A 57671-nucleotide genomic window follows, 5' to 3' on the forward strand; every position below is an offset into this window, starting at 1 on the left:
GAAACCCTGGCTGAATTATCCCAAGATCCTAAATTTCTTGGTGCTCAGATCGGCTTTTTCTCAGTTTTGCATACGTGGGGCCAAGACTTACATTTTCACCCACACATTCATACCGTTGTATTAGCTGGAGGTCTTAATAAACAGAACCTTTGGAGAAGCACGAGTCAAAAGTTCTTTATACCTGTAAAAATACTGTCTAAGAAATTCCGTGGTAAATTCTTATATTATCTAAAGCAGTATTATCAGAAAAAACAACTAACGTTTTATAACGAAACTAGATATTATGATAATCCGAAACATTTTCAAAAATTACTAGACGAGTGTTACTCAATTGATTGGTATAGCTACACGAAAAGAACGTTTTCAGGTCCTTTAGCTGTCGTAAAATATCTTGGTCGTTACACTCATCGAATCGCAATATCGAATAACCGAATTGTATCTGTTAATCAGAATACCGTAACCATTGGGGTAAAAGATTATCGTGATCATAATAAACAAAAGCTTATTACGATGAAGGGTATTGAATTTATTCGAAGGTTTCTCATGCATATCCTTCCGAAGGGATTTGTCAAAATCAGGCACTACGGTTTATTGGCGAATCGCAATAAAAAAACAAAACTTACTTTATGCAGAAGATTGACAAATAGTTCTACGTATAAACCGATTTATAAAGGATTAAGCACGACTGAAATAGTATCGCTTTTAGTAGGACGAGATATTACACTTTGTCCAGAATGTAATAAATCTCATCTGAAAGAAACACCTGATTCAATACCTTAAGGGATATGAACTGAAGACTTATTTGAAAATGCCTCTTTATTGGGGAGGGGGAACTTGCATCTAAAACAGTGTTTATTTTGTGTTTATACAGTCACAACCCCTTATAAAAGACCCTATAGTCCAAAAAATGTGGAGAAATCAAAGATTGAAACCCCACAGGCCATGACGCGACTTCATTCTTCTCTGGCAATCAAAAATTTTGCAGATAGTCCATGACATAAATACAGAAAAAACCCAACTAGCTAAAATCTGCTAGTTGGGTTTTTTGAACGCAAAACTTCCGATTGTCCGCTATAAGAACCGTCCCCCTGCTTCCTGTGGTAGAATTTAGGGTAGGGAGTGGGTTAGACTGGATTGTGATAGTTACAGGTGTTTCCCTAATCAATTTGAAATGAAAGGAAGACTGTTATGTCAGTTTCTCGAATTATGAAATGGGTTACTGGTGCCTTTGAAGCTGTTTTAGGCATTCCGTTAATAGGGGCTGGGATTATTATCGGGTTTCTATGGGCGCCACTTGGCATTATGCTAGTGCTACATATCGTCACACTTGTCCTTACGAAAAAAGACGGGGGAGCAACAACTGGAAGTATACTTGGAATTGTCACATCATGTATCGGATGGATTCCATTCGTCGGCATGATTTTACATATACTTTCAGCCGTCTTCCTCATGATTGATGCTTCAAAACCAGACCGACTCGAAGAATCAGCATAGGAAGCGGAGGGACGGTTCTCCTGCTTCCTTTTTTTTATCAACTTACTATAGAGTTTTACCAGTCTTAGAAACTAGCGCTGGACTAAACGCGTTTGGAGATTATTAGAGTAATATCTACAGGCTGTCAAAGATGTCGTGACGGTCATTTTTCTTAAAGCTAGTAGTGAACCTATCCTTAACCAGAAAGCGAAACAACCATAACAAAGAGGCAACCACTAGAGTTGCCTCTTCGTATTCAATATGATTCTCTACTTACCTTAAGCTGTGTTGGCAGCATCTGAATCGAATGGTTTAGGGCATCAAGCTTACTTTCAATCCGATTAAGCAAATATAACGTAACAACAATCGGAAATCCTACCTCGCTTATCACAGCTAACCATTGTTCCATGTTTTCACCTCTTTTTTTAGGTGGGGACAGTCCCCATACAAAGTCCTATGCATATTGATGGGGACTGTCCCCCATTATTACAATTCAATCTCAGTGACAGTGCGGTCGATTATTCTTGCGCCTTTTTTGCTTACAAGGTCGCCATCGTTTGTGATGAAGATGTTTGACGTGAGAATTTCGTCCATTGCATTGTTTAAGGCTGCTTGGTCAACAGGTTCAATCGGTGATTCAATGTTGACCTTTGCTGTTTTTCCAGCAGCGTTCATAAAATGAAGCTCTAATGTTTTTGCCATGTGTATCCCTCCTTTCCTAGTCCTCTAGCGTTTTTTACTCTGAAATTTGATTTTTGTCATTTCGCTCCACATAAAGTAATGTCTCTGTTTGTAAGCTTGTAATTGCTTGTGCAGCTTGCAGCATTTGGTCAGCTGTTGCTGAAGTCTTCACATTGTTGTAGTTTTTACGCTTTGTTTTCATCTTGCCGTTTTCATCAACTCCATTTTCAAAGACGAGGCTCAATTGACTTTCTACTAATGTTTCAACTGCCATGTCTCTCACCTCCTTTCACCCTTTATATACAATTAAGCACGGTTAAGAGTAGCGTTGTTTTTAAACTTTTTTATAAAAAATAAATAGATTGTGTGTAAAAAAGGTTCATAGAAAAATTTTTAATATTTTTTTAAAATCGCCGCTACTCTAGTGCCCAAAACTCCCTATATATCAAGTGACAACATATTTTTGAAAGGGAGTAATGAGATGATGGAAAAGTTAAACTTTGAAACAATTAAAAAATATCAATCATTTGCAACTATTGAGGAAATGGACAAGGCAGTTCGTGGTTTTTTATATGAACATAAAAGTGCATTGTCTGAAGGGACTATCGCAGTTTTAAAAGTGATCTGGAGACATTCTGCAAAAGTTATTGGGGTGTCTTTTGCAAGCAATGATTATCTAGCGGATGAAGCAAATGTCAGCCGCAGAACTGTTATCCGGGCTGTAAATACTTTAGTTGAAAAAGGACTGATAAAACGGATTTCAACTGCTAGAATGAATGGCAAGCAAGGGGCTAACATCCTAGTGATTCAACCATATACAGAAATTGATACGTTAAAAAATAAGATGTCACCCCATGATGACACACCATCTGTCACAGCTAATAAAACAGAGAATAAGCAAAGCTCACTCTGTGAGAATAAAATAAATACTAAACGAATTAACGATGAACCAACACTCGAACAATTAGATACTAGTTTTCTACCGGAGTCTGTTTCAAAAGAATTTGTTGAGGCTGCACGACCATTTTTTAATGTTCAAGACATTTATGAGTTATGGAGACGAGTCGAAATCGTTTATGAAAAAATGCAGTTGAAAAAAGATTTAGATGACGTGATGGATACTGTTGTGCAAGCGTTTAAGGAAACTGTGTTTGCGAAAAAACTTGGTAGAATTAAATCTACGTTTAGAGGGTACTTTTATCGGATTTTGTATGCAAAACTCATTGTTGAAAAGCGTCGTGAGATCAAGCCGTTACTCTTTGATTTTTTAAATAATTGATTGTTAAACAGACTTAAAAGCCTGCGTGGATTCAAGTAAATGGAAAATCCGTTTCGATTCGAGTATACTTATCACTGTTGTAGGTAAAAGAATAGAAACGGAGCATGACAGATGACGTATAAAATAGATTCACTAGATGACCTCATACGGGTTATTCCTATTATAAAAGAGGCAATACCAGCAGATTTATCAATTGCTATTTGCGATGTGGAACAGTTTATTGCTTACTTTCCAGGGAAGGATATAAATCTTGGGATTAAAAAGGGACAAAAAATAGATCCGAAAGAACCTTTGTATACATCGATTCATCAAAAGAAACGACTGCAAGCAAATGTACCTGCAGATTTTTACGGCTTTGAATTCACTGGCACAGCACAGCCTATCTATGATAACCGAAACAAGGTGATCGGTGGAATTGCGATTCAACTGCGCAGGCAAACTGAGCTAAGGGCAATTGCTGAACAGCTCTCACATTCGTTAACACAGGCGAATGAAAAAATTAGCTCGGTCGCAAACGGTTCAACAGCACTTGCAGAGTTATCACAAAACTTACTCGTGCAATCAGGTGATGCGGAGAAAAATGTAAAGCAGACCGATACCGTGTTATCAATGATAAAAGGGGTAGCCGACCAAACAAACTTACTTGGGCTAAACGCAGCAATTGAAGCAGCCCGTGCAGGTGATAAAGGAAAAGGCTTTGGCATTGTAGCCAATGAAATTAGAAGACTGTCAAAAGAAACTGTCACATCGACAGAAAAAGTATCTGACATTACCGGCCAAATAAAAAAGGCAACCGCACAAATGGGTGACGCAATCAACAAAATCGCCTCCGTCGGCAACGAACAAGCCAACTCAATGAAAGAAATGGCAAACCTAATAGACGAACTAGACAACCTCTCAAAAAAACTAGAACAATTCGCAGAACAACTTTAGGAAGCAGGGGGACGGTTCTAATATAGGCAATCGGAAGTTTTGCTAAGCGAGTAGAGAATAAATTTTAATATTAACTGAAAATAAGATAAGTAGAAACTATTTATATAACTAATCGCAAAATTTTTGATTGCCTGAGTAAGCAGGAAGTTTTTTTAATCAAGATATTCGACATCCTCAATCAAATTTCCTGCTTCTTTTGCTTCCTATGAAGATGTTTAGAGGAAGCAGAGGGAAGTTCTTCTGCCATTCTATCTCCTCCTGAATAGTAAATTTAAGTACTAGAAAAGATCTAAATTCAGGAGGAGCACGAATCGAATTATTAATATGTATGTGTCTTTGAAAAGCACTTTGTGATATAATGTTCATACGAAAAAGTATCTCTTTCTATTGTTTTCTTTGGCGATTAAACAATATCACGAAAAAGATACTTTTTCATTTTTTTATGCCTTTTTTTGATAGAAAGATGTTTTTAAAGCTATCGCTAGCGATTTCGTTCTTCTTCCGCTTCCTTTAATGATAATTGGAGGAGAAATGTCCTACAATTTCTGTTTAGTTAGCAAACACATTGATTAGGCATTAGGTTTTCCAAAAATTTCAGTTTCAGCCTAACCTCTAAGTTTCTTCCCGCATAAAAAACCAAGAATAAACACTTCAAGCAACAAATTGTGGTATGAACTTCCCCAATTTAGTAAAAATAATAGAATATAGTATGGATCCCGAGTAAGTAGAGGTGGCCAAAATGCTTGGAGAACAGCAAAGTCATAATACCAAAAATGAGCTTATTGAAATATACATGTTGCGAAATCGTTTAGAAGAGCTATATAAACAGTCTGGGCCAACTAGCTCGACGTACATTGATTTATCAATTCAGCTAAAAGTAATCGAAAACAATTTTATCGAAGATCAAATTAACCGTATGTTTAAGTGAACGAAGGAAGCAGGGGACGGTTCTTTTGCTTCATTTTGGAAGCAGAAGAACCGTCCCCCCGCTTCCGAGAGGAGTAGAGATGGGAATTTATTGGACGATACAGTCAGTTGGGAAATGGCAGAAGGTAAATAAAACAGGTTTTCTCGTTGGTGCTCGCGAGTACATTTGGCCTGAGTTTCTTGATTCTTATCATTGGATGATGGAGCAAATGAAAGTGAAACTACCGAACTATCACGGAGAATATCCGGTATGGGTATGGGAACAAAGACCAGACTTACGAAAAAGTGGGCATTTAGAAAAAGGTGAACGTGGAGTTTTATTAAAACTTGAGCTGGATGATGCAAATGTACTTCTCTCAGATTTCCAAGCATGGCATTTCGTCATAGATAATGCCTATTGTAACATTGAGGGAATGGAGGACGTCGAGGGGATCTCTACAGAAGAGATTCAAGCTAGCTGGCAGAAAATATTTGACTTAACGTATGTGTCTCAACATCCTGAATGGGGTGAAGTCACGGTACAAGGTGTTACTGGAAAGGTCTCAATAGATAAAATCACACTCGAAAAGGAATTTATCTCACGTTAATTAAAGGTAAAAACACTAGACTTCTAGATTCTAGCGTTTTTACAATATTATCCAAACAACACACTATCTGTTAAATTATACCAGATAATTTCGATTAACATTAATAAACAAACTGCTAAAAGGAAAGCAGTAATAGAGAGAATAATTTTTGTACTAATTTTCGCTTGTAATACCCTATATAACCTACCTATGAAACTCCCTACTAGTATAAAAATTGCGAAAACAATACATATAGCAACTAAATCCACAAAGGAAAAAGGATGACCGATATACGGATCAGCCAAGACATTTACGAGCAATAGTACAAAAAATAAACCAATTTGATAGAGGATGAATGTTTTTTTATTCATTAGAGAGGCTCCGTTCTTTTTATAATTAGGCTTTTAACTGTAGAGCCTGTAGCCTAATAATTTTTCACAATTATTTCACCTGTATGTGCATCAATATAAGCACCTTCTCCAAGTTCTGTTATGAATTTAGTCTTATAGTTTAATTGATAGAAGGCTGGGTGATTATCTTCATACTCCTGTGTCCATTCTAGATTTAGTGTAAGATGTTTTTTATATATATTAATGGCATCAGCTTTTGTAATCGTCGGCTTTGTCTTGATGTCCTTAATGTCACACAAGTCGATGTCAGGTGCCATAAAGTGGTCAATTGTGCCTGTTGTCCGATTGACGCTTATTCTAGCTGTACCAAAGGTTACTGGGAAATCATCTATATATAGCCGATATTCATAATGGTAATGAGTTTGACTATCCTCGTATTCTACCTCTTGAACGACAAAGCGGAAAAACTTATTAGCATCAGGGTTTAGATGAAAAAGAAGTTGGTCAGCACGAATTCGACCTTCGTCATAACTAAGTTGATGTGGACCACTTCTTTCTAAAAAGGAGTAGACACCAGTAAGTAAACCAGTTTTACGATGATGTTTCATTTTAATCGTTCCATCGTTCCTCCGTGAGAAAAAAGCCTCCATTGAGAAATTGTTAAGATTAGCTTCTATGTTCACATTATTTTCTCTCCATACAGTAGCGATTTCATCCCCAAGATCTTGCTCTCTAATTTTTGTAAACTTAGTCTTATCAAAGCCTATTAATGTGTATATATCGCTTGAACGCTTAGGCTGAAGAAGATTTTCGGTTTTTTCTGTCTCTGCCAGATTTTCTTCTTCCGGGTCGTAATCATTATGTATCGGATAGCCTTCTGCTGTGTATTCATTGTGTTTGATTTCAAGGTTATATACAAGCCTATAGCAGTCATCTCCGTTTATATATAAATCTTTACTATTCTTAATAATTTGGAGGTCAGCTTTTACGTCATGGTTGAGTTTTTCGTTTAGGGTCGTTGCAGGGATGATGGATTCCGGCATTTTGACTTTCACTGCTTCACCATCATAACGAAAATCTGTAATCATTCCACTAGGTGAAATGGTCAAGTGGAAGCCAGTAAATGGAAGGGTTATACCGAGTTCCTGCTGTGAATATGTAAGCCGATAGGAACCGCTTTTTAATGATTCCCACTTCTCAAATTGAAACAGAGTAGTAGCTTCAGGGTAATGTTTATTTACAAACGAAAGGGCTAAATCTTTTAGCTTGTCCTCAGAAAGATGAGCATGAGCGGTTTGCTCCTCCTGTTTGCTATCATATAGGTGCAATAAATTTCCGTCTAGGTCAACCTCAACAATAATCGTTAAATCCTCATCCTTCTTATGACGCCAACAAAAGAAAGCAACACCTGACTCCTCACGGAAATCCTCAATCTCAATCAGATACTCCTCAGTCACACTACCAATATTAACAGCCAAACCTCGCAAATGAACAAGTTGCATCAAATTCCTCCTCACAATAAGTATCTGTAATAATAACGAATCAAGCTGGAAAAAGTTTCAGGAAGCGGAGGGAAGCAGGGGACGGTTCCTCCGCTTCCTGAAGAGCATCACCCAAAAAGGAAGCAGGGGGACGGTTCCTCCGCTTCCTGAAGAGCTTCACCCAAAAAGGAAGCAGAGGGACGGTTCCCCCGCTTCCTTACACAATCCACAAAAAAACAAAGCAGATTCAACCGCCCCGCACTCCCCCACAAAAAGAAGCAGCAGAACCGTCCCCGTGCTTTTCCCCGCAAAAAGAAGCAAAAGAACCGTCCCCCTGCTTCCCGCTTTCACCCGCGTTTCCATTCTTTCGGGGTGCAGCCTTTTTGTTTTTTGAAGAGGCGGATGAAGTAGCTTTGGTTTTGGAAGCCGACGTCCATGACGATGTCGAGGAGTTTGCGGTCGGTTGTTTTGAGGAGGGCACAGGCTTTGTTAATTCGGATTGTGTTGATGTATTCCATCGGGGTCATCCGCATGTACGATTTGAAAAAACGGCTGAAGTGGCCTTCACTCATTTGCACCACAGATGCAAGGTCCAGTACTGTTAGCTTATGTTTATAATTTTCATCGATATAGTAGAGGACCTGCTTTAATAACTCAGTTTTTGTCATATCCTTTTCCGTAATCGTATCATGTACATTCACTTCCTGCTTATTCAAAAGCTCCGCAAATAATAGAAATAAATACCCTTTTATTTTTAACTCAAACCCAGCATCCTTCCCTTCATATGTACGAATAACGTTCCGAAGAATCTCTAGCATCTCAACATCCTCATGACGAGATATATAGATTGGCTGATAAATTCGATTAAGCAATTTTACGTAATTGTTTTCAATTAAGTCATAACCAAAGCTACGCAACAAATCAATTCGAAAAACGACAGCATGAAGCTTAAACGGTACATCGCCAACAGGGGATGCCCCATGTAAATGTTCACTAGGTAAAAAACAGCCATCTCCTTCATCTAAGCGAATCTCATTCGTACCAATTTGGAGATTAATAGAGCCTTCCTCAATATAAATAAACTCTAGCTCAGGGTGTAGGTGCATATTGAAAATCACCTGACCATCTAAATAATCGACCATATACGATATGAATGGAAACATCGAATCTCCATGAATTCGGTCCTCAAGCAGTAAATATTTATTCACCAAACCGACCTCCTTGATATATCAGAATTGTACAATTTTATGTTGAGATTGTGCAAGAATTGATTTGTTTTTATCAATATAATATTAAACAAAGGAATTGAAAGCGAATACAAAAAGGGAGTGTTTTACATGAAATTTACCGATGGATTTTGGCTAACGAAAGAGGGCTTTGATATCCAGCATCCACGCATCGTTCGGGATGTAGCCGTTATTGATGAAAAAGTAACATTATATGCACCATGTAAAGATATTCAACATCGTGGTGACACATTAAATTTACCATCATTGACACTTGAATTATCATCACCAATGGAAAATGTGATTAAAGTGAAGGCTTGGCACCATAAAGGCGGTAGAAAGAAAACACCTGATTTTGATGTGAAAACAGGCGCAGTGTCGTTGCAAGCAGAACGAAAAGAAGAGAGCACAAGCTTCCAAAGCGGTGATATCAAGGTCGTTATCGAACATAAACCATTTAACATCACATTTTACCAAGCAGGAAAAAAGATAACGAATATCGATCAAAAGGGTGTTGCCTGGATTAAAGGACCACAAAAAGAAAGCTATATGCGTGGCCAACTAAATCTCGGTGTTGGCGAAAACATCTATGGTCTTGGTGAGCGCTTTACACCATTCGTGAAAAATGGCCAAATTGTTGACGTCTGGAATGAGGACGGGGGTACGAGTTCAGAGCAATCGTATAAAAATATTCCATTTTATATGAGCAATCTTGGCTACGGCGTGTTAGTAAATCATCCAGAAAACGTAAGCTTTGAAGTCGGCTCAGAAGCGGTATCGAAAACGCAATTCAGTGTTGAAGGAGAACAATTAGAGTATTACATCGTCGGTGGCTCAAATCTAAAAGATGTATTAACAAATTACACAGAGTTAACAGGCAAACCAGCATTGCCACCAGCATGGTCGTACGGCTTATGGCTCACAACGTCATTCACAACAGATTACAACGAAGAAACAGTCAACCATTTCGTCGACGGCATGGCAGAGCGTGATATTCCGTTAAGTGTTTTCCACTTCGATTGCTTTTGGATGAAGGAGTTTGAATGGTGTAATTTTGAGTGGGATAAAGATGCATTCCCAGAACCAGAAGCGATGTTAAAGCGTCTAAAAGAAAAAGGTCTAAAAATTTGCGTATGGATTAATCCATACATAGCCGAAAAATCAAAACTATTTGATGAAGCAGCAGAGCAAGGCTTTTTATTGAAAAAAGCAAACGGAGACGTATGGCAGTGGGATTTATGGCAGGCAGGTATGGGCATCGTTGATTTCACAAATCCAGGTGCTTGTGATTGGTACCGTTCAAAATTAAAGGCATTACTAGATATGGGTGTTGATAGTTTTAAAACGGACTTCGGTGAAAGAATCCCAACAGATGTTGTCTATTTTGACGGGTCTGACCCAAATCGTATGCATAACTATTATGCTTATCAATATAATAAAGTAGTTTTCGAATTATTAGAGGAAGAACGAGGAAAGCAGGAAGCAGTTGTGTTTGCCCGCTCTGCAGCCGTTGGTGGCCAGCAATTCCCTGTTCATTGGGGCGGAGATTGTAATGCAACCTACGAATCAATGGCAGAAAGCTTACGTGGGGGACTGTCCCTCTCATTATCAGGCTTTGGATATTGGAGTCATGATATCGGTGGCTTCGAAAATACAGCGAGTCCAGATGTATTCAAACGTTGGTTAGCATTCGGACTGTTATCAAGTCATAGTCGTCTCCACGGTAGCTCATCTTATCGTGTGCCATGGTTATTTGACGAAGAAGCAGTTGAAGTGACGAAGCATTTTTCAAAGCTGAAAAATCGTTTAATGCCTTACCTTTACAGTGTGTCTGTTGAAAATAACCGTACCGGTGTCCCAGTGATGCGTCCAATGGTGTTGGAATTTGCTCAAGATCCGAATTCACACGTACTTGATCGCCAATACATGTTAGGCGGAAACCTGCTTGTGGCACCAATTATGAATGAAGATGGGATTGGTTCCTGCTACTTACCGCACGGAAAATGGACACATTACCTCACGAAAGAGGTTGTTGAAGGTGGTACGTGGATGAAGGAAAACTATGACTATATGAGCCTACCTTTATTCGTAAGGGAAAATTCAATTTTGGCAATCGGTCAGGATGAGACACGACCTGATTATGACTTTGCTGAGAACGTAACATTTGAAATCTATCAGCTTGTTGATGGAAAAGAAGCAACTGCTTTCGTGACAGATATTAATGGAACGGTCAAAGGGGAAATAAAAGCAGTTAAAAATGGCAGCACTATTTCAATGGAGGTAAACATGGAAGATGCTGACTACACAGTACTTTTAAGTGGGGTTGAAAACATTTCCGCAACAACAGCTGGTGTGGTTGAACAAAGTGAAAAGGGTGTGAAAATTAAGCTTTCTGGAACGCAAAAACTTGAACTAACTTTGTAGCTTGTCGTTAACGTAGATGGTGATGAAGGTAAGGTGTGCGACACGTCTTTATCACCATCTATATAAAATAACAGGGGGTATGGAGCTATGAAAGTACATTCTTTAAAGGGGTTAGTAGCTGTTCTATTCGTCATTGGCTTACTAGTCGGTTGTTCTTCTAACGGTAGTGGTGGTAAAAGTGATGGCAAGCTTGTCATCGATGTATTTAACATTAAAGTCGAAACAAAGGATCAACTGCAGGCAATGATCGATGAATATGAAAATAATAATGAAAACGTTTCCATAAACTTAACAACTGTTGGCGGCGGCCAAGATGCAGCATCTGCATTACAGGCGAAGTTTTCATCAAATGAAGAGCCGGCCATCTTTTTACTAGGCGGCTTATCTGATGTTGAAAAATATCAAAAATACTTATTAGATGTTTCCGATATGGAATCTGCAAAAACAGCGATTGAAGGCACTCTACAAGGGGCAACAGTCGATAACAAACCATACGGGATTCCGTTAAATATCGAAGGCTTCGGCTGGATGATTAATAAAGAAATCTTTAACTCAGCGGGTATCGATCCAAGCACAATTGAAAGCTATGATGATTTTGTAAAAGCAGTAGAAACAATTGATAGTAAGAAAGATGAATTAGGGCTAGAAGCTGTATTTGGATTTAGTGGCAAAGAGGATTGGGTCGTGAGTCAGTTTTCAAATCACTTTTCGGCACCAGAGTTTGATAATGACTTGAACAAAGCATACGAGTCTACAGAACTAACCTTTAAATACGGTGATCGCTTTAAGGAATATACGGATTTAATCAATCAATACAATGTGCAGCCAATTTTATCTCTAGATTACAGTACATCTGTTGAAGAGCTGTTTACGAATAATAAAGTCGCCATCATTCATCAAGGAAACTGGATTGTCCCAACACTTGATAGCTTGGATCCAGAGTTTACAAAAAATAAGCTCGGAATCCTGCCGCTATTTGTTGATAGTGATGACCAAGGCTATATTAGTGCAGGCCCTTCATGGTTCTGGGGCATTAATAAAGAAAAGGATGAGAAGGTCGTCGAAGCTTCAAAGGATTTCATCGATTGGATGTACACATCTGATTACGGGAAAGAACAAATCGTTGGCGATTTTAAATATATACCTGCACACGAAGGCTATGAGGCAGACAGTATTCAAGACCCTGTTTCGAAGGAAGTATATCAAATGCTCGTAGATGGAAAGTCAAGAGTCTGGGCACATAATCAATATCCGAATGGATTTTCTCAAACAGCGATGTTCCCTGAGTACCAAAAATATTTAAATGGAGACATTGACTGGGAAGCGTTTTTAGAAACGAGCAGTTCGAAGTTCACGGAAATGCGTTAGGTAAAAATTGACCTCGTGTACTAGTTTAGAAGAATGATAGATTTCTAAAATGGGCAGTTCACTGTTAAAAGTACTGCCCTTCCTTTCGAAGGGTGTGAATGAAATGAAAATGAGAAATGTTACATACTGGATTTTCTTAGCACCATGCCTGCTCGCATTATTCGTCGTATTAGTTCTCCCATTCATCCAAGGTGTGTACTACTCGTTAACTGAATATAACGGGTTTCAAGTGAATGAATTTGTTGGGTTTGAAAATTATCTCAACATATTTAAAGATGAACAGTTTTTATACAGCCTTATGTTTACGGGTGGGTTTTCAATTGCGTCTGTGATAGGAATTAATGTGATTGGACTTTTGCTTGCTCTATTTGTCACGCAAAAAATGGGAAGAGTGAATACGATTTTTCGGACGGTATTTTTCATGCCAAACCTAATCGGAGGCATCATTCTTGGGTTCATCTGGCAATTTATATTTCTAAAGGCGTTTGAGGGGGTTGCGGCAGTAACCGGGTTGGACTTTTTTAAAGGCTGGCTATCCAACACGGAAACTGGCTTTTGGGGCTTAGTCATTTTGTTTATTTGGCAAATGAGTGGTTACATTATGATTATTTATATTTCATTTTTAAATAATATCCCTGATGAGCTTGTGGAAGCAGCTACGATAGATGGCGCGAGTACGTGGCAGCGTTTTTGGCGAATTAAGTTTCCGTTGCTCGCTCCAGCGTTTACAGTTAGTTTATTTTTATCACTATCAAATGCCTTTAAAGTGTACGACCAAAACATGGCGTTAACTGCCGGTGGTCCGTTTAACTCAACACAAATGGCGACGATGAATATTTATGATACTGCCTTTAAAATTCAGGACATGGGCTATGCACAGGCGAAGGCGATAATCTTTTTGCTTATCATTACAATCATTTCAGTCATTCAGCTCTATTTGACTCGGAAAAGGGAGATTGATTTATGATGAAAAAGACGAAGCATAGCAGAGCTATAGGTCTTATCGTGCTAGGGTTTTTACTTTCGGCGTTCTGGTTTTATCCGTTCTACTTAGTCGTCGTCAATTCGTTTAAAACGAAAGCAGAAATTTTCGTGAACACCCTCGGTCTTCCGTCAGAACCGACGTTGGCGAATTATTCAGAGGCTTTTATCGCATTAGATTTTGTTAGAAGCTTTTTTAACTCATTGTTTATCACGGTTTGTAGCATTATCCTTATTTGTCTGTTTACATCCATGGCGGCATACGCGTTATCGAGAAAAAGCGGGAAAACGAGTTCAATCATATACTTTATTTTTGCGATTTGCATGCTGATTCCATTCCAATCGATTATGATTCCACTAGTATCGATATTTGGGTCTGTTGACATGTTGAACCGCGGTGGGCTGATGACGATGTATTTAGGATTAGGCTTAAGTCTTGCGGTATTTCTCTACTTCGGTGCATTACGGGGGATTCCAATCGCGTTGGATGAAGCAGCAATAATTGATGGTTGTAATCGATTCCAAGTCTATTGGCATATTATCATGCCGATGCTGAAATCGACAACTGTGACAGTTATCGTCCTAAACGCAATCTGGTTCTGGAACGACTACTTGCTTCCTTCGCTTGTTATTAACAAAGAAGGGATGTACACAATCCCATTGAAAATGTTCTACTTCTTTGGCGAATATTCAAAACAATGGCACCTGGCCCTAGCAGCCCTTGTCATTGCAATCATCCCGATTATTGTCGTCTACATGTTCCTGCAGAAATACATTATTAAAGGAATATCAGAAGGTGCTGTGAAATAACGAAACTGGGGACAGTCCCCCGCCGCTTTAAAGCGCTGGGGGACTGTCCCCATCTTTTGTCTCATTTTAAGCCAAAGGTAACAAAAGAGAAACATGCAATATTTGTGCACAAAGTACCATGAAATAAATGGAAAATCACCTATATAATAGTATTCGGACGTGTGTATCCTGATAACGGTAGTATAGATGGCGAGTCCTATGACCATATCTATCATCGCTAGTATGCGCTCCTAAAAACAAGTCAGGAGACTGCTGCTAGACTTGCAATATCAGAATCATAGAATCGGAGGCTATCAACTATGAAGAAGTGGTTTTCTATTTTCATTATCCTTGTATGTATCGGCTCCATCGTAGCTGGGAATTTCCATTGGAAGCAAAAGCTAGCTGCAAAAGCTGAAGCAGCCAAAGAGCATAAGGAAGCGGTAATGGCAAAGGAGCAGGTGGAAGAGAAACCGGAAGAAACAGCTCAAACTGAACAGAACGATGCAAAAGATACGAAAACAGGAGAAACGGATATAACGAACTATACAAAAAATCTCCCTAAAGAAATTCAAGACATGTTCATCGAAGCTCAATCAGCAGAAAAGCCGCTCCAACTTGTCATTTTCGGCTCAGACAGTACATCACAAGAAAAGGGGGCGTGGCCAGACCTATTGACTCAACAGCTGACAGCAGCATATGGAGAAAATATCATTAACACAACTACAATTTCTTTAAGCGATAAAACGTCATTAGATGTCATCCGTTCAAAAGAATATGAAAAAGTATCAGAACTGAAACCTGATATTGTCCTTTTTGAACCGTTCACACTAAAAGATAATACAGGTAAAATTGCCATGAAAAATCGCTTTGATAGTATCAGCAAGATGGTGGATGCATGGAAGGCAAGCAATGAAGGTGTCTCGGTTCTATTACAACCGGCAAATCCAGTACATAAAGGAATTAATTATCCTAATCAAGTTGAAGAAATAAAAGAATTTGCTGAGGAAGAAAACATCACCTACTTGAATCACTGGGAAGCATGGCCTGAAACAGAGGATAGCAAAATGCTAGAGTACATTACTGAGGATAGCCTTCCAAATGACAAGGGCCACCAATTATGGGCTCAGTATTTGGTAGATTATTTCATTTCAAATTAGACAGTACCATTTCTTGTCATATAGTGAACAGGAAAAAAGGCCTAAAACAGACTGGTGTACAATAATGTGTGCACCAGTCATCTTGATTATTTCTTACTTTCTTTCAAAAACTCATCCTGACTTAAATCTTCAACATAGATAACTTGATAATACCTATCACCTTTAACTAAAATCCAGCACAAAAATTCATCTTGATTAATGTCCTGAACGACAAAGTGCCAATTGTTCTGAAACTCTTCGGAAAAGCTCTTTACCATTTCTTCGTTTAACTTATCCTTACTAATCTCCAACACTTTCAACTCAGCCAATCCACCTGCTTCATTGATTGTCTCACGTAAGTCTTCCATCGAATCCTCAGGATTGTAATAATCCATAACATCATCAGAAACCATTCGCGTGAATGTTTCGACATCATGATTGAGAGCGGCTTTGTACATTGTTTTAATAGCACCCGCAGCATTGCTGCTATCGGATGATGAACAAGCAGTTAAAAGAAAAATAATAGCAAGAAAAGTTAATAGATTCATTTTCTTCATAATCGTCACCTCTTTAATAAATTTTGTATGAAAATAAGTGAAATGAACTATTAAAATATTACTATAACTTCATGTCAAAAGTCATCCAACAAATAAATAAGGGTTAGAACTTAAGAGTAAATAGGAAATTAATACTTGTGCAAAAATTTTCTAATGAAATTTTTGTCGACTTTTGTTGGAAATGGTGCTAAAATTTAGGGGAGTTATAGGTTAAAAGTACTAGACGATCGTATATGGTTATGCTTGATGTTGAGTTTGTTTAGTGGTTAAACTAACGGTGGTTAATAAAACAAATTATAAGTGTGATATTTTTTCTCCTTTGTATGTACATAACATAGCAGAAAGAGTATGACTAGCCACATTTTTAAACACCTTTGTAGCTTATTCAAATCAACATTGCAGAGGACAACCTTTACTTTTGAAGAAACATAGAGATACAAAAAAATATAGAGGAGATATTAGCATGAAGAAAAGGACTAGAAAAAAAGCATCAAAATTCAAGTTTCAATTTAATAAAGCGATTTTCCACTCTTTGAAAGCTAAGCTGATGTTACTTGGTGCAGTCTGTCTCGCCATTGTATTGCTTATCGGCGGTATGTCACTCATTATGATGGATGGTAACAATGAAAAGTATGAGATGACTAATCATATGAATCAAGTGAACCGCTTGGCAGAACAAAATGAAACGTTGAATGTTTTATATGTTTCGTCGAAGGATAGTAAGTATTTAGAAGAGTTGTCTTCTAATACAGAGGAAGCTTTTTCCATTATTGAAAAGAATAATCCTACATTAAAATATACAAAAAAATGGAATGAATTAGAGAAACTGCTGGAACAAAATAAAGTAAATATGGCAGATATCCTTAAACTTACAAATGAACGTGGTTTTGACCCGTCAACAGGTATTAACCAAAAATTGCTAGATAACGGTAACAAAATTCAAGAACAATTGGCATTACTAAATGAAATTTCCGTCTGGGTTGATATCCCGATGCTTAATACAAATTCTTTAATACAAGGTACTGAAAATGTAGATGGAAAGACCTATAACAAATATACGTACACAAATACGATCCCAGATAAAGGGGATCGGGATAACATGCAAGTGCGTATTGGCGGAGATTCAGTTGAATATAAAGGAACTGCTTATGTAACGAATGTTCAATTAACCAATGATTCAACGAATACAGTCATAGATTTTGAGAAGGTTTCTGAACAAGCTGTTAACAATAGCTACGGTTCGGCATTGAATGGTGTAGAATTTACGAACTTTAAAGGCAAGCCGGCTTTTAAAATTGGTACCAATTTCACGGCAGCTAATGCTTCTTGGGAAGAGATTGCTCTATCAATAACTACAGCAGACATTGATTTAACCGAATATAATAAGGTCTCGTTTGACATATTCTTTGATACGGATATTCATACTAGGCAAATGTCTTTAGGGGTTGCTTTAGATAGCCGCTATGACTTTGGAGGAGCAACAAGCGGGTTAGATCAATTGTTTAATGAATATAACCGAGCTGTCGTTGAAGGTAAGGAAGAAGAGGTTTCTAGCTTTTACGATGAAATTAGTGCAAAAATGAACGAAATGAAAACTAATTTTGGAACTGCATTTGGTAGTGAAGAAACACCGACGACGGCCATTAATTTAATGGATGAAAAAATGAAAATTGTCGAAGAGATGAAACCAATTGATACATCTCTCGTCCAATTGGTCAATGAAAATACAAATCTAGTTAATGATATGCGCAAAGTCATTAGCGATATCCACGCTGGCATTAATGATGATATGGGATCTGCTGCAACTAGCTTACGACTAACAATTATCATCTTAAGTATTGTTGCCATTGCGATTGTGGCAGCTATTGTCCTATTGATTTCAAGAAGTGTACAGAAAAATTTAGACCAATTTAAAGATATTTTAGTAGATATGGGGAAAGGCGACTTAACGAAGCGTGCAAAAATTACGTCAAAAGATGAGTTTTCACTTTTCTCAACATATCTAAATCAATTTATCGACCAAATTAGTGGTATTTTACAAAAAATTCAAGGTTTAACTCTTGAAGTGAATGAGAAGAATCAGGCGGTTTATCGTGTGATTCAAGGTGTTGTTAACGGTGATAATAATAAAGATGGTATCCTGCAGTTACAAGAGCATTTTCGTTTAATCGAAAATAGTGTAACGAATCAAAGTGCAAATACAGAGGAATCATTAGCTAGTCTACATGAAATTCTTGAAACGAATAGAGAATCTGTCAATGGGATTAATGAGTCGAAGAAAACGTCTGAACAATCATTAGCAAGTGTTCAAGAGGGCGTTAAATTTATTGACACATTAAATGGCAATATCGAGGGGATTTCAAAAAGTGTTGACCGTTCAAGTGTTGAAATTAGTGAACTCATTGAGTTTTCTAAATCTATCGAGGAAGTACTCGTTTCTATCCAAAACTTTGCAAGTCAAACGAATTTACTTTCTTTAAATGCAGCAATTGAAGCTGCTAGAGCTGGTGAAGAAGGTAAGGGCTTTGCGGTTGTAGCAGATGAAGTGAAGAAGCTTTCGACGGCAACAAGCCTTGAAACACAGAAAATTAGTGAAATCATTAACAACATTAATGGAAAAATTAATCAAGTACAGGATGCGAACAAAGAGGTTACATCACATGTTCATGATACTGAACAAATCGCAGGTCAATTTACTGACATTATTAACAGAATGAAAGAGTCGACTGAGCATAGTTCAGCGTATATTTCGAACTTAATGTCGCAAATTACCGACCAAATGTTAAGCACCGAAGAGATTGTTAAAGCTGTCGATTTAATTAGTACAGACTCACAAGAAATTCAAGATAAAACAATCATTACAACTGAAGTAACAGACGAATTAGCCAATAATTTAGTTGAAAACTTAAAAGTTGTTGAAGAGTTAATGGAAAGCATGACAAGAATTAAGGAAGATATTAGTACGTTTAAATTGAAGTGATTTTTTATATAATGCTGTGTAAGAGCTGATTTAGGCTTTTGCACAGCTTTTTTCTATAGCAGAGGATGTGGATCCTATCTGAAAATTGACTGAATCACGAAAGTAGTAAAATCTCTACCATATGTCAAATTCAACCCGAAGACCTATCAATGCTATAGTTAGTGAGTTGGATAAATGTTTAAATATTAATTAATTGTTACTATTTCGAAAATATCCCTATAAATGTAAATTTTCTCTATCAAGAATGATAAGGTTTTGTAAAGTACCACAAATTACCTAGTTAACCCTGTATAATAAGCATTATGTTACCCTACTTCGATTCGACAACTTACATGCAATTATCCTCTAATTCCCTACCACATCTTAGTTTTCGACAGAAATGTGAAAATGGAGGTGAAGAAACAATTTTAATCCAAAAAATTCCAAATAATAATTAAAGCAAACATTATAAAAAAGGAGTGGTCCGGATTTTTATTTATCTTAAAAACGAGCAAGAATATCCAATTAACGAGATTAATATAATCATTGAAGTCTCTCCTGAAATAAACATTGTCGTAAAGGAAGTTGATCCATCTGAGGAGGAATCTCGTAAACTTTACCATTAAAGGAATTAGAGATGTCAAAAAAATGGGTAACGATGGTTAAGTGTATTTTACTATGTTGAGTATGATTGCAACTCTATTTAAAATCAATTAAAGGAGCTATTTCATAATGAGACATTATTATATGCTGCCAGTCAATGAAGAATCTCCATACATTATCCATGAAAATACAATGTGCGTTATGCCTTTCTATAATGATACCGGAGTGTTATGCAGCCAAATCCTAGAAGTATATAAGGAAATTGAAGTGAAGGAAAGCCCATCAACAATTGTTGCGAGAAGTATCGATTACTTTGGAGGAGCTCTTCAAGGGAGACTGCAATCAGCAGGTGGTATTTTAATAGGACAAAAACTCTTACCAGTTATGATTAGTGAAAAGTACAAGACGTGCATGGTGCCAACATGTTCACCAGCCAAACCAGAAAATAGTTGGATTTCGTATAAGCATGTGCGCAGTATTGTACCTAAAGGTAATCAATCGATTATTACTTTAACAAATTATAGTCAGATTGTTGTGGATGTGACACGTGATACGATGGAAAGACGTCTGGATAAAGCAGCACGCTTATTAACGACATATGAAATACGTGAGGAAAAAATACTAGATGAAGTAAAAACATCGTACATAGCTGAACCGCAATTTGCTTACAATCTAGAGAATGAGCACTTTGACCAGATGACTTAAATTTTTTAAAAACTTGATAAGAAAGAAGAAGGAATGAGGTGCTCGTTCCTTCTTCCGGTAAGATTATGACTCATTAACAATTTTAGAAGATATCCAGCCCTTTTTCCCATTCTCTGTTTCAACTTTTAACCATGTAATGCCTTTGTTATCTGTTTCTTCCTCTTCTAGAAAGGTAATCGTCTCACCAATTTTTAAACTATCAACAATTTTCCCATTAAGAGAAGGGGTTTCACGAATGTTCCCGCCCTCATCATATTGTTCTTTTAACGTTAACTTTGGACGCTCGTCTTGTTTTAAAGATGTTTGAACTTTGCCTTGAAGCTGCTTTACATCAAAGCCTAATTCTTTTTTCAGCTTATCAACTGTTACCCACTGTTCGAATTGATGCCACGTTTTAGAATAAGATGTCGTCGGGTTATTGATAATTGCTAATGGTAAAATAATCGCTAAAATAAGAGCAGTAAGCCTAAATGTCTTTCGAAATGAGTATTTATTTCGTTTCCGCTTTTTTGTAAGTTGTGCTAGTTTTTCGAAAGATAGTAAGAGAAATGCAACACTATCCTCTAGCATATCGATCCATCTCGGAATCGCATAATTACCGCCATGTCGCTGCTTCATTAGCTGGCGATGAGCTAGTCTCATCATTGGATAAGAAAGGAGCTCGACTACCTTTTGTAATAATAGGCTTCCCCATTCGATAATCCGTGGGAGCAGTCTGATGACGACTGGTCTTAGAATGATGACGATAATAAACGTGATGAATCCAATTCTGAGCCATATCGGCAGGAATGATAGTGGGACCCAAAGCCAAAATAACTGATTGATAATGGTTTCCACAGTTCACCTACTCTCCTTTTGTCATTTGATAGATGCTCCGTACGTCATCATCTTCTATTCTAGCTGTTGAAGGTCGATGTTCTGGTACCGGGTCATGTGGAAAATATGCTCGTATTTTTGAGATTTGTTCTCTTGCAACGTCCTCATTTACATTAGGGTCGAGTAATAACCTACGAATTTGGTCTTGGACTTCAAAACGGAAGCTTTCTTCATGCTGTAATTGTCTTTTCACAATATCACGGGCATCCTCGTTATTTTCTGCAATTAGCAAGGCAGTTAGTAAATCTCCTTTTTGTATCGACTCTTGAATTTCTTTTGCAAGAGAGCGAGCTTTCATGAGTTGTTTCTCACGACGATGCTGTTCAAGCTCATGTTCCTGGTCAATTTTCACAAATTCTAAATCATGTAGCTGATCATGTGAGCTTTGTTTTACAAGAACATTAATATCTGTCACAGCAACACCAACCTGCTTTAACCCGGCTACCATTGATGAGTGCTCATGTAAATCTTCAATGTGACGCTTGACCCGTTTTGCCTCAGAAACTGGATAATCACTCGTAATTTCTTCTAACCAATACGGCAGCTTTTTCTGAATGTATGTGACAATTTCACCGGCGTTTTGCTGTATCAATGAAATAGGATCGACGACTTTGTAATCAATTGATAAGTCGACGAAAAATTTACGACCACGGTCTTGTGATGGAACTTCATTTTCGTATTGAAAATTTAAGGTCGACATGTTGACGATATACATTTTGTTATATTTCCCTGCACGTAAATCACTCCGTGTAATCCGATCACCATTTTTGACGACGAGAAAATGATTATCCTCATTCGTATAGACGAAGGCTTGAGACATTGATGAAGCAGGTTGCTTTTCAAAAAAACTAAACTTGACCGGTTTCACTTCAATTAAATTCATATCTAAAATCCTCCTTAGTAGCTTCAAATCTATATGCAATGTTGATTAGAGATTAGTTGATTTGTCCATTAAAATAGTACCAATGATTGCGCAAATGTTCCATATAGTTTTATTACACGAGCCGGATTTGCGATTTTCAAAGGCTATTTTCGTAAACATTGTTCCTTTTAACTGAGTTGTCGTTTAGGGTTTGTCTCCGCTACAGTACTCGCTTTCCGCGGGGTGGGTGGTGAGCCTCCTCAGCGTAAACGCCTGCGGGGTCTCACCCCTCCCACGCATCCCGCAGGAGTCTCGCACTTCCGCTCCAACAAACCCTTAATAAGATTAGTGCAAAAAGCCACAATCCTTTAGAAAAGGGCCTTTTCAAAAAAATCTCCGACATGAAGTAGAGTCCCTCTACGAAAATATTATACAAGCATTTTTAATGATATAACTAATTTTTCATTTTTATGAGGATTTTTCGGCTTTTAATCTATTGTATTCATTTGAATGGACTGGTAGAAGTATACTGTGGGAATTGGGAGAGGGAAGGGGGATAAGTCCCCCTAATTAATAACTTCTCCACGCTTTTTCGTATTTTTCAATGATTGTTGGGCGTGTCAATGTATTGACTTCAATCGGAATTTTATTACCTTTTTCATCGGTTATGTCTTTGTCGATGTCTTTCCCAAATGTTCTCAAGCCTGCTAAGACATCGTCAGTTAAATAGCGTGTTTCAACATCTAATGTAGCCGTATCGAGTTGTACCGGCTCCCGTTTTGCCAACACAAAGCCCCAGTCTCCAAAGCTTGGGACATCGACATGAAGATTAGCTGTGTTTAGGTCTGCAGCTTGTACGGTTTTGTCGATTGACCAATATACCTCTGTTGCAAAGGTTGGGCTTGTTGCTTGAATCATTAATGACCCGCCAGGTATTAAATGATTGCGGAGCAGCTGATAAAATTCGAGTGTATAAAGCTTACTTAAGGATTCATTATTCGGGTCAGGCAAGTCAACAAGAATTACATCATAAAACTGTTTAGAATGCTTAACAAATTGAAACGCATCATCATTGACAACCTTGACACGTTCATCCTCATAGGCGCCCTCGTTCAATTTGACTAAATCACGATGTGTTTTTCCGAGCTCAACAACTTCAGGATCAAGGTCAACTAATGTCATTGACTTCACTTCATCATATTTTTGAAGCTCACGTAATGCAAGACCGTCACCACCGCCTAGGATCAGAATATTCTCCTTTTTCTGAGCGGTTGCCATTGCTGGATGTACGAGTGTTTCATGGTAACGATATTCATCAGATGAACTAAACTGCAGCTGCCCATCAAGAAATAAGCGCACGTCACCTTGTTCCTTCGTTAAAATAATTTGCTGATATTCGGTTTGCTCTGTATAAATAATCGGGTCGCGATAAAGCTTTTGCTCAAAAGTAAACGCCGTTTCTTCTCCGATGAAAATACCGACAACCAGTAACAGAAAGATGACAATTCCCGCTGAGAAATGGCGCTTGAAAGTAAGGATTTCCTTTTTAAAATAGATAAGAATCCAAAGGGCAATCGTCACATTTATTAACGCAACGATAAACGCTGTTTTTACGAGGCCAAATTCAGGGCGCAGTAAGTAGACGAATAAAATACCTCCGATTAGACCGCCTGCATAATCTGAAAATAGCACTCTCGCTGTACTTTTTTGGACGGTAACACCAATCTCGTTCGCTTTTCGAATTAAGATTGGCAATTCAACACCTGTCAAAGCACCGACAACTAATGTAACGGTGTAGAGGAAGAGAGAGTTCATTCCATCTCCTAAAAAGGCAGAAACACCAAAGAGAAGGAAAGTAGAGAAACCCGCGATAATACCGATTAAATATTCAATCCAAACAAACGATAAAATTAAATGCTTTGTAACCCGTTCACTTATCGATGCACCAATCCCCATTCCTGTTAGAAAAAGAGAAATGGTGAGGGTGTATTGTTTCACACCATCACCAAGTAAATAAGAACCAGCTGCACCGAAGAGAACTTCGAAAATAATTCCGCACACCGAAACGATTCCCGAAGCCCAATAGATGGCTTTGCTTTGATTGATTTTATTACTCACGTAGACGTCGTCTCCTTGCATTACGTAATGGATGCACCAATGACAAAGGCAAGGCCAATGGATACACACATACTAATAATTCCGACTGAGATATTTCCTTTTTTCAATTGCTCTTCAACTGAGAACTTTCGTGTAAATAGTTCGAAAAGAAGATAGGCAATCATTTGCAGGAAGATACCGAATAATCCCCAAATCAATGTATCTAGCACACTTGCACTATGGTAAATTGAGAATGCGAGAATAATACAAATCGCAACGATTTTTCCTCCAATTGATAGAGAAACAGCATGATTCCCGTTTAGAACCTCATCCCAGTCTTTGTATTTCCTTGTCATAAATTCAAAAATAATGAGTCCAACTAAAACGATTGCAATTGCGATTACAAAATAAAGAGCGGTTAAAACGAATGGCTCCATCTTTTTCATCCTTTCTTTATTGAATTTTTATAGTACTTACTTACCGGTTCCAGGGCCACCACCACGGACAGTTGAGGTGCTTCCTCTTACTGATGACGAAGATCCAGTTGATTTTTTGTAATATCCACCAGATGAACTGTAGCCACCATAACAATCCTCATTGTTGTATCCGCACTTACTTTGGCGTTTTTTGCCCCAATCATCCACATCAAGGACTTCATCTAAAATCCAAAGTGCGAACAAGCCGTTAAAAAAGTTTGGCTGATAGTTATCACGAACAAATCCATATGTTGCAATTTCAACAAGTGTGTCTGAAGAATTGTTTTCATCAGGTGTAATTGTGATAAATGAGTCGTTATAAATTAGGACTTGTTTATTATCCTTTTTTTCACTGACTTCTTTCGGAGTTTCGTGGCTTTGTAATTCACTGACAACTTCATCCACTGATTTGTTTTCAGCTAAGTAAATCTCAGCAATGTCAGTTGAGCTTTGTTGGCTCGTAACAATATCTTGCAAAATATAGTTCGATTCAATAAATTCAATAATGCCATCTTTGAAAAATGACCCGCCTGTTGAACCTTGAGCATTACTTCCACATGCAGCTAATAGGAGTAGAACTGACAGCATGACAAAAAGAAGTGGCTTTCTCATTGACTCACCCTCTTTCATTTTGGACATATGTAATTAGGATTCTTATTTAATGAATGCGAGGGGGGTACTATTTATTCCCCCTGATTCAATAACGAGCTTAGGAATTTGATAGTTTTCAAAAAGTGGGCAGTAACGATTGAGTCGTGTTACTGCCCGTTCTTTTTATAGTGCTTACTCTTTACCTAATTTACGTTTTAATGCAGCTAGTTCATCATCTACAGCACTTGTTTTATCTAAAGTTTCGAATTCATCATCAAGGCTTCGGTTTGAAGAGCGTATATCTTCACTTGTTTCTGCTTCCGCTTCAAATTGAAGGACTTTTTCTTCCATGCGCTCAAAGCCGCGTTTTGAATCATCTGTACCGATACCAGAAAGAGTACGGTTCATTTTTGTACGAGCTTTTGCAGACTCAGCACGAGCTTTTAATGAATCTTTTTTCAGCTTCATTTGGTAGTATTCAGCTTTCATTTCATCAAGTTTTTTACGAACAGCTGCAGAATCTAGTTTCGCACGCTCGTAAGACTCTTTTAATGTTTCAGCAGTTTGACTGTGTAGCTTTTTATCTTCTAGTGCACGACGAGCTAGGTCATCGTTACCAGCTTCAACGGCTTTAAGTGCTTGCTCATCACGCTTATCAACCATTTTTTGTGCATCTTCATATTTCTTTTGCAGCATTTTTTCATTGGCAATTTGTTTTGCGACTGCACTTTCTGCATCACGAATATCTGATTCCATATCGCGCATGAATTGCTCTAGCATTTTTACTGGATCTTCTGCTTTGTCTAAAAGGGCATTTAACTCAGAATCGACAACAGTTTTTACTCGTTTGAAAAATTTAAACATTAAAAATTCCTCCTATTTACTTGCAATTATTTTTAATTCATATTGTTCAATATCATAGCCAGTGCTTACTTCAATTTCGCTTCCCCATTTTTCAACAGAGAGATATTTTTCTTCTTCTTCATCACAATAGTCATAATACTCACAAATCATCCCGTTAATGTTTTGATTACGCCCAATTCCATTCACTCTAGCTTGACCTGATTCATCAAGATAATACGTAATCCCTTCATGACGAATCTTCTTCGGAATTGGCTCATCAAGCTTCAGCTTTGCTTTTTCATAGATGCCAAGATAGAGCTCATCATCCATTTCAACGCTTAACCAAATCGTTTTTGATACCCCTTCAAGCTGATAGGCGTACCATTTAAAGCCATGGTCATTATAGCTGATTTTCCCAACAACTTTATAATCCTCTAAATCATACGTGACAATGTCATCAAGTTGAAGGTTAAACACATTCCGCTCCTCAACGGGCTTCGAAGCAGACTCCTTCTTCCCAAACAATCGACTAAAAAAACTCATGTACCCACCTCAACTTTATTCCTTTACACTATCATCTCACAACAACTAATACGAGTTAAATAGGAGAAAGTTTCGCATTTTTTTATTTTTTTTGATATGGATAGAATTTATGTGGGATAAAGGTCACATAAAAATGGCAGGAGTAGGTAAATGTGTGTGGGCAACAAGTGCGGGGACAGTCCCCCAGCGCTTTAACGCAGTGGGGGACAGTCCCTCAACGCTTTAAAGTAACGGGGGACTGTCCCCGCTACGTCTCCCACTAAACGGCTTTTTTATTGATGTAAACGAGTCCGCTTGCGAAGAAGAGGATGAAGCCGCCGATGATGGCGTAGGCGATTGATTCAAAGGAGAGGAAGAATCCGCCCCAAGGCCCAGTTCCGTCTCTTGGGATCATTGTTAAAAATGGTTGAACCCATGGGTAGTAGGGAGCAAACGTTTCTGAATTTGCAACGAGAATGTTCGGGACTGTGAAAATAACATTAAATGCTAATGGTGCAGCAAAGCTTGACCAAGCCATGGAAATAAACAGCATGATAGCTGCTAGGGGTAATGTTGAAATCCAGCCTCCAACAAAGCTTCGAAGCATGATATCATACGGAATCGGATCCTCAAAGCCTTTCAAAAACCCGACTGCCAACCACGCTACTAATACTAGACCTTGGTTTACAGCAATTAGCATCATCGTCAAAATGAATTTTGATAAGTACACATTTGTTCTTTTCACGGGCAGACTTAATAATTGCTTCCAACCGCCATTTTTATGTTCAAAGCGGCAGAGGAAGCTTGTAAACACCCCGATGATGAGAGGCAGAAATAGTATCGTATGAATAGGTGTCATCATGACTAAAGGGACAATCCATTCATTTGGTACACCTTCAACTTGTTCTGTCAAATATCCGCCAGCAAACGCAAGGACAGGGCTGACAAATAGTAAAAGCCATATATACGTTTTACGCATTTTTAAAAAGTCAGATTGTATTAAACGCCACAGCATTATTATTTCACATCCCTTTTTTCAAAATCTATCACTCCGATAAGAAGGATAACAGCACCTAGCATAAGTCCGGCAATGACATACCACATCGGCTCGTTATCCCCAGTTAATGTGGGCCATTTCCAAATGAACCACTCAGGGATGTTCCGTGCAAAATTAGGTGCAATTGTTCCGAATATCCCTATCGTTAACGGAATCGCCTGGTTGTCAATTGTAATCGATAGCCATGTTTGCAAAGCTAAAATAGGTAAACCAGCTAATAATGGATAGAAACTATTTTTAAAAATATCGAAAAGTGGCATTGAGGACGGACTGAACCCAAGCCCAATGCCGAGTAAAATCGTTCCGATAAATAAGAGAATACAAGAAAGAAATAGCATGAATAATAGGATAAAAAATTTTGATGAAAACACGACGCGACGCTTAATTGGCAAGCTTAACAGGTGCTTCCACGAATTTTGCTGGTGTTCAATTGAAGCGATTTGCGATGCTAAAATTGAAATCCCGAGTAAAAGGGCAAGTGTAACGAACCCATTTACATTCATAAGCAGGTCTTGCCAAACATCAGTACTGCCTTGCACTAAATAGTCATAACGTACTCCGTAATTGACCATTTGCAAGGCGATTACGCCAAACGGACCTAAGAAGACAAGGAGCCAGAACCATTTGCGCTTAATTTTTAAAAAATCAGCATGCAGTGCTGCCAACATTGTTCATTCCTCCTTCATTTGTCAGGTCAAGGAAGATGCTTTCCAATGATTTTCGTTTTTCTTCTACACGATAAATGGCATGACCTTGATGTACTAAGTGGGAAATGATTGTTGCAACTTGCTCTTCTGATACGTTTTCTCCTATTAAATACCCGTCTACATGTTCCACAACATATCCAAGTGTGCGTAGCAAAGTTTTGGCTTTTATGGAATCCTTCACTTTTATCGAAATTTTTGCTCGAGCTTTATTACGTAGCTCCTCAATAGAGTTTTGGAAAATCAGTTCACCTTTTGAAATAATTCCGACCTTCGTAGCCATTTGATCGATTTCACTGAGTAAATGGCTTGAGATGAGGATTGTAATTCCATAATCTTTAGGCATTCTTTTAATTAAATCACGGATTTCATGGATGCCAGAAGGATCGAGTCCGTTTGTTGGTTCATCTAAGATGAGGAGTTCAGGGTTTCCTAAAATAGCAGACGCGATACCAAGACGTTGCTTCATCCCGAGTGAGTAGCCTTTGACAGCTCGATCTGCATCTTTAGTTAAACGGACAATTTCCAGTACTTCGTCAATTCTAGATTTAGGCACTTGGAGAATTTTACGGATTGCCTCTAAGTTCTCCCGTGCAGTTAAGTGACCGTAATAGGATGGGGATTCGACCAGCGAACCGATTTTCTTGAGAGCTTGTAAATGGTTGCCTTTGACGTCCTCACCGAAAAGTTCAATTGAGCCACTACATGGTTTTGCCAGCCCGAGCAACATCCGGATTGTCGTAGTTTTCCCAGCACCATTTGGCCCAAGAAAACCGTAAATTTCACCCTTGTTAATCGAAAGGTTCACCTTATTAACAACAGGAATACCTTTAAACGTCTTCGTTAAATCTGTAGTTTTAATTAATATTTCATTCATGTTCATCACCTCAACTCTATGATAGGCGAGAGAGGTTAAAAGGGAGGTGGGGTTTAGTTTAAATTTTGTTTAAAAGAAGAGTGGGGGACAGTCCCGCAGTGCTTTAACGTTGTAGAAGAGTGGGGGACAGTCCCGCAGTGCTTTAATGTGGTAATAGAGCGAGGGACAGTCCCGCAGTGCTTTAATGTGGTAATAGAGCGAGGGACAGTCCCTCAATGCTTTAATGTGGTAACAGAATGAGGGACAGTCCCCAACTAAATGTCCCCACTAAAGTGGTATTTCTAGCTCATTTATTGTGACTGTTTTTATCTCTGATATGTCTAGTGGATAGGCTGGTAATAGCTTTATAATTACTTCCTCTTTGTCTGCGCTGTTCATAATTGAGTTAAAGTGAATGACAGTGCCGTCAGTCATTATAGCTTTTACAGTTAGTGAAGTGTCATCTTCATATTGGCCTGTGCCGTTTATCGTGATTCCTAGTGGTGAGATGGCAAGATTCGTTGCGGTCCAATCGCCAAAGTCTTCTTGTAGAGCCACAGTTTTTTCTTCAAGATTTGATTCAAGCCTAAAGGTTGTTTCCCAATTCCCTTCCATGTAGAGCCCGTTTGATACAAAATCACCCTTTAACTGGAAGTCACCCAAATCAATTCGCTGTAGGTCAAATATATATTCTATATAATTACTACCGTAAGTTAGATCGCCCTTATTATCTACCCCGAACGATACAGTGGATGCATATTGTATTTTTCCATTATCATTTGTTAAATACAGGCGACCATGGTCATCAACATTGTTTTCCCGCCATTTCACTTGAACATGTAGCTTATCGTCAATAATACCGATGTTGGTGATTGTTAGAAAATCAATTTTTGGTAGTTTAATTGCCAGCTCACCAGGATATAGGATTTCCGCTTGTTCCTCTGAAAACAGTGAATCACGTTGCCCTCCACCGCCACCTGAGGAATGCATTCTGTCTAGTAAAATTGTATTCGGTTGCTTGTTCATTTGGTCCAACAAGTCAATTTCGACTTGTTCAAATGTATGTTTATGACTAAGCATAGAGGTAACACTTAGATGAATCTTTTTGTCATGTAGCTGTTTGTTCCCATTTGCTTGAAGCCTGAAAAATGCCTTTTTTTGCTGCTTATCAAACGAAATAAGCTGACAATTAAACATTCTTCCTATAGATAAAAAGTAATCATATATATCTATCGTCTCATCAATACGGTTTTCATCAAGGTCTTCCATAGATAGATATATAACTGACATCTCATCATCACTCATTGCAGCGATAACTTCCATTTTTATGCCGTTGTCGATACTTGTCTTCTGAATCGGCTGAAGCAAATCTGCTAGCTCAGGACTAATCGTTGCGATCAAGTTATTAAAACTAGGAGAAATTGCTCCAGTAACTGTTGCAGAAAAAACGAATAGAACCGAGGCGATAAGTGAAATAATAGCCCGTTTTTGAACTCGTTTTGGGCGCTCGGAACTTGCTTGTTTTGCCCCTTGAGCTGCACGAAAGTGGAGTTCAGGAGGAATATCAATTTTTTTGAGCTCATGCTTTATATCTTCATTCATACATATCAACCTCCTTGGCGTGCTTGCGAAGCTTTTGTAAGGCTCGATATAAAATTGACTTTGCCGTTCCTAAAGGTATGTGTAATATTTCTGCAATCTCTGAAAAAGTATAGTCCTCGTAATATTTTAAGAGAACGATGCTTTTTTCGTCAGGGCTAAGCTTTTCTATAAGTTCTTGAAGTGACAATGAGAGAGGTATGTGCTGATCGTCACTTAGAAAAATTGGTTCATTTTCAGGTTTTAAAGGTACGATTTTATTTGTTTTGTTTAAACAATCAATCGCACAACGAATCGTAATTTTGAGAAGCCATGTTTTTAAGTATTCAGTTTTTTGCAGCGAACCGATGCTTTTAAACGAACGATAGGCAACCTCTTGAACGACATCTAATGCATCGTCTTTGTTTTTGACATATACAAAGGCCATTCGGTATATATCTTGTTCGTATTGTTGATATAGCTTTAAAAAGGCTTTACTATCACCCTTTTTTGCCTTTTTAACGAGCTTATTGATGTTCTCCACCTCTTTCAAAATATGACATTCATTCTATTAGACAATGAAACAAGGTTTTTGGCTCAAATTTTTCAAAAAAAATAACTCCTGCACTGTTCATGAGGAGTTTATTGATAAATAGTAATCGATGTACCAGTCTCACCTGTGTCAATTGACCATTTTAGGCTCATTTCGTTAATCATCACTTCAACAATTGTCAAACCGATTCGAGCACCTTGCTGCTCGCTTGTTTCTTTAAATCCAGTTCCTTTATCTTGAATGGTCAGACGATTATCTGTTAAAAAAAGTCCAATATATTTCCCATCTGATGCATGACGTAGTACATTTTGGAGCAGGTTTTCAATGATTCGTTCCATCCATTGTTGGTCAATTTCCCAAAGTACTGGTTCGGATTGTATGGAAATATCGATTTCAAAACCTTTTTCTTCAAAAACAGGATACCAGTTAGCTGCTAGCGTACGGAAGAAGCGGTTCATTTCTGTCTTCTCTGGATTGTAGGGATATTTTTTCGCTGATAGCAACGTATATGAAAAAAGGTTATCAATGAGTTTGCTTATAAAGTCTATTTTCTGGTCAATCGCTTCTAAAGCATCGGTGCCTTTTGCAGTTGTCACTTCTGCTTTAACAAGTGATAATTGGGCACGAATTGTTGTTAATGGTGTTCGTAAGTCATGCGAAAGGTTTGCGATTAAATCCTTCCTTAATGTTTCTTCGTTTTGCTCGCGGAGGCGGCTTTGTTCTAATTCAGTAATCATTTGGTTAAAGCTATTCTCAAGCTGACCGATTTCATCCATTTTTGAGATAGCGACAGTTTCTGGTATACCGAGTTCACTTTTGTTTTCCATTGCATTTGAGAGACGTAACAGTCGTTTATGGATGTTTCGAAAAAAGAGCCATGAAAAGATAATAAATAGGATAAGCGTAATTAATATCACGTAAAAATAAAGAAAGCCGAATTTTTCTGTCAGTTTGGAGACTGTTGATTGGACTAATGAACGGTCAACCTCAATGACCATAAATCCATTTGCTATATCGTTGCCTAGGAATGCGACAACAGTAAAGGGGTTAGCATCGTGATGTTCCTTCATATATTTCACCGTGTAGGATGGTGTCCATTTGTCTGGGAGGTTTTCTGTGTAGGAAAAGCGGTCTTTCGTATTTCCTTCTTTGTCTACCCAGAAGATTTGTGAGCCAGGGTATTTCTTTTTATGTAACTCATCTAACGTTTCGCGGATTTCAGCTTCTGTTGCCGTTCCTAGTTTTTCTGCCTCGCGATGCCAGCTAGTCGTGAGTTGCTCAAACCCTTGATAGGAAGCAGAGCGATTGTCGTTTTCAAGAGCCAGAAAAGGAAGTGATACTAAACCAGATACGATTGGAATCGAGAGTGGGAGAAATAGCAAGGCAGCAAAAATAATTAGTAAATATTTAAATTGTAGCGATTTAACTAATCTCATGCTTTCACCCGATAACCGATACCTCGGATTGTCTCAATGATTTCTGGTTTTGAAGGGTTTAGTTCAAGCTTTTCACGAAGAAAGCGAATATGAACCATTAATGTTTTGTCACCCTCGATATAAGGTTCCTCCCAAACACCTTCATAAAGTTGTTCCTTCGTGAGGATTTGGTTGAGATGACGCAGGAAATAATGAAAAATCTGGTATTGCTTCCCGGTTAAAATAATTTCTTCACCTGTTGTCGTATTGATGATTGTGTGGCTTTTAAAATCAACTTCTAAGTGTTTAAGTTGTTTTTTGTCTGTTGATGTTTGATTGGTTCTTCTTAATAAAATTTCAATACGCTTTGCAAGCTCCTCTGGATGGAACGGTTTTGTCATATAATCATCTGCAAACTCTAAGCCTTCAAGCTTATCCTCAAGGGATGAACGTGCTGATAGCATTATAATCGGAGCGTTAGGCTGTGATTTTTTCAAGCGTCTCCCTAAGGAAAAGCCGTCTAATCCGGGGAGCATGACGTCTAATATCGCGATGTCAAAGTTGTTAAGCGGGTTAGGCAGCTCTAGTCCTGATGTGAACCAATCGACTTCGTATCCTTTTGCCTCTAACTCTCCCTTGACCCACTTACCAATTTCAATATCATCCTCTATGTACAAGATACTCCTCATTTGAACGCCTCCTTTATTTTTGGGGACAGTCCCCCGGCACATTAACGCGGTGATAAGGTGAGGGACAGTCCCGCAATGCTTTAATGTGGTAACTGAGTGGGGGACAGTCCCCAACTAGAGTCGCCAACTAGAAGTCCCTAATTAAAAAAACGCAAACCCATCATTTACTGTAGAATGAGAGTTTGCGTTGATGATGGGAAGGGGTGATGAGTACTTTTGGGGACAGTCCCCCATTACTTTAATACGTTAACACAGCGCGGGACAGTCCCCTATCAAACCTTTAATGCGTTAACACAGCGCGGGACAGTCCCCTATCAAAGTCCTCCATCAAAAGTCCCGTCTATCAAACCATTTCCACAAGTTTCCCTTGTTTCTCGAGCCATTTTACAAATGCTTTGACAGTACTTGTAAAGTCTTTTATAGCTGTTTTCGTTAGCTGCTCGTGTAGGGTTGGGAAGTCTTTGTCGATGACTTCTGTCCAAAATGCGTCGTTGCATTCGTCCCAGCTCACAATTCTCCGTTGTTCGAGTATTGCTCTTAAGTCAGCTAAGCTGCTGCGATATTTGCGAACGGTTCCTTCTGATTTTCCGTCGGTTTTTTCTTTGTAGAAGCTCAAGACATCATCCGTGTAAAAGGCGCTTGCCGTTTCTGGTGTGAATCCTAATTGCTCTAATGTTTCGATGTCTCCAGTAGCGACTGCTGCCGTTGGGTTCTTCGTAATAACCGCTAACGAAGATGTTCTTTCCACACCACCTGTTACAAACGGTGATAGCGGTAACCCAAGCTCAGTACGGATTGAATTATAATCTGCCGTGATGTCCACGGTGCCATATTGTCTTTGTACTTGAATATACATATTGTATTCAAGCTGCTTTAGTTGATTATCGGCATCTGCCATACGTCCTGACTCAATCAACTCTTTAATCGAGAGCCCATCAAATTGACGTAACGGACGGTCGAATTCAAAGCGTTGGTCATTTTGCGCATATAATGAGAAATATTTCGGTGTATCTTTATCAAGAGTTACCATGACATCGCGAATCTCTGCTTGGAATGGCACTTTGAACGTATGTGTCGTTTCATCATCCAGAGTGATTGGAAGTTGCTTCATCATTTCTTTAAACTCTGCCACACGTTCCTCAGATAAGCTATTAAATTTCAAGCGGTTATTCTCAATGAAAATTTTCCCGTACACTTCTGCTAAAAAGATCGGCTCTGTCAATTGATTATCTGAATATTGGTACCACGTATCAGCCCAACTAATTTGTTTATTCTTTTCTTCCCACACATCAATTTCAAAAGGTTGCTGCTTAAGAAATTCAAACACAGGCTCCTGGTCATCGAGATTAAACTGAAGTATGTATTCAGAAATCTCTCTTTCCTTATTGCGCTCAACATTGTCATCATGTACAAGTGCCACTAAAACCTCAGGATAGTAATCTATCAGAATATCTTCTACAGGTTTTTTCGTTTCTTCAGCCAATTGTTGAACCTTTTTCACAGCACGATCGAAGCTAAGTGGATCCTCGAAGCTTCTTACTCCATTAAAATAGTATAAATCTTGGAAAGGCTCTAACAACGTTATCGTGCCATACCACGGTGCAAAATAAGGAACATTGTCTTTTATATTCGCAACATCATAAGTTTCATTAGAAAATACATTCTTAAATGTAATGATGTTCTCATTTTTGTTAACCGCCTGGACCATTTGTGGTGCCAATGATTTCCATGTCTCTGCCAGCTGTCTTTCATCTTCTGAAAGCTTTGCATCTGTATCGTTCACAAACCACTCTATACCACGCAGTCCGTTTTCAAAGCGATGGAAGAAATAAAGCCAATATTGAAATAGACCTCTTGCAAGTGTTTCCTCAATGCGATAATTAGTCCGTTTTTTAAACTCTGATTGTAATTGATAATACTCTGTTGGAGATAATTGTTTATTGAAGAAGTCCTTTAACGTTAAAACAAGCGTTTGTTTCGTTTGAAAAAATCGTTCTTCCTTAATTTCTTGAATTTGTACAATTGCTTCTTTTTTCATACAACATTTCTTATATTTTTTTCCACTCCCACATGGACATGGATCATTCCGTTTTACTGACAAAATCATCACCTATCAATCTTTTCTAGTATAAATAAGAACGTATAAAGTTTTCTACAGCGTCGTTAGTATGTAACACCAGCACTTTTTTGCAGATATATGTGATTTTAGATGATAGGACAAAACTATTCAAGTTTTCTTACTGATTTGAAACTTTCTACCTTCATAATTCGTACTAATAGATGTAAGATGAAAGTATGCAATTAGATAAAAAAGATGCGGAACGTACGCGGGATCACGCCGCTTACCGTATCGTGTTTGATAAAAAATAGGCTGTTTTCGTAAACATTGTTGCTTTTAACCGATTTGTCGTTTAGGGTTTGTCTCCGCTACAGTACTCGCTTTCCGCGGGGTGGGTGGTGAGCCTCATAGCTCCTTGCGGCACGAACAAGCAAACTTCAGGTCACCTCCCTACGATAAGTCATCATCGATTCGCCATTCGGCTCATCGTGATTCCTTTATCTTAGTCGATGTCCCTCCAGTTTGTACGTCGATGGGCAAGCCGCCTACGCTTTTCGTATTCCTCAGCGTAAACGACTGCTCACGTCTCACCTCTCCCACGCATCCCGCAGGAGTCTCGCACTTACGCTCCGACAAACCCTTAAAAAAGATTAGTGCAAAAAGCCACAATCTTTTAGAAAAGTGCCAAAAAATGAAAAGCTTTCATGATAAATAGGAGTCGATTCCAATGAAACAATTTGTTCAGTTTTTTACCAGGTCGTCAATTGCCACGGTTTCAACGGTGACAATTTGGATTGTGAGTTATTTTCCATTAAGCCTGCCTTATGTCGTCTCTAGTGCCTATGCAGTCGGTGGGGGAGCACTGACTTACTTCACTGTGAAGGGGATTACAACACAACGATTTTTAAAACAAAATCAGCTTTCGCGTAAAGAATATAAATATATTAAGAAAAATTTAAACGAAGCAAGTAAAAAAATCGCCCGTCTTCGTAAATCATTAGTCAATGTGCGTTCACTCACGTCAATCAAACAAAATATTGATATTTTACGTGTTGTTAATAAAATTTATACAATTGTCAAGAATGAACCAAAGCGCTTTTATCTTGTTGAACCGTTTTTTTACTCACATTTAGAATCACTTGTTGAAATTAGTGAGAAATATTACTTTCTTACATCACAACCGAAGAAAAATGCCGAATTAAGCATTTCTTTAAGTGAAACACGCAGGACAATTGACAATTTAGCCGAAACAGTTGAAAAGGACTTATATGATGTACTTGCGAAGGATATTGACAATTTGCATTTCGAAGTTGATGTCGCAAAGCTTAGAATTGATAAAACAAAGAATCGAAAGTAAGGAGCAATGACGATGAACAACAATAATAATCTTGATGATTTATTAGCAAATCCATTTGGTGATAATGAACTAGTAGTCGACGAAAAAAACGCAGATGTGCCATCCGATAAGCCGAAACGACTCATCGACGTGTTACCTGAAGAAAACCGTCAAAAGGCGATTGAACTGGCAAAGCAAATTGACCCGAAAAACCAGCAGGCAATTTCTTTATACGGCAGCCAAGCACAATCAAAGCTGCTGAATTTTTCACACTCGATGCTTGACCATGTTCAAAAGAAAGATACAGGTGAAGTCGGTGAAATTATCGGCGACTTGATGAAACGGCTTGAACAGGTAAGCCCCGATGATTTAAAGCCAGAAAAGCGTAATCTCATTTCAAAAATGTTTGGGAAAATCTCAAACTCTGTCCAAGAGGTGCTATCACGTTATCAAAAAACAGGTGCCCAAATTGATAGAATTAGTGTGAAACTTGACCATTCTAAAAATGAATTATTACGTGATATTAACGTTTTAGAGCAACTTTATGAAAAAAACAAAGAATACTTCCAAGCGTTGAATGTGTATATTGCGGCTGGAGAGCTAAAGCTTGAGGAGCTCGAGAAAGAGACAATCCCAGCAATGAGAAAACGCGCTGAAGAAACGCAAGACCAAATGGCGTTCCAAGAAGTGAATGACGTATTGCAGTTTGCTGACCGACTTGAAAAACGGACACATGACCTCGTGTTAAGCAGACAAATTACCATTCAAAGTGCACCACAAATTCGTTTAATCCAAAGCACAAACCAAGCACTCGTTGAAAAAATTCAATCATCGATTACAACGGCGATTCCGTTATGGAAAAACCAAGTTGCAATCGCATTAACATTACTGCGCCAAAAAAATGCTGTCGAGGCTCAGAAGCTTGTTTCTAAAACAACGAATGACCTATTGTTGAAAAATGCAGAATTACTTAAGGTCAATACAATTGAAACAGCAAAAGAAAACGAACGTGGACTTGTTGATATCGACACATTGAAAAAGGTCCAAGACCACCTTGTGTCAACACTTGAAGAAACACTCCGTATCCAAGCAGAAGGCCGTGCGAAACGGATTCAGGCTGAGCATGAATTAGCAAACATGGAAACGGATTTGAAAACGAAATTAGCGAGATTATAAAAGGTAAAGCCCCGTATCTCAAAACAAGAGAACGGGGCTTTTTGTCTAGCTTTCACTATTACTTTTCTGGAGTTCAGGAGCTTCATAAAATGCCTCACTAGGAAGTTTCTTAAACTCTCGCTTAATCTCCCTCTGTGGGACATGCTCCTTAGGCTCATCAACCTTCCCAACAAATGCATATGCAGTGCCAATTGAACATAAATAAACAAAAATAATAGCGAAAATAACAGTTTGCCGTTTATTCAACATTTACACACCTCCGACTTGTCAAGTATTACTAGTCTTGACAAGTTGAGGCGGAGCTAAACGTGGGGGACTGTCCCCGTCGACAAATCATATATATCGCTGTGTATAAAATGACTGCAAGCAAACACAGCAAGATTACACCGGTCCCAAATGTAATATTTGGATTATTTGTTTCACTAATTATGGACTGTGTGACTACATCAGCACTTGAAAAGTAAAGAAACGGATTCAAGTGCAAATAAGGGTTAAATGCCTCAATTGCTTTTACTGCAATGGATGAACCTATTGTGATAACAACAGAAGTAAATAAATGAATCAACCTGTTTTTTACAAATAAGCTTAACAATGAAATAAGTAAAACGATCGTTAGAATACTTAGTACTTGCAGGATAAATGTTTTAGCTAGCACATTCCATACAGGGCTCGTATGAGGTGTGCTTGTAGAATGAATGATTATTGGATAATGAAGTGAACCCATCCCATTGGCAATACTCGCAATAATGAAGCTAAACATCAATGCAAACACATAAACAGAAGTGGCGATTAACGTGCTAAATACGATTCGTTTCGTCATTGTACCGATAAAGCTGCTCGGAAGGAGTTTCTCTATTTCAAATCCGTTTTTATGCGTACTTAAGAAAATATCAGTTAAAAATACTGATAGAATCAGAACAAAAAACATTGGGAACAGCGAATCCATGACACGATATACGTAATTAAAACCAAACAATTCATATGCTTCCGTATCAGGCTCTTGATTTAATGCACGTAATTGCTCAAATAGAATGATTTCGTTTTTTAAAGCAGTTACATAGTCTGCTGGAAACAAATCTCCTCCGGACTTTTCGTTAACTTCAAGATGCCGATTTACGATTTTAATTGAGTAGTCTAAAGCGTCAGACCATTTTCCCTGGTCAGCTAATTCGAGAATTTGTTCATTCCAGTTTTTTTGTTCTACGATATCTTGTAATGCCTCTTTGTACATTGTGGTATCTTCTTCGCCGTAACTATGGCTATTTAACTCTTCTACATATTCCTTCTCTTGTTGTAATGTTACACGATAATCGTCTTTAACAGTGTTTGTAAAACTATAAGAGTCTCCTGAAGTAATATTTATGATATATAAGCCAACAATGACCGAAAGTAGAATTGTCAAAAGGATGAGATTGCCACGGCTTTTCAAGGTCTTTTTTAGTAAAAAGTGATAATAATTCAACGGTTAATCCCCCAATTTTCTATCGTTTGCAACTAAGGATAAAGTACGATTTTCCATTTCGAAAATAAAGTCGCAAACAGCGTAAATGCTATCATTTTGATGCGAGGAAAATAACACGCAAGTTCCGCGTTTCTTTGCATCTAACATATAGCGTTTAAACTGTTCCAAGCTATTCGTGTCGAGCCCAATTGTAGGTTCATCAAGCAGCCAATAATTTGCCCCACTGACCGCATACATAGACAGGAGGAGTTTCTGCTTCATTCCGAGAGAATACTTTTTTATTGGTAGTTTAATATAGTCACCCATTGACCAGAAATTTATGACTTCAGTTATCGGCATTTGATTCTCGTTTTTCCAAGTTGATTTAATGAAGTTCAAATAATCCAATCCCGATAAATTTACATCAAACCATTCGGCGGTTTCATAATAGAGGATAGCATTCTTCATTTCTATTAAACTAAAAATCTTGTTTTGCTCTTCGATAAAAATCATTGCTTTATCTTCACGTCTAAGTCCGCTAATTGTCCGAAGTAGCGTCGTTTTTCCACTGCCATTTCTAGCAGACAAACCATAAACGGCTCCCCTTTCTAAGCACATATTTGAACCATATAGTAAAATTTCTCTCGTTTTTAAATCAAGATTTTGCAATTTTAACAATGAAATTCCTCATTTCTAATTATTGGAATATTATACAATATTACCATTTTGTTAGGGGACTGTCCCCGCCTATACAAAATTAGCTACTGTTTGAATAAATTTGTTATGATGAAGTGGGGACAGTCCCCATGAAAAGTCCCATGAAAGGAGATTTCAAATGGCAGAGGAATCAATCCTAATCGTTGAAGATGAAGAAAAAATTTTAAGATTACTTGAAATAGAGCTTGGCTATGAAGGGTATGCGATTGGCAAAGCGATGGATGGCCTTGATGCACTTGAATTATACCGTAGGCAAAGTTGGGATTTAATTTTGCTTGACGTCATGATCCCTGGTATAAGCGGAATCGAGTTACTACGTCGGATTCGCACAAAGGATTCCTATACATCGGTTATCCTCTTAACAGCAAAGGGGTCTGTTGAGGACAAAGTATCTGGGTTAGATTTAGGAGCCAATGATTACATAACAAAACCATTCCAAATGGAGGAGCTCCTCGCGAGAATCCGTGCTGTCCTCCGGATGAAATCGAGCATTCCACAACCGACCGAACAACAAGCTGAGGAAGACGAGTGGTTAATTGCTGGTGACTTAAAACTTAATGAAAAAACACGTGAAGTTATGAGGCAAGCGAAGGAAATCGAGTTAACACCTAAAGAATATGACCTCCTCCTTTATCTACTAAAAAACAAGCGCCAAGTACTAAATCGCGATCAAATACTTGAAGCAGTTTGGGGCTATGACTACTTTGGCGATACAAATGTCGTTGATGTCTACATTCGCTATATCCGCAAAAAAGTTGATTATCCGTTCGAACATCCGTTAATCCATACTGTTCGCGGCGTTGGCTACGTGTTAAAGGATGCAAAATGAAGCTTCGCAATCAAATCAATTTATATACAGTCGCACTCGTCATTGTTTTAATTTTGCTCATGAACTTCTCAATTTACGCAGTATTCAGCCATTTAATCACCGACAACGAACTTCAACGTTCAAAAGCGGAAACAGAAAAAATCGCAGTTGCATTAAGCGAAGGAATTAATACCGTAAAACCTAGAGATTTATTACGTGCGTACGTCCCAATCGATGGTATGGTGCAAGTGATTTCTGAAGAGAGAAAGCCGCTTACAACGATAACCTCTGTAACAGAGACGGGGTTAAAGGACCAAGATGTCAGTTATCATCCAGGTGAAACAAGCAGCATTATTACATATAAGCAAAAAAAATATACGCTAACATCGCTTCCAATCATCTGGTCTGATGGAACAGTGGTCAGTTTACAGCTAACGCAAAACATTGAAGCAACGGAAGAAATCCTATCTGTTTTGCGCCTCGTTCTTTTGGCTGTTACCATTATCGCGATTATCCCTGTCATCCTTTCTAGCCAGGTACTTAGCAAAATCATTATCCGACCCATCAAAGCAATGACCGAAACGATGAAGGACATTCAAGAAAGCGGGAAATTCAAACGGCTGCCGCAAGAGCGAAAATCAAAGGATGAGCTCTATGAAATGGGCAACACCTTTAACCATATGATTGATTTACTCGAAACTAACTTTGAAAAACAAGAACAATTCGTCTCCAATGCTTCACATGAACTGAAAACACCGTTAACAATAATTGAAAGCTATTCAGATTTATTAAAAAGAAGAGGAAAGCAGCGCCCTGAACTGTTTGACGAATCAGTAGAAGCGATCCACTCCGAAGCGGTCCGAATGCGGGAAATGATTGAGCAGCTTCTGTTACTCGCGAAGCACGATGAACAATGGACGCTTGAAATGAAGCAGACAAACTTGAACTCACTCGTCTCTGAATCAGCCAAGGTTTTTCAAAATGCGTACAATCGTTCCGTACTTTTGAACAGTAAGGAAGAACTGAAACTTGTCACAGATGAACAAAAGCTAAAGCAGATTCTCTTTATTTTTTTAGATAATGCAAGAAAGTATAGTGAAGATGCGATTACAATAACGATTGAAAAGGCAAATGAAACACCAACAATCCGAATCGAAGACCGTGGGATCGGTATTCCAAAGCAAGACTTATCCAAAGTATTCGATCGTTTTTACCGAGTTGATAAAGCGAGAAGTCGAAAGCAAGGTGGCACCGGACTAGGGCTCGCCATGGCCAAGGAGCTTGCAGATGCACTAGGTGTGAGGATAGAACTGAATAGCCTTGAAGGAATCGGAACAACCGTAACATTAATTTTCTCAGAGAATTCTCATGTTCATCAGCTATAATCAAGCAAAAGTGAGGTGACAGAATGAGTCGGAAAAAAATGATGTGGGCATTACTCAGCGTGGTGCTTTTAGCTGTTATGAGCTATGCGATTTTTTGGTGGTGGTCACCACAGACAAAGGCGATTACCGAAGAAGAAGCGAAACAAATTGCTACAGCAACATATAAAGGTGAAGTCATTCAGACATCTAAACAAGATGACCAATATACGATCGAATTGAAGGCAGACACTGGCTTGTATGAAGTGAAAATCGATACTCAAGGTGAAATCGTTTCGATGAGCCTAAAGGAAACAGCTGAGGTTGAGCCACCTAAGCAGGAGCAACCGAAGCAACAGCTTTCTGCAGATGAAATTAAAAAAATCCTTGCTGCACAAGGAACGGTAAATTCACTTGAATATATTGCCGATGAGACAGCACCTCATTATCGTGCAACAGTAACAAAAAATAATGAAGAACAAACAGTAAAACTTGATCCTTTCACAGGGGAAATTACTGAAACAACGACAAAAGCGCGTCTTTTATCTGAAGCGGATGCGATAAAAATTGCCTTGGAGAAGCAGCCTGGTGAAGTGGATGACGTCGATTTCATTGAGGAACAAGATAAGTCACCATTCTATCTCATTGAAATTGAAGTAAATGAAGACAGTGATGCCATTATAGAAATTGACGCATATACACGGGAAATTAAATCCGTAACATATGATGAGGATGACTCAGATTAATTCCTCATAGCATTCTCATCAAATTTTAATCTTTCTCTCGCTTTCCTCTCATCTAAGCTGGTTATAGTTAAGACAGTAAGATAAAACACCAACTTAGGAGGAATGAAAATGAAGAAAATTATTACGTTTACAGTAGCAGCAGTCGTTGTATTAGGTGGAGTTGTCGCTATCAACCATAGTAATGCTGAGGAAAAAAAGGCAACGATAACTGTGGAAGATGCAAAAAAGGCCGCACTGACAGAGGTTGACGGAATAGTTGAAGAAATCGAACTAGAACGCCATAACGGTCAATCATACTATGATGTTGAAGTTGACAAAGATAACCGTGATTATGATATTAAAGTAGATGCACAAACAGCAAAGGTTATCCAAATGGATGAAAGAGTGGATGACGACCACGATGATGACCGTGACGACGTTGCTTCAAAAGAGGTACAAAAAGCAATTATCACTGAAAAAGAAGCAATTGAAATAGCCCAAACAAAAATCAAGGGTGACCTAATTGAAATCGAACTAGACGAAGATGACGGCGGTTACGAATACGAGATGGAATTCAAAACTTCAAAGGGTGAAGCAGATATTACGATAGATGCCGAAACGAAGGAAGTAATTGAATTAGAGTATGATGATGACGATCGTTATGATGATTAAGTCTATTAGAACTATGTTTTAGCCAAATCTATTTTAAGGAAATGCTACAATTTTTCAATCTTATCATTTTCTTGGTATGGAGAACTCTTTCTGGTTTGTAGAAAGAGTTTTTTATATTGATATGTTTTTCATGAATATCCGAGGGGAGGTATTAATAAAGGGAGATATCTAGTTTTAACTTGTTCACTGGACTGGAATAGAAATGATACCGAAAACACTCGAGGAGTTAGGGAAATCTGCTTTATAGGTGTGATGAATTGAAACCGAAAAAAGTGAAGGAGTTCAGGGGAAACCCGGTTCATAGGCGTAATGAAACCGAAAATAGTGAAGGAATTAGGAGAAACCCGCTTCATAGGCGTGATGAAACCGAAAAAGGTGAAAGAATTTAGAAGAAATCCGCTTCATAGATGTGATGAAACCGAAAAAAGTGAAGGAATTTAGGAGAAACCCGCTTCATAGGCGTGATGAAACCGAAAAAAGTAAAGGAATTCGGAAGAAACTCGCTTCATAGCCGTGATGAAGCCGAAAAAGGTGAACGAATTCAGGAGAAACCCGCTTCATAGGGTCGATGAAACAGAAAAAGGTGAAGGAAATCAGAAGAAACCCGCTTCAGGCCTAGACCCCATAATATTGAAAACTTCAGATAAAATTATTCTCACAAAAAACTTTAATCAAATCTACAATTGTTGAGTGAAACATTCAATTCTTATCATTAAAATATATACCTAATTTATCAAATCAATTAAAGGATTATCACAAATTTAAGAGAATTTACTTTTAAAAGAGAAACCAAATTTTGAAATGTATGAATAGCAAAAACAATACAAAATAGGAGGTAGTACACGTAATGACAATAAAATTTGATTTACATACCCACCATCATCGTTGTGGTCATGCAGTAGGGGAAATTGAAGACTATGTAGGCCAAGCGATTGACTACGGCTTGCATTATATCGGAATATCAGACCACTCCCCGTATTTTTATAGTGAGGAGGACCAGCTTTACCCTACGATTGCGATGGCGAAAAGTGAGTTTATTCCTTACATTGAAGAGGTTTTACGATTAAAGGAAAAATATAAGGACAAAATCCATGTTTTACTAGGTATTGAGAGTGACTTCTTCCCGAACTATCAAACACTTTATCGTGATGAATATCTACTCCATCCATTTGATTATATTATTGGCTCTGTTCATTATGTTTACGATGTCAATATTTTTAAAAAGGGACGTTGGGATGGATTAACAACGGCTGAGCAAGTGAAGGTGAAGGAGCAGTACTACGAGCTAATTCAGCAGTCGGCAAAAAGTGGTATGTTTCAAATCTTAGGTCATATTGATGCAATGAAAGGCTTCTATCCTGCCTTTTCTGAAATTAAAACAGATATGATCGAGAATACGTTGAAAATAATTGGTGAAGCGAATGTTGCCATTGAAATTAATACATCTGGGAAGACGAAAGATTGCGGAGGCTGGTATCCAGCAGATGATATTTTAGAAAGAGCGTTATTTTATGATGTGAAGGTAACGTTTGGCTCAGATTCACATAAACCTGAGAGAATTTGTGACGATTTTGACCTTGTTCGGGAGCGGTTAAAAGAAATAGGCTTTAAAGAGTGGGCGTATTTTGTTGAGAAAAAAATGGTGATGACAGACTTGTAAACTTCATTTTTGATAGGGTTAAACTAAAACAGGTTCACATTCTTTTTTGATATAATTCTAAAAAGGGATTTATCCATATCTACTGCTTATCAAGTGTTAATAAGTTATATTTATCACATAGTCTAGTAAGCGACCTCTTACAAGTCGCTTACTAGATCCTTTTACCCTTGAGTCTTTTCTTTCCGTCGTGTAAAAGCGATTATCATTCCAAGCATTACAAAAGCGAAACCTAACAGGAGAAATGAATAAAGCGATGTTGCAGTATTTGGAAGTGAGTTACCATTCTCATTATTCTCACTACTGTTTACCTTTGGCGTTTTCTCATCTTCTAATTCGGGGTAACCGTCTTGCTTGTTTGCCTCATGAGGTGTAGGTTGAGCGCTTTCATTTTTGTTTACCTCTTTATCTTTTGTAGCATCTTTTTCTCCATTATCTGATGGTTCATTTTTTGGAGGTGAATCATCTTTATTTCCTACCTCTTCATCTTTTTGCGGGACTTTCACATCTCCATCTGATTCGTCTCCTTTTGGTGGAGTGGTTTCTTCATCGTCACTTTCATCATCACGAGGAGAATCTTGTTGCGCATATGTTTCAAAATCAGGGAGTTGTTCGCGCGTTATAACATTTTTGTGATGGTAAACCTTTTTCAAATGTTCTTCACTATTCTGTTCTGCTAAAAGACCATTCCAAGTAGTAAAGTAAATATACTTTGAACGATAATCAGCTAAAACATCTGGATCAGGTATAGGGCCATTTTCAGCCATTGCTACGAGTTTTTTATTATTTGAAACGTTAACTAGTGCTTCATACTGGCTACTTTGCGGGATATATTGGTGTGCGCCAGGATACGAATCAAATGAAACAATGTCAACATATTCATTACCTGGATACCAATCTTCATCAATCGAATTCCATACCCAAATTAAATTGTTTAATTTATGCTGATTTGTCATACGGTCATACATTAACTTCCACAATTCTTTTACTGGCTCTGGTCCTTTTGCGCCCCACCAAAACCAACCACCTTCTGCCTCATGTAAAGGTCTCCAAAGAACGGGGACATTTGCTTCTTGTAATTTTTTTAATTGTTCAGCAATCGCATCGATATCTCTAAGCAGTAAATTGTAATCCTCTGATTCAGGGTGCTTCAGGGCGTATTCTATATCAAAGGTTGTGGCATCAGTGTTAAATCCACTCCACCAAGGGTGTTCTGTTGTATTGAGTAAATCCTTTGGTGCATTCCAATGCCATGCAAATGCGATGATTCCACCATGATTATGCCAGTCGATTGCTCGTTCGATTGCATCGCTAGACGCACCATATTCAACACGAGATGGACTATAATCCATTAAATCTAAACCGAGTATAGCTGGTAGCTTACCTGTTAATTTTTCAATGTACTTAATATCCGCTAAGTTATCATTAGGATTTCCTTGTTGACCAGATATAATGTTTTCACCGAAATTATCAACTAAGTAATGAAATAAACCTTTTGTTGCTGCAGTTGCTTGTGAATTAATCAGTTTCTTTTCTACCTCATGAGGAGCTGGTGCAGCATTCGGAGCAACCTTAATATAGTCAATTGCAAAGAAAGTCCAATTTGGCGTAATTGTGAGAGTATTCATGCCTTTTTTAAAAAGGACCTTTCCTGCACTCGCTTCCCCAAAGCCACTTCCCATCGTAATCGTTCCAAGTGGTTCTCCATTTAAAAGTATGTTAGCAACTTTTCCATCGCCATAAATTGCACCAAAACCTACTGTTACGTCATATAGTGAAGCTTCAGGAATGTTGAGTGAAAAAGTTACTGATTGATTTGTATCACTAAAATCAGCAACATAACCCTTGCCTGAATAGCCAGGCTCTGAATTTTCTATCGTAACCCCATTAAGGGATGCTTCCTCTGCTTCTAAAATCAATTCATTGTTATTCTTTTCAGCTACCGCTATTGTAGGTTGCGGATTTACCAATACTATTAATACCAATAAAACTCCAACAATTAATAGTTTATATAATTGGAAACATTTCATTTACTTACCCCCATCAATAAAATCATCCTTTGTGTCTGTGAAATAGATTTAGTTTATTGAGCTACATAATCAATGGTAAGTAGTGTATGTACTCAATAAGGCGTTTCTATTAGTAAATCATCAGAATCTATTAATTCAAAATTAGCAGAAAAGTGCAGTTTCTACACTTCTAGGCGAAGAATCACTATCACAAGCCTCCCTTCATAATCGATAAATACTACCAATATTGGAAAATATCACTCTTGTTGTAAAGTAAATTTAATTCATATGATGCTTATCGTCAAGGTTATAGATGAAAAATAATAAAGTTAGGAAATTCGAATCATGAAGATGTCAATTTTTTATTTATAAAAAGTTAGGAGATCCAAGCGGTCAATAGTATGGTGACAACTTGAAAATTTTCCAAAAAGTGAATAGACGTTTGTACTAGATAGCGTTACTATATAAGAAGACAACATCAGACATACATCTCAGACATATTTGTAGCTTTCCTTTCCAAATAAGGGAGGACTAACTTAATTGGGAATAAAAACGGTATCAATTAGGTGGATGGAGTGTATAGGTGATGGAATATCTATTAATTGCTCAAAGTGTCTTAATACTATTTTTACTATTTCTTTATTTACGGGGAGAATATTTGTTAAAGAAGAAAGTTGAAAAGAGTCAAGTAGATGAAGATTTTCAAACAGAGTCAGCACATGTTAATAAGCGTATGCATTACCGTTTAGGTATAGAGGACACACCTTGCAGTATTTCAGTTATAGGTATCGGGAAAACAAACGATGGAAAAAGATTAAAGTCAAAATCGATCAAGGGGTATCTTGATAATATTAGTGCAACTGGATTAAAATTCACTACAAATACTGATTTACCTGTAAAAGATTTGCTAACAATAGAAGTGGATTTTCAAATTAAAGAAAAGAATTATACGATTCAAGGGAAAATCGTTAGAAGAGAAGAACTACTTGAAGACGGACTATACGGATACGGTGTAGAATTTCATCAAATTTCTCGCGCGCAGATGGCTGAATTAAGCAATACTTTACTGCAACTCGAAGCGGAAACATTGAAAAAGGTGAGATAACGAAGCGTGGGGGCGGTTCTTAGTTCTTGAATTGTGGAGAATCTCTCAAGTTTAAAGGATAATTTGTCAACTTTCGAAAAAAATCTTTCAACTTTGGCTGTAAATCTCCCAACTTTGGAAGAAAATCTGTCATTCGACAAAGAACGACAATCACTCACGTAAATTGTAGAGCCCCGAATTAGTATTTCGGGGCTCTTAGACGGTTCTTCTGCTTCCTTTTCTATTAATGAACAACTAGCTATACTTCTTCTTAATCTTACGAACTAGTAATCTCACACAAATAAATAATGCTGAGATAGCCACATATACGAGAAAGAGTGCGAAAAATCCCCAAAGCCCGATAATGGCATCGGCAAACTCCATATTTCCTCTACTAGTAAGCGCCTGTTGTATTTCAATAGCGAACACCAGCACTAACATAAACGTGAACGTATATAGAAAGGCGATTAAATGGATACCATATGGTAACTTGGATAGCCATTTTGAAACGATATAGACAAATGCGAATGTAGCAATTCCGATAATACCCATTATCCAGAAGTGCATATCTTTATCGGTCATTTGTAAGCCTAATACATCATTTAATAAAATAATCAAAATGTCGTGAACATTATTCATGATATCGACAAAAAACATAATCCAATCTTTCATTTACCCACTCACACGCCCTACATAAACTTTTTCTCTATTATACCATGAACTGGTTATTTTTGGGGACAGTCCCTCAATGAGTTAACACGTTAAAACGGCGGGGGACAGTCCCCCGCTCTATTAATACGTTAAAGCGATGGGGGACTGTCCCCATTATGAGTGAGTCCCATTAAGAAAACCCACCAAATATCAACATTAGTCCTGCTGCAAATAGTAATAATACTAAAACGATGAGGATAATTGAGATGATGAGGATTATCCATCCGGCAACTTTACGTCCAGTTGCGATTAAATAAATACCAAGTACGATCGGTCCAAATAATAGTCCTAAAATACCCCATATCCACGGGTTGCGGTTATGCTTTGGAGCATCAACTGCAAGATAAATGGCAATAACAACGGAAATGATAAAACTTAATGATAATTCCATGAGCACCCTCCTTTTACTCCATTATTTTAAGTATATGGATTGTGCTGAAGATTATTCTGGGGACTGTCCCCAGAAAGTAAAATAAAAATGCCAGCATTTCCGCTGGCATTTCTCCATCAAAATTTAGTTCGTACTAGCTGTGTTTGATGAGATTTCTAGGTGTTCTTTTAGTTGATTCGACAGTTCTGTACGTGTGTCTTCGTTTACAAGATAGTAATAGATACCATCGATTCTGTCGCCAGTTCCTTCAACCTGGAACTGGTCAAGCTTTTTCGTTGCAGCCTTATAATTTGCTTGAATGTCCCACATTTCATCAAAGGTTAAGTTTGTAGTGACATTCTCACGTACGACACCGAACATGTCCCCGAATTTTGTAACAGAAGTAATATTTGCGCCCTTTTGAATAACAGCTTCAATCACTTGACGTTGACGCTCTTGACGACCGAAGTCCCCACGAGTATCATCGTAACGCATTCTTGTGTATGCTAATGCTTTTTCACCATTTAATGTTATCTTACCTTTAGGGAAATCAAATCCACCGTAAGAAAAATCAAGTGTATTATTTACTTCAACTCCACCAACTGTATCAACAGTATCTTTAAAGCTTTCCATATTAACTTTTACAAAGTAGTCAACAGGAACATCTAAGAAGTTCTCAACAGTTGCAATAGCCATTTCTGTGCCACCAAAAGCATATGCATGGTTAATTTTGTCCTGTTTGCCTTTACCGATAATTTCTGTTCGTGTATCACGTGGGATACTTACCATTTGAGTCGACTGTTTGTTAGGGTTGACTGATAATAAGATAAGTGAGTCTGAACGACCACGGTCTCCTTTGCGCTCATCAACACCCATTAATAGTATAGAGATCGGGTCTTGTTCTTTAAATTCAACCTTCTCAGTACGTTTTTCTGATTTTTCTCTGCCAATATCCTCATGAATACTCGCAACTGTATCTGTTGCCGTTTTCCATAAATAAAAAGCATATCCACCAGTACCTGCAACTAATAATCCGATAATACTAAGTGTAATCCATAACCACTTTTTACTTTTACGTTTCTTTTCGCGCATATATGTCCATCCTTTTTTCTAATTTTTAATCGTGACTATTAAGAATTATAGTTCTCTCCTACTATTATCACAATCTTTTTTTGTAAAAAAATGTTTCCAATTATCACTAATCTACTAAATCTACTAAATCTACTAAATCTACCAAAAACCAAGCTATATCTATTAGACGCATCAAAAGACAAAAAGTTACATCAAATTTAGAGTGTTATCGCACTGTAGAAATTTGTCGAAAAGAATTTATATCCAGTTTTGACAAATCTCACTATACTTAATCTGACAATATCTAGCAATTGATAGGAGGAAAGATGAACGTGAGGAAGAAATCCATTTCGTTCTTACTAGTTTTCACCATTATTTTATCACTATTAGCGCCATTTTCACCAACGACTGCATTTGCAGCTACTGAGGAACCGATTCGCATTCTCAAAGCTGTTCCACAGGAAAATGGAATCCTGCTTCAATGGGAAACAAACCCCGCATCCGAAGCAGTTGATCACTTTACTTTAATTAAAAACAGCGTAGAATCACCAATTACAAGCCCAGAGGTGATATCACAATCCTCAAATGAAGCAGGAACAATTAATAAAGTATATCAATACGTTGATACGGACGTAACACCTGGAGAAGCTTATAAATATTCAATCAAACGAAATGGTGAAGAAGTTACATCTGAGCCTATTTCATTGCTTTTTAACACGACCGAAAAACTCACAATTAAAGCAGTTAAGCCATTTGAACAATCAGTTCAAGTTCATTGGTCTGAAATTACATTAGCAGACAACTATGAAATCTTGCTCGATGGCAAGGAAATTGCACAAACAGGAAAGTCTCTATCATATGAAATAAAAGAATTACAAAGTGGACAGAGCTATAAACTAACAATTCGTGCTCTCCAAAATGAGCAAGTCATTTCTGAAGTAAACACTGATGTGGAAACATTAGCGGCATCAAATGTCACTGAAGAGAAAGCAGAGCAAACTCAAACTGAAGACGCTACTGAAGCTACTAACAGACAAGCAGTAGTTGAATCAGAAGATACACAACAAGAAGAAATAGTAACAATTACAGACTCAAGATTAAAAAGAGAAATCAAAAAGGCTTTAAAATTAACGCGCGACGAACTATATGTTACAGACCTTGAAACACTCACAGAGCTTGATTTATCCTATACAGCTGTAAAGGATTTATCTGGTTTAGAGAAGGCTACTAATTTAACAGAACTGAACGTAGCAGGAACACAAATTACAAATTTTGCACCATTGAAGCAGTTAACAAGCTTAAAAAGTCTATATTTATCAGATACATCTTTTTCTGACTTAAATAACATTTCTACACTTACAAATTTAGAAGCTCTCGATCTTGGATCGACGAACGTGACTGATGTAAGTTTGTTATCGAACTTGACTTCATTGCAATACCTTGATATTAGCTACCTGGAATTAGGGTCAATCTCATCATTACTAGGTTTAGAAAACTTAAACACTTTATCGATATATGGGGAAACCTACTATCAATTTGAAGAAGAAATTCAACAATTAAAAGATAAAGAAATTACGATATTCAGTGATAATGAAGATGAATCTAGCAGTCTCGCAATCTCCTATGTAAAAGCAAACGAAAACAGCGTAAAGCTTGAGTGGGAGTACTATGGCGACGAAGATGTTGCTAAATATGAAGTGAAAGTCGCCAATCAAACAAAAGCGGTTGATGGGGATGAAACGACTTTAATAATTGATTCATTAGCTAGTGCAACAACCTATGAATTATCAATCGATGCCTACAACAGTAATAATGAAAAAATCGATACCTTCACATGGACATTTGAGACTTTGCCAGGTCCATCAGGTGACGTTGTCCAGTTTAAAGATGAACGTCTAAAACGAGCAATAAAAGAGGAATATGGTATTGAACGTGAGCTTGTTACAAGTGATATGGAAGCAATTCAAGAATTAAACCTCGATTACAAAAGAATAAAAGATTTAACAGGACTTGAAGCAGCAAAAAATCTCACTTATTTAAGTGTCGATGGAAACCCAATCACAAATGGAGCACCTATCAGTGAGTTAACAAACTTAACTGATTTATATGTATCGAATACGAAAATTACAGATTTTTCATTTTTATCTACATTACAAAATCTTGATTACTTATCATTAGTTGATGCAAACTTAACTAGTTTAGAACAGCTACCAGCTCTGGAAAACTTACATTACTTAGCGGTATATTCAAATCAATTAGAAGATGTAAAAGGAATTGAGCAATTTAAAGCACTTGAAACGATTGATTTAGATTATAATCCACTAAAAACAATTGCTGGGCTTAGTCAGCTTACCGAGTTGGAAACAGTTTGGTTAAACAACACTTCTTTAGATACGATTGATGAGTTATTAAAAGTTGCAAACCTTGATAGTGTTTACCTCGTTGGGAATGAACAGCTGAAACTATCAGAGGAAACATCAGCAGCTCGAAATGTTGTCAATCAACTAATCGAAAATGGTGTTATCGTTGAATTTGAAGAAATGGAAGAAGATGAATGGTTTGATGCCTATCCTGGTCTTGTGACAGATACGACAATCGAACTTAACTGGGATTATTACGGTGAACAAGACATATCAACGTATGAGTTATATGTTAACGGGAAACTTCATGAAACATTATCAAGTGAGGATGTTTTTTACTTCTTTGAAGGTCTCTCACCAGATACAACATATGAATTTTATGTAAAAGCTTTTAATGCTAATGGAGAAGAAGTTCTTTCAACTGAACCATTTGAAGTGACAACATGGTCTGCACCAACAGGAAAGAAAATTCACTTTAATGATGAAATGCTTCATGAGACTGTCAAAGCACAACTTGGTTTATCGCGCGACCTGCAAGAAAGTGATATGACTAAATTAGAATCTTTATATATATTCGAAGGTGTTCAAGACTTATCCGGGCTTGAGTATGCAACGAATTTATATGACTTGTATATTGAGAACATTACGGAAACACTGGATTTATCACCATTGAAAAACCTTACGTTACTTTCTATCATCCAATTGGATCAAGTGAATGTAAAGGATTATTCAGTATTAAATGGCTTGAAAAATCTCAACTCTTTAACGATTATGAACAATAATTTAAGCGACCTTTCGTTCATAAGTGGTATGACGAAGCTATATGAACTAACACTTATTCAAAATAAGCTAGAAGACATCACACCACTCACTAATTTAAAGAAACTTGGTTCGGTAACAATCGCGAACAATCGTATTACCGACCTTACTCCGTTAGTGAGCTCGAAAGCTAATCTTGGATTTTTGGATGTCTCGAATAATCCAATCACAGACATTTCTATGTTGGCGGGTTTCAATAATCTCTTACAGTTACATCTAGATGGTACAAACGTAGAAGACTTATCGCCGTTATTAGAAATGGACAACTTGGAATATGTCTCACTTTATCAAGTTGACAGTGTGAAAGAAAGTAAAAATGCTGCTGTATTGGATAAACTTAGAGAGTTTGATGTTAATGTCAACACAGTTGTTAACCCAAATGCGAGCATCACAATCGATAACGTAACTGAAAATGCTGTGTCCTTCTCATGGGAGCGATTGTTACTAGACGATGAAGGAAGTTATGAGGTTACTATCTACTCTTATGATGAAGATGAGCCGGTTGTGATTGAAAGAGTCGATCATACAACTCTACAATTTGAATATGATAAACTATCACCTAATACCGAATATTATATTGATGTTACTGGTATTAATAGTAATGATGAATATGATAAATCAATCTATGCGGACTTTAAAACTCTACCAATCGAAGGCTCTATAAAAGATGTGATGATGTATGTTTATCGCACAATTGATGTGCCTGAAGCGGATGCAACTTTTGAATTGATTGGATTAGATGAAAATACACATGATATTTACCGTTATGGTGAATCGGATGCAGATGGGCAATTAATTGACTATACGACTGATGAAGCACTAGATACATTTGCACTTCATGTTGGCTTGTATGAAATCGTCTTTACAACAGCTGACGGTGAAGAATATGTTTATGAATTTGAGATAACGAGCGATGTAGAAGAAGCGTTGGAGTTTATCCTAACTGAAGATGAGGAGCAAACACCTCCAGTAGAGGATGATAAAGGTCCAGTTACACCGCCGGTAAATGGAGATAAAGGCAATAATAAAGGAAATGACAATGACGGTAAAAAGCCTACAACTCCAGTCAAAACAGATACAAAATCAGATAACGCAGCTAAGCCTGTAGTAAAACCTGTAAAAGAAGAATCAAAAAACAACCTACCTAATACAGCAACAGACGTCTACAATTTATTACTAATTGGACTAGTCGTTCTTTGTATCGGTGGCGCAATCATCTTCATTCAAAGAAAAAAACAAGTGAAAAACGGATAAACAGTAAGAAGGGAGCATTATGTTCCCTTCTTTTTTATTTTTTCTATTAATAAATTGAAAAACAAGCCGAAATAATACATGAGTATTAGCACGGAAGATTAATCATAAATAGGGAAAACTAGTAAAAATATAGTGGATAAGTAATTACATATACACGACTTGAGTTACATATCGCTTTATGTCATGATAAACTTTATGCAGTTTTACCTATACAATAGGCTTATGTATGAAAAGGAGTATTTAGATGGTTGGAACAGAATTAGCACAACACTTACAACATCTTGATGAACAATTGACACAACTAATGAACACCTTCAAAGAATTTAAAAACCGTACAGCAGGGCAACAAAAGGATGAAATTACGTTAAGGCAGCATATACTTTATTGTTTAGCAACAATTTTTGTTATCGTTGCGATTACGTTAGTTATTGGGATTTTTCTCCCTGAAGTACGACCGTATCTTTTTTATATCGAACTCATTCAATCTGTATTAGCTATCGCGCTTTATTTCTTTTTTGTGAGAAAATTATTAAACGTCGAGCCAAAGGAAAAGAAGCAAGCACATACTCCTTCTGCTGATTCGATGTTTGAATTGGACCAGAAGCGTTTTGCGATTTTACAAGAGCTTGGGAAATCACCAATACCATTCGAGTATCTAACACCATCTACTGTAAAGAAGATGCACAAGCTTGTTAGTAGCGGTATGTGTTTGACAATTGATGAGTGTTTGAAAGAAGTAAAGAAAAGTCTTGATAAAAAACATGAACAAGAGATTCAAGTAATGAAGACGTTACAAATTATTTCTTTTCATTAATGTACGAGCATATTGTTGTGCAAGTCATCTGCCTCTGAGTATAAGTGAGTTAAAGGATATACAACAATTCCATGATAGTCGTATCAGGAAATAGTTTAAAATGACTAATATTTCGTGTATAATTTTTATATTATGTCGAAAATTGGGGGATACTCGTTTTGAATAAGCTATATGTATTACTTACATTAATCATATGTGGAGCAGCGATTATTTTCGGAAATCTACATTGGAATGATAAAATCTCTGCACAAGGGGAGAAAGCAAGTCCAGCGCAAAAGTCAGTAGTTGATAAAGAAAAAAATGAGCCTGTACATACTCAGATTGATGTTGCAGTACTTTCAAAGAATCTTCCAGAAAACGTACAAAAGAAAATAAAACAGGCATCTGAGACGAAAAAGCCATTACAATTTGTGATATATGGGTCGGATTCTACCCCAACAGAAAAAGGGGCGTGGCCTGAGCAACTTAAAAACAAATTAATCGAATCCTATGGTGAAGGCATATTTAACCTAACCGTTATCTCTGAAGGAGCAAAGACAACTCGTGAAGTTATTGATGGCGAAGGTTATAAAGAAGTGAGTAAGCTCAAACCTGATATCGTACTATTTGAACCGTTCATGCTTAAAGATAACAATGCAGTCGTCGGCATCCCAAATACACTTGCTAACATTGAAGACATGCTTGAAGATTGGAAGTCAGTGAATCCGGAAGTTACAGTATTCTTACAACCATCTAATCCGTTGTTTAATGCTACGTTCTATCCGGTTCAAATCAAAGACCTTCAAGATTATGCGGCTGAACAAAAGCTTCCATATTTAAATCATTGGGAAAACTGGCCTAAATTAGATGATGAAAAAATGAATCAGTACTTAACGAAACAAGATGACCAGCCTAGTGTTCCGAGTGAAGAGGGGCATAAAATATGGGCAGATTATTTAATTGAATATTTTGTAGCGGAATAGACATGGGTGACTGTGTCTATTTTTGTGTCTATTGAACTAAAAATCTACCATTTGATAGGTCTTTTGTATTATAATTGAAACTGTTGTAAATGTGAATAAAGGGGGATAAGAGCTTGAAGAAATACAAGTGGCTGAATATTTTAGCAATTTTTACGATTATTTTTCCATTATTCAGTCCGTTTTCAGCACAAAAGCTAGCCATTGCGGAAGAAATAACGCCGACAGAGCCATCGCTTCAGTTGCTTCCAATTGAGGTAGAGGGAGATTCTGTTCGGTTAACCTGGATTCATTATTCAAATGAATCTGGCGAGGCTGGTACTTTTGAGCTAATAAAAAATGGACAAACATCTCAAGTAGAGGCAGTTGAACTTGAAAAGACAGTTCAAGATGAAATGGTAAGATCTACATACACATACATTGATGCCGAAGTTGAGAGTGATGTTGGATATACGTACCAAGTGAAAGGTGTAGAAGCTAATCAATTGGTAAGTAATCAACAAACGATTCAGTTCCCAGTGGATGTATCGGGAGCTGAAGTGAATACAGAATCCGATCCAAAACAAGAGGAAGAACAAATACAGGAAATGGTTGATACAGAAGCAGAAGTTGTAACAGAAGAAAACCCGACAGAAACGGAAGCTACTGATAATCAACAAAACAATGTCACATTTGAAGATGAAAATTTAGAAAGGCAAATTCGACATG

General features: G+C 37.7%; 54 protein-coding genes (1 of these 54 running past the window's edge). 25 read left to right on the forward strand and 29 right to left on the reverse strand.

Annotated elements, in window-relative coordinates; translation table 11 throughout:
• Nucleotides 1-780, forward strand: a 780-nt coding sequence (locus tag J2S19_RS12425; protein WP_307342206.1) for an IS91 family transposase, incomplete at its 5' end; no start/stop codon positions are given.
• 408 nt (nt 781-1188) lie between these two features.
• Nucleotides 1189-1494, forward strand: coding sequence for a hypothetical protein (locus J2S19_RS12430; protein WP_307342209.1), 306 nt, complete (start codon nt 1189-1191; stop codon nt 1492-1494).
• 235 nt (nt 1495-1729) lie between these two features.
• On the opposite strand, the gene J2S19_RS12435 is transcribed toward J2S19_RS12430, so the two are convergent.
• The 3 genes from J2S19_RS12435 to J2S19_RS12445 form a co-directional block, all read right to left on the reverse strand.
• A complete protein-coding gene (locus J2S19_RS12435; protein WP_307342212.1) occupies nt 1730-1882 on the reverse strand; it encodes a YvrJ family protein in 153 nt (50 codons plus the stop codon).
• 77 nt (nt 1883-1959) lie between these two features.
• Entirely contained in the window at nt 1960-2175 is a 216-nt protein-coding gene (locus tag J2S19_RS12440) for a DUF2922 domain-containing protein (RefSeq protein ID WP_307342215.1), read from the reverse strand.
• A 34-nt stretch (nt 2176-2209) separates the two neighbouring features.
• Nucleotides 2210-2428, reverse strand: coding sequence for a DUF1659 domain-containing protein (locus J2S19_RS12445; protein WP_307342217.1), 219 nt, complete (start codon nt 2426-2428; stop codon nt 2210-2212).
• A 207-nt stretch (nt 2429-2635) separates the two neighbouring features.
• Here J2S19_RS12445 and J2S19_RS12450 point away from each other — a divergent pair, with 207 nt between their 5' ends.
• The 4 genes from J2S19_RS12450 to J2S19_RS12465 all read left to right on the forward strand — a co-directional run bounded on the left by J2S19_RS12450 (nt 2636) and on the right by J2S19_RS12465 (nt 5880).
• Nucleotides 2636-3433: a helix-turn-helix domain-containing protein gene (locus J2S19_RS12450; protein ID WP_307342220.1), complete on the forward strand. Its 798-nt coding sequence runs from the start codon at nt 2636-2638 to the stop codon at nt 3431-3433.
• Between the two features lie 111 nt (nt 3434-3544).
• Nucleotides 3545-4366: a methyl-accepting chemotaxis protein gene (locus J2S19_RS12455; RefSeq protein ID WP_307342223.1), complete on the forward strand. Its 822-nt coding sequence runs from the start codon at nt 3545-3547 to the stop codon at nt 4364-4366.
• 739 nt (nt 4367-5105) lie between these two features.
• Nucleotides 5106-5294 carry a hypothetical protein gene (locus tag J2S19_RS12460; protein WP_307342226.1) on the forward strand — a complete coding sequence of 63 codons (189 nt, stop codon included), beginning with the start codon at nt 5106-5108 and terminating at the stop codon, nt 5292-5294.
• A 79-nt stretch (nt 5295-5373) separates the two neighbouring features.
• Nucleotides 5374-5880: a DUF3841 domain-containing protein gene (locus J2S19_RS12465; protein WP_307342229.1), complete on the forward strand. Its 507-nt coding sequence runs from the start codon at nt 5374-5376 to the stop codon at nt 5878-5880.
• Nucleotides 5881-5927: 47 nt separating this feature from the next.
• Here the strand turns inward: J2S19_RS12465 and J2S19_RS12470 are convergent, their stop codons facing one another.
• The 3 genes from J2S19_RS12470 to J2S19_RS12480 form a co-directional block, all read right to left on the reverse strand.
• Nucleotides 5928-6230, reverse strand: coding sequence for a hypothetical protein (locus tag J2S19_RS12470; protein WP_307342232.1), 303 nt, complete (start codon nt 6228-6230; stop codon nt 5928-5930).
• A 53-nt stretch (nt 6231-6283) separates the two neighbouring features.
• A complete protein-coding gene (locus tag J2S19_RS12475; protein ID WP_307342235.1) occupies nt 6284-7711 on the reverse strand; it encodes a YcdB/YcdC domain-containing protein in 1428 nt (475 codons plus the stop codon).
• Nucleotides 7712-8037: 326 nt separating this feature from the next.
• Nucleotides 8038-8898 carry a helix-turn-helix transcriptional regulator gene (locus tag J2S19_RS12480; RefSeq protein ID WP_307342237.1) on the reverse strand — a complete coding sequence of 287 codons (861 nt, stop codon included), beginning with the start codon at nt 8896-8898 and terminating at the stop codon, nt 8038-8040.
• 129 nt (nt 8899-9027) lie between these two features.
• On the opposite strand from J2S19_RS12480, the gene yicI reads away from it, so the two are divergent.
• The 5 genes from yicI (at nt 9028) to J2S19_RS12505 (ending at nt 15638) form a co-directional block, all read left to right on the forward strand.
• Nucleotides 9028-11340, forward strand: a complete 2313-nt coding sequence (gene yicI, locus J2S19_RS12485) for an alpha-xylosidase (RefSeq protein WP_307342240.1) — start codon at nt 9028-9030, stop codon at nt 11338-11340.
• An 87-nt stretch (nt 11341-11427) separates the two neighbouring features.
• Nucleotides 11428-12708, forward strand: a complete 1281-nt coding sequence (locus tag J2S19_RS12490) for an ABC transporter substrate-binding protein (RefSeq protein WP_307342242.1) — start codon at nt 11428-11430, stop codon at nt 12706-12708.
• Nucleotides 12709-12811: 103 nt separating this feature from the next.
• Nucleotides 12812-13675 (forward strand): carbohydrate ABC transporter permease, encoded by an 864-nt coding sequence (locus J2S19_RS12495; protein WP_307342245.1) that lies wholly within the window; start codon nt 12812-12814, stop codon nt 13673-13675.
• On the forward strand, nt 13675-14499 hold the full coding sequence (locus J2S19_RS12500; RefSeq protein WP_307342547.1) for a carbohydrate ABC transporter permease: 825 nt from the start codon (nt 13675-13677) through the stop codon (nt 14497-14499). The genes J2S19_RS12495 and J2S19_RS12500 overlap by 1 nt, the downstream gene beginning before the upstream one ends.
• Nucleotides 14500-14798: 299 nt before the next feature.
• Nucleotides 14799-15638: an SGNH/GDSL hydrolase family protein gene (locus J2S19_RS12505; protein WP_307342248.1), complete on the forward strand. Its 840-nt coding sequence runs from the start codon at nt 14799-14801 to the stop codon at nt 15636-15638.
• A gap of 86 nt (nt 15639-15724) precedes the next feature.
• Here the strand turns inward: J2S19_RS12505 and J2S19_RS12510 are convergent, their stop codons facing one another.
• Nucleotides 15725-16174 carry a hypothetical protein gene (locus J2S19_RS12510; RefSeq protein WP_307342251.1) on the reverse strand — a complete coding sequence of 150 codons (450 nt, stop codon included), beginning with the start codon at nt 16172-16174 and terminating at the stop codon, nt 15725-15727.
• A 463-nt stretch (nt 16175-16637) separates the two neighbouring features.
• Between J2S19_RS12510 and J2S19_RS12515 the strand changes: the two genes are divergently transcribed.
• Complete coding sequence (locus J2S19_RS12515; RefSeq protein ID WP_307342254.1) at nt 16638-19154, forward strand: methyl-accepting chemotaxis protein; 2517 nt, start codon at nt 16638-16640, stop codon at nt 19152-19154.
• A 711-nt stretch (nt 19155-19865) separates the two neighbouring features.
• The gene (locus tag J2S19_RS12520) at nt 19866-20441 is read left to right on the forward strand and encodes a competence protein ComK (RefSeq protein ID WP_307342256.1); all 576 of its coding nucleotides are present in this window, start codon (nt 19866-19868) and stop codon (nt 20439-20441) included.
• 63 nt (nt 20442-20504) lie between these two features.
• Here J2S19_RS12520 and J2S19_RS12525 read toward each other — a convergent pair whose 3' ends face one another.
• The 15 genes from J2S19_RS12525 to J2S19_RS12595 form a co-directional block, all read right to left on the reverse strand.
• Nucleotides 20505-21278, reverse strand: coding sequence for an SH3 domain-containing protein (locus J2S19_RS12525; RefSeq protein WP_307342259.1), 774 nt, complete (start codon nt 21276-21278; stop codon nt 20505-20507).
• Between the two features lie 7 nt (nt 21279-21285).
• Complete coding sequence (locus J2S19_RS12530; protein WP_307342263.1) at nt 21286-22200, reverse strand: hypothetical protein; 915 nt, start codon at nt 22198-22200, stop codon at nt 21286-21288.
• A gap of 549 nt (nt 22201-22749) precedes the next feature.
• Nucleotides 22750-24297, reverse strand: coding sequence for a polyamine aminopropyltransferase (locus J2S19_RS12535; RefSeq protein ID WP_307342266.1), 1548 nt, complete (start codon nt 24295-24297; stop codon nt 22750-22752).
• Nucleotides 24298-24317: 20 nt separating this feature from the next.
• Entirely contained in the window at nt 24318-24713 is a 396-nt protein-coding gene (locus J2S19_RS12540; RefSeq protein ID WP_307342269.1) for a DUF350 domain-containing protein, read from the reverse strand.
• A gap of 36 nt (nt 24714-24749) precedes the next feature.
• Nucleotides 24750-25364, reverse strand: a complete 615-nt coding sequence (locus J2S19_RS12545; protein ID WP_307342272.1) for a DUF4247 domain-containing protein — start codon at nt 25362-25364, stop codon at nt 24750-24752.
• 171 nt (nt 25365-25535) lie between these two features.
• Nucleotides 25536-26207 carry a PspA/IM30 family protein gene (locus tag J2S19_RS12550; RefSeq protein ID WP_307342275.1) on the reverse strand — a complete coding sequence of 224 codons (672 nt, stop codon included), beginning with the start codon at nt 26205-26207 and terminating at the stop codon, nt 25536-25538.
• A gap of 12 nt (nt 26208-26219) precedes the next feature.
• The gene (locus tag J2S19_RS12555) at nt 26220-26729 is read right to left on the reverse strand and encodes a DUF4178 domain-containing protein (RefSeq protein ID WP_307342278.1); all 510 of its coding nucleotides are present in this window, start codon (nt 26727-26729) and stop codon (nt 26220-26222) included.
• A gap of 259 nt (nt 26730-26988) precedes the next feature.
• On the reverse strand, nt 26989-27723 hold the full coding sequence (locus J2S19_RS12560; protein ID WP_307342281.1) for an ABC transporter permease: 735 nt from the start codon (nt 27721-27723) through the stop codon (nt 26989-26991).
• Between the two features lie 2 nt (nt 27724-27725).
• Nucleotides 27726-28433: an ABC transporter permease gene (locus tag J2S19_RS12565; protein WP_307342284.1), complete on the reverse strand. Its 708-nt coding sequence runs from the start codon at nt 28431-28433 to the stop codon at nt 27726-27728.
• Complete coding sequence (locus J2S19_RS12570; RefSeq protein WP_307342287.1) at nt 28411-29346, reverse strand: ABC transporter ATP-binding protein; 936 nt, start codon at nt 29344-29346, stop codon at nt 28411-28413. Before J2S19_RS12570 ends, J2S19_RS12565 begins: the two co-directional genes overlap by 23 nt.
• Before the next feature lie 267 nt (nt 29347-29613).
• A complete protein-coding gene (locus tag J2S19_RS12575; RefSeq protein WP_307342290.1) occupies nt 29614-30927 on the reverse strand; it encodes a DUF4179 domain-containing protein in 1314 nt (437 codons plus the stop codon).
• Complete coding sequence (locus tag J2S19_RS12580) at nt 30920-31447, reverse strand: RNA polymerase sigma factor (protein ID WP_307342550.1); 528 nt, start codon at nt 31445-31447, stop codon at nt 30920-30922. Before J2S19_RS12580 ends, J2S19_RS12575 begins: the two co-directional genes overlap by 8 nt.
• A gap of 98 nt (nt 31448-31545) precedes the next feature.
• Nucleotides 31546-32892: a HAMP domain-containing sensor histidine kinase gene (locus J2S19_RS12585; RefSeq protein WP_307342293.1), complete on the reverse strand. Its 1347-nt coding sequence runs from the start codon at nt 32890-32892 to the stop codon at nt 31546-31548.
• A complete protein-coding gene (locus tag J2S19_RS12590; protein ID WP_307342296.1) occupies nt 32889-33560 on the reverse strand; it encodes a response regulator transcription factor in 672 nt (223 codons plus the stop codon). The genes J2S19_RS12585 and J2S19_RS12590 overlap by 4 nt, the downstream gene beginning before the upstream one ends.
• Nucleotides 33561-33903: 343 nt before the next feature.
• On the reverse strand, nt 33904-35661 hold the full coding sequence (locus J2S19_RS12595) for an SEC-C metal-binding domain-containing protein (protein ID WP_307342299.1): 1758 nt from the start codon (nt 35659-35661) through the stop codon (nt 33904-33906).
• 685 nt (nt 35662-36346) lie between these two features.
• Here J2S19_RS12595 and J2S19_RS12600 point away from each other — a divergent pair.
• Together J2S19_RS12600 and J2S19_RS12605 are read left to right on the forward strand one after the other, a co-directional pair.
• Entirely contained in the window at nt 36347-36976 is a 630-nt protein-coding gene (locus tag J2S19_RS12600; protein WP_307342302.1) for a 5-bromo-4-chloroindolyl phosphate hydrolysis family protein, read from the forward strand.
• A gap of 12 nt (nt 36977-36988) precedes the next feature.
• Complete coding sequence (locus tag J2S19_RS12605) at nt 36989-38131, forward strand: toxic anion resistance protein (protein ID WP_307342305.1); 1143 nt, start codon at nt 36989-36991, stop codon at nt 38129-38131.
• Nucleotides 38132-38176: 45 nt separating this feature from the next.
• Here J2S19_RS12605 and J2S19_RS12610 read toward each other — a convergent pair whose 3' ends face one another.
• From J2S19_RS12610 to J2S19_RS12620, 3 genes are read right to left on the reverse strand one after another with little or no spacing between them, the layout of a single operon-like run.
• Entirely contained in the window at nt 38177-38380 is a 204-nt protein-coding gene (locus J2S19_RS12610; protein ID WP_307342308.1) for a hypothetical protein, read from the reverse strand.
• Nucleotides 38381-38408: 28 nt separating this feature from the next.
• A complete protein-coding gene (locus J2S19_RS12615; protein WP_307342311.1) occupies nt 38409-39593 on the reverse strand; it encodes a hypothetical protein in 1185 nt (394 codons plus the stop codon).
• Nucleotides 39594-39596: 3 nt separating this feature from the next.
• Entirely contained in the window at nt 39597-40250 is a 654-nt protein-coding gene (locus J2S19_RS12620; protein ID WP_307342314.1) for an ATP-binding cassette domain-containing protein, read from the reverse strand.
• Nucleotides 40251-40407: 157 nt separating this feature from the next.
• Between J2S19_RS12620 and J2S19_RS12625 the strand changes: the two genes are divergently transcribed.
• The 5 genes from J2S19_RS12625 to J2S19_RS12645 all read left to right on the forward strand — a co-directional run bounded on the left by J2S19_RS12625 (nt 40408) and on the right by J2S19_RS12645 (nt 45515).
• Complete coding sequence (locus J2S19_RS12625; RefSeq protein ID WP_307342317.1) at nt 40408-41118, forward strand: response regulator transcription factor; 711 nt, start codon at nt 40408-40410, stop codon at nt 41116-41118.
• On the forward strand, nt 41115-42482 hold the full coding sequence (locus tag J2S19_RS12630) for a sensor histidine kinase (protein ID WP_307342320.1): 1368 nt from the start codon (nt 41115-41117) through the stop codon (nt 42480-42482). Before J2S19_RS12625 ends, J2S19_RS12630 begins: the two co-directional genes overlap by 4 nt.
• Nucleotides 42483-42505: 23 nt before the next feature.
• Nucleotides 42506-43204 (forward strand): PepSY domain-containing protein, encoded by a 699-nt coding sequence (locus J2S19_RS12635; RefSeq protein ID WP_307342323.1) that lies wholly within the window; start codon nt 42506-42508, stop codon nt 43202-43204.
• A 108-nt stretch (nt 43205-43312) separates the two neighbouring features.
• The gene (locus J2S19_RS12640; RefSeq protein ID WP_307342326.1) at nt 43313-43855 is read left to right on the forward strand and encodes a PepSY domain-containing protein; all 543 of its coding nucleotides are present in this window, start codon (nt 43313-43315) and stop codon (nt 43853-43855) included.
• A gap of 853 nt (nt 43856-44708) precedes the next feature.
• On the forward strand, nt 44709-45515 hold the full coding sequence (locus tag J2S19_RS12645) for a histidinol-phosphatase (protein ID WP_307342552.1): 807 nt from the start codon (nt 44709-44711) through the stop codon (nt 45513-45515).
• A 161-nt stretch (nt 45516-45676) separates the two neighbouring features.
• On the opposite strand, the gene J2S19_RS12650 is transcribed toward J2S19_RS12645, so the two are convergent.
• A complete protein-coding gene (locus J2S19_RS12650) occupies nt 45677-47542 on the reverse strand; it encodes a glycosyl hydrolase (protein ID WP_307342329.1) in 1866 nt (621 codons plus the stop codon).
• 565 nt (nt 47543-48107) lie between these two features.
• On the opposite strand from J2S19_RS12650, the gene J2S19_RS12655 reads away from it, so the two are divergent.
• Nucleotides 48108-48626, forward strand: coding sequence for a PilZ domain-containing protein (locus tag J2S19_RS12655; RefSeq protein ID WP_307342332.1), 519 nt, complete (start codon nt 48108-48110; stop codon nt 48624-48626).
• Nucleotides 48627-48860: 234 nt separating this feature from the next.
• Here the strand turns inward: J2S19_RS12655 and J2S19_RS12660 are convergent, their stop codons facing one another.
• The 3 genes from J2S19_RS12660 to tagU all read right to left on the reverse strand — a co-directional run bounded on the left by J2S19_RS12660 (nt 48861) and on the right by tagU (nt 50778).
• Nucleotides 48861-49277 carry a hypothetical protein gene (locus J2S19_RS12660; protein WP_307342335.1) on the reverse strand — a complete coding sequence of 139 codons (417 nt, stop codon included), beginning with the start codon at nt 49275-49277 and terminating at the stop codon, nt 48861-48863.
• A 169-nt stretch (nt 49278-49446) separates the two neighbouring features.
• Nucleotides 49447-49707 (reverse strand): hypothetical protein, encoded by a 261-nt coding sequence (locus tag J2S19_RS12665; protein ID WP_307342338.1) that lies wholly within the window; start codon nt 49705-49707, stop codon nt 49447-49449.
• A gap of 123 nt (nt 49708-49830) precedes the next feature.
• Nucleotides 49831-50778, reverse strand: coding sequence for a polyisoprenyl-teichoic acid--peptidoglycan teichoic acid transferase TagU (gene tagU / locus J2S19_RS12670; protein WP_307342340.1), 948 nt, complete (start codon nt 50776-50778; stop codon nt 49831-49833).
• Between the two features lie 311 nt (nt 50779-51089).
• On the opposite strand from tagU, the gene J2S19_RS12675 reads away from it, so the two are divergent.
• The 4 genes from J2S19_RS12675 to J2S19_RS12690 all read left to right on the forward strand — a co-directional run.
• Complete coding sequence (locus J2S19_RS12675; RefSeq protein WP_307342343.1) at nt 51090-55190, forward strand: leucine-rich repeat domain-containing protein; 4101 nt, start codon at nt 51090-51092, stop codon at nt 55188-55190.
• A 244-nt stretch (nt 55191-55434) separates the two neighbouring features.
• Entirely contained in the window at nt 55435-56004 is a 570-nt protein-coding gene (locus J2S19_RS12680; RefSeq protein WP_307342346.1) for a hypothetical protein, read from the forward strand.
• A gap of 158 nt (nt 56005-56162) precedes the next feature.
• Complete coding sequence (locus J2S19_RS12685) at nt 56163-56966, forward strand: SGNH/GDSL hydrolase family protein (protein WP_307342349.1); 804 nt, start codon at nt 56163-56165, stop codon at nt 56964-56966.
• Between the two features lie 113 nt (nt 56967-57079).
• Nucleotides 57080-57671, forward strand: partial view of a leucine-rich repeat domain-containing protein gene (locus J2S19_RS12690; protein WP_307342352.1) — the 5' portion only. 8582 nt of this gene lie beyond the right edge of the window; the window shows 592 of its 9174 coding nt (coding positions 1-592); the start codon lies at nt 57080-57082; the stop codon falls past the right edge of the window.

Source organism: Metabacillus malikii (assembly GCF_030813355.1).
GTDB lineage: Bacteria > Bacillota > Bacilli > Bacillales > Bacillaceae > Metabacillus > Metabacillus malikii.

What these genes read in the sequence shown, in the direction of transcription:
- J2S19_RS12450 (WP_307342220.1), top strand. Translation starts at nt 2,636, where the DNA reads ATGATGGAAAAGTTAAACTTTGAAACAATTAAAAAATATCAATCATTT.
- J2S19_RS12610 (WP_307342308.1), bottom strand. Translation starts at nt 38,380, where the DNA reads ATGTTGAATAAACGGCAAACTGTTATTTTCGCTATTATTTTTGTTTAT.
- J2S19_RS12440 (WP_307342215.1), bottom strand. Translation starts at nt 2,175, where the DNA reads ATGGCAAAAACATTAGAGCTTCATTTTATGAACGCTGCTGGAAAAACA.
- J2S19_RS12555 (WP_307342278.1), bottom strand. Translation starts at nt 26,729, where the DNA reads ATGAGTTTTTTTAGTCGATTGTTTGGGAAGAAGGAGTCTGCTTCGAAG.
- J2S19_RS12530 (WP_307342263.1), bottom strand. Translation starts at nt 22,200, where the DNA reads ATGAATTTAATTGAAGTGAAACCGGTCAAGTTTAGTTTTTTTGAAAAG.
- J2S19_RS12625 (WP_307342317.1), top strand. Translation starts at nt 40,408, where the DNA reads ATGGCAGAGGAATCAATCCTAATCGTTGAAGATGAAGAAAAAATTTTA.
- J2S19_RS12650 (WP_307342329.1), bottom strand. Translation starts at nt 47,542, where the DNA reads ATGAAATGTTTCCAATTATATAAACTATTAATTGTTGGAGTTTTATTG.
- J2S19_RS12445 (WP_307342217.1), bottom strand. Translation starts at nt 2,428, where the DNA reads ATGGCAGTTGAAACATTAGTAGAAAGTCAATTGAGCCTCGTCTTTGAA.
- J2S19_RS12655 (WP_307342332.1), top strand. Translation starts at nt 48,108, where the DNA reads ATGGAATATCTATTAATTGCTCAAAGTGTCTTAATACTATTTTTACTA.
- J2S19_RS12575 (WP_307342290.1), bottom strand. Translation starts at nt 30,927, where the DNA reads ATGAATGAAGATATAAAGCATGAGCTCAAAAAAATTGATATTCCTCCT.
- J2S19_RS12570 (WP_307342287.1), bottom strand. Translation starts at nt 29,346, where the DNA reads ATGAATGAAATATTAATTAAAACTACAGATTTAACGAAGACGTTTAAA.
- J2S19_RS12470 (WP_307342232.1), bottom strand. Translation starts at nt 6,230, where the DNA reads ATGAATAAAAAAACATTCATCCTCTATCAAATTGGTTTATTTTTTGTA.
- J2S19_RS12635 (WP_307342323.1), top strand. Translation starts at nt 42,506, where the DNA reads ATGAGTCGGAAAAAAATGATGTGGGCATTACTCAGCGTGGTGCTTTTA.
- J2S19_RS12520 (WP_307342256.1), top strand. Translation starts at nt 19,866, where the DNA reads ATGAGACATTATTATATGCTGCCAGTCAATGAAGAATCTCCATACATT.
- J2S19_RS12495 (WP_307342245.1), top strand. Translation starts at nt 12,812, where the DNA reads ATGAAAATGAGAAATGTTACATACTGGATTTTCTTAGCACCATGCCTG.
- J2S19_RS12585 (WP_307342293.1), bottom strand. Translation starts at nt 32,892, where the DNA reads ATGAGATTAGTTAAATCGCTACAATTTAAATATTTACTAATTATTTTT.
- J2S19_RS12560 (WP_307342281.1), bottom strand. Translation starts at nt 27,723, where the DNA reads ATGCTGTGGCGTTTAATACAATCTGACTTTTTAAAAATGCGTAAAACG.
- J2S19_RS12490 (WP_307342242.1), top strand. Translation starts at nt 11,428, where the DNA reads ATGAAAGTACATTCTTTAAAGGGGTTAGTAGCTGTTCTATTCGTCATT.
- J2S19_RS12435 (WP_307342212.1), bottom strand. Translation starts at nt 1,882, where the DNA reads ATGGAACAATGGTTAGCTGTGATAAGCGAGGTAGGATTTCCGATTGTT.
- J2S19_RS12550 (WP_307342275.1), bottom strand. Translation starts at nt 26,207, where the DNA reads ATGTTTAAATTTTTCAAACGAGTAAAAACTGTTGTCGATTCTGAGTTA.
- J2S19_RS12500 (WP_307342547.1), top strand. Translation starts at nt 13,675, where the DNA reads ATGAAAAAGACGAAGCATAGCAGAGCTATAGGTCTTATCGTGCTAGGG.
- J2S19_RS12565 (WP_307342284.1), bottom strand. Translation starts at nt 28,433, where the DNA reads ATGTTGGCAGCACTGCATGCTGATTTTTTAAAAATTAAGCGCAAATGG.
- J2S19_RS12430 (WP_307342209.1), top strand. Translation starts at nt 1,189, where the DNA reads ATGTCAGTTTCTCGAATTATGAAATGGGTTACTGGTGCCTTTGAAGCT.
- J2S19_RS12680 (WP_307342346.1), top strand. Translation starts at nt 55,435, where the DNA reads ATGGTTGGAACAGAATTAGCACAACACTTACAACATCTTGATGAACAA.
- J2S19_RS12510 (WP_307342251.1), bottom strand. Translation starts at nt 16,174, where the DNA reads ATGAAGAAAATGAATCTATTAACTTTTCTTGCTATTATTTTTCTTTTA.
- yicI (WP_307342240.1), top strand. Translation starts at nt 9,028, where the DNA reads ATGAAATTTACCGATGGATTTTGGCTAACGAAAGAGGGCTTTGATATC.
- J2S19_RS12460 (WP_307342226.1), top strand. Translation starts at nt 5,106, where the DNA reads ATGCTTGGAGAACAGCAAAGTCATAATACCAAAAATGAGCTTATTGAA.
- J2S19_RS12590 (WP_307342296.1), bottom strand. Translation starts at nt 33,560, where the DNA reads ATGAGGAGTATCTTGTACATAGAGGATGATATTGAAATTGGTAAGTGG.
- J2S19_RS12540 (WP_307342269.1), bottom strand. Translation starts at nt 24,713, where the DNA reads ATGGAGCCATTCGTTTTAACCGCTCTTTATTTTGTAATCGCAATTGCA.
- J2S19_RS12465 (WP_307342229.1), top strand. Translation starts at nt 5,374, where the DNA reads ATGGGAATTTATTGGACGATACAGTCAGTTGGGAAATGGCAGAAGGTA.
- J2S19_RS12545 (WP_307342272.1), bottom strand. Translation starts at nt 25,364, where the DNA reads ATGAGAAAGCCACTTCTTTTTGTCATGCTGTCAGTTCTACTCCTATTA.
- J2S19_RS12600 (WP_307342302.1), top strand. Translation starts at nt 36,347, where the DNA reads ATGAAACAATTTGTTCAGTTTTTTACCAGGTCGTCAATTGCCACGGTT.
- J2S19_RS12515 (WP_307342254.1), top strand. Translation starts at nt 16,638, where the DNA reads ATGAAGAAAAGGACTAGAAAAAAAGCATCAAAATTCAAGTTTCAATTT.
- tagU (WP_307342340.1), bottom strand. Translation starts at nt 50,778, where the DNA reads ATGCGCGAAAAGAAACGTAAAAGTAAAAAGTGGTTATGGATTACACTT.
- J2S19_RS12630 (WP_307342320.1), top strand. Translation starts at nt 41,115, where the DNA reads ATGAAGCTTCGCAATCAAATCAATTTATATACAGTCGCACTCGTCATT.
- J2S19_RS12640 (WP_307342326.1), top strand. Translation starts at nt 43,313, where the DNA reads ATGAAGAAAATTATTACGTTTACAGTAGCAGCAGTCGTTGTATTAGGT.
- J2S19_RS12605 (WP_307342305.1), top strand. Translation starts at nt 36,989, where the DNA reads ATGAACAACAATAATAATCTTGATGATTTATTAGCAAATCCATTTGGT.
- J2S19_RS12665 (WP_307342338.1), bottom strand. Translation starts at nt 49,707, where the DNA reads ATGGAATTATCATTAAGTTTTATCATTTCCGTTGTTATTGCCATTTAT.
- J2S19_RS12475 (WP_307342235.1), bottom strand. Translation starts at nt 7,711, where the DNA reads ATGCAACTTGTTCATTTGCGAGGTTTGGCTGTTAATATTGGTAGTGTG.
- J2S19_RS12505 (WP_307342248.1), top strand. Translation starts at nt 14,799, where the DNA reads ATGAAGAAGTGGTTTTCTATTTTCATTATCCTTGTATGTATCGGCTCC.
- J2S19_RS12660 (WP_307342335.1), bottom strand. Translation starts at nt 49,277, where the DNA reads ATGAAAGATTGGATTATGTTTTTTGTCGATATCATGAATAATGTTCAC.
- J2S19_RS12455 (WP_307342223.1), top strand. Translation starts at nt 3,545, where the DNA reads ATGACGTATAAAATAGATTCACTAGATGACCTCATACGGGTTATTCCT.